This window comes from Pseudodesulfovibrio halophilus DSM 5663 (assembly GCF_059568665.1).
Genome location: NZ_JCANTV010000002.1, coordinates 57,672 through 99,500 on the forward strand (window position 1 = coordinate 57,672; position 41,829 = coordinate 99,500).

Annotated in this window: 41 protein-coding genes and 1 riboswitch (1 of these 42 cut by a window edge); of the genes, 13 read left to right on the forward strand and 28 right to left on the reverse strand. The window is 62.9% G+C overall.

Annotated features, from left to right (window positions below; genetic code table 11):
* Positions 1 to 2,049 carry the 5' portion of an EAL domain-containing protein gene (locus BR24_RS00740; protein WP_496539599.1) on the reverse strand. 1,014 nt of this gene lie to the left of the window's left edge, so the window shows 2,049 of its 3,063 coding nt (coding positions 1-2,049); the start codon lies at positions 2,047 to 2,049; the stop codon falls past the left edge of the window.
* A 202-nt stretch (positions 2,050 to 2,251) separates the two neighbouring features.
* Here BR24_RS00740 and BR24_RS00745 point away from each other — a divergent pair, with 202 nt between their 5' ends.
* Positions 2,252 to 3,157, forward strand: a complete 906-nt coding sequence (locus BR24_RS00745) for a YceI family protein (RefSeq protein ID WP_496539600.1) — start codon at positions 2,252 to 2,254, stop codon at positions 3,155 to 3,157.
* A 6-nt stretch (positions 3,158 to 3,163) separates the two neighbouring features.
* Here BR24_RS00745 and BR24_RS00750 read toward each other — a convergent pair whose 3' ends face one another.
* The gene (locus tag BR24_RS00750; protein WP_496539601.1) at positions 3,164 to 3,454 is read right to left on the reverse strand and encodes a hypothetical protein; all 291 of its coding nucleotides are present in this window, start codon (positions 3,452 to 3,454) and stop codon (positions 3,164 to 3,166) included.
* 211 nt (positions 3,455 to 3,665) lie between these two features.
* On the opposite strand from BR24_RS00750, the gene BR24_RS00755 reads away from it, so the two are divergent.
* On the forward strand, positions 3,666 to 4,397 hold the full coding sequence (locus BR24_RS00755; protein WP_496539602.1) for a tetratricopeptide repeat protein: 732 nt from the start codon (positions 3,666 to 3,668) through the stop codon (positions 4,395 to 4,397).
* Here BR24_RS00755 and BR24_RS00760 read toward each other — a convergent pair.
* The 3 genes from BR24_RS00760 to BR24_RS00770 are packed head-to-tail and all read right to left on the reverse strand — an operon-like array spanning position 4,394 to position 7,959.
* The gene (locus tag BR24_RS00760) at positions 4,394 to 5,095 is read right to left on the reverse strand and encodes a dienelactone hydrolase family protein (RefSeq protein ID WP_496539603.1); all 702 of its coding nucleotides are present in this window, start codon (positions 5,093 to 5,095) and stop codon (positions 4,394 to 4,396) included. The two genes, BR24_RS00755 and BR24_RS00760, sit on opposite strands and share 4 nt — an antisense overlap.
* On the reverse strand, positions 5,092 to 6,624 hold the full coding sequence (locus tag BR24_RS00765) for a sialidase family protein (protein WP_496539604.1): 1,533 nt from the start codon (positions 6,622 to 6,624) through the stop codon (positions 5,092 to 5,094). Before BR24_RS00765 ends, BR24_RS00760 begins: the two co-directional genes overlap by 4 nt.
* A gap of 42 nt (positions 6,625 to 6,666) precedes the next feature.
* On the reverse strand, positions 6,667 to 7,959 hold the full coding sequence (locus tag BR24_RS00770; protein ID WP_496539605.1) for a phenylacetate--CoA ligase family protein: 1,293 nt from the start codon (positions 7,957 to 7,959) through the stop codon (positions 6,667 to 6,669).
* 194 nt (positions 7,960 to 8,153) lie between these two features.
* Between BR24_RS00770 and BR24_RS00775 the strand changes: the two genes are divergently transcribed.
* Complete coding sequence (locus BR24_RS00775) at positions 8,154 to 8,918, forward strand: prepilin peptidase (RefSeq protein ID WP_496539606.1); 765 nt, start codon at positions 8,154 to 8,156, stop codon at positions 8,916 to 8,918.
* Positions 8,919 to 8,921: 3 nt separating this feature from the next.
* On the opposite strand, the gene BR24_RS00780 is transcribed toward BR24_RS00775, so the two are convergent.
* Positions 8,922 to 10,175: a BaiN/RdsA family NAD(P)/FAD-dependent oxidoreductase gene (locus BR24_RS00780; RefSeq protein ID WP_496539607.1), complete on the reverse strand. Its 1,254-nt coding sequence runs from the start codon at positions 10,173 to 10,175 to the stop codon at positions 8,922 to 8,924.
* A 252-nt stretch (positions 10,176 to 10,427) separates the two neighbouring features.
* Here BR24_RS00780 and BR24_RS00785 point away from each other — a divergent pair, with 252 nt between their 5' ends.
* The 3 genes from BR24_RS00785 (at position 10,428) to purN (ending at position 12,517) form a co-directional block, all read left to right on the forward strand.
* Positions 10,428 to 11,195, forward strand: a complete 768-nt coding sequence (locus BR24_RS00785; protein ID WP_496539608.1) for an exodeoxyribonuclease III — start codon at positions 10,428 to 10,430, stop codon at positions 11,193 to 11,195.
* A 70-nt stretch (positions 11,196 to 11,265) separates the two neighbouring features.
* Positions 11,266 to 11,796, forward strand: a complete 531-nt coding sequence (locus BR24_RS00790; protein WP_496539609.1) for a hypothetical protein — start codon at positions 11,266 to 11,268, stop codon at positions 11,794 to 11,796.
* Positions 11,797 to 11,809: 13 nt separating this feature from the next.
* Complete coding sequence (purN, locus tag BR24_RS00795; RefSeq protein WP_496539610.1) at positions 11,810 to 12,517, forward strand: phosphoribosylglycinamide formyltransferase; 708 nt, start codon at positions 11,810 to 11,812, stop codon at positions 12,515 to 12,517.
* 91 nt (positions 12,518 to 12,608) lie between these two features.
* Here purN and larB read toward each other — a convergent pair whose 3' ends face one another.
* The 4 genes from larB to BR24_RS00815 all read right to left on the reverse strand — a co-directional run bounded on the left by larB (position 12,609) and on the right by BR24_RS00815 (position 16,600).
* Complete coding sequence (gene larB, locus BR24_RS00800) at positions 12,609 to 13,358, reverse strand: nickel pincer cofactor biosynthesis protein LarB (protein WP_496539611.1); 750 nt, start codon at positions 13,356 to 13,358, stop codon at positions 12,609 to 12,611.
* On the reverse strand, positions 13,348 to 14,175 hold the full coding sequence (gene larE / locus BR24_RS00805; RefSeq protein ID WP_496539612.1) for an ATP-dependent sacrificial sulfur transferase LarE: 828 nt from the start codon (positions 14,173 to 14,175) through the stop codon (positions 13,348 to 13,350). The genes larB and larE overlap by 11 nt, the downstream gene beginning before the upstream one ends.
* Before the next feature lie 8 nt (positions 14,176 to 14,183).
* Positions 14,184 to 15,374 (reverse strand): nickel pincer cofactor biosynthesis protein LarC, encoded by a 1,191-nt coding sequence (gene larC / locus BR24_RS00810; protein WP_496539613.1) that lies wholly within the window; start codon positions 15,372 to 15,374, stop codon positions 14,184 to 14,186.
* Positions 15,375 to 15,460: 86 nt separating this feature from the next.
* A complete protein-coding gene (locus BR24_RS00815) occupies positions 15,461 to 16,600 on the reverse strand; it encodes an aldo/keto reductase (RefSeq protein ID WP_496539614.1) in 1,140 nt (379 codons plus the stop codon).
* A gap of 412 nt (positions 16,601 to 17,012) precedes the next feature.
* Between BR24_RS00815 and BR24_RS00820 the strand changes: the two genes are divergently transcribed.
* Positions 17,013 to 17,951: an AraC family transcriptional regulator gene (locus BR24_RS00820; RefSeq protein ID WP_496539615.1), complete on the forward strand. Its 939-nt coding sequence runs from the start codon at positions 17,013 to 17,015 to the stop codon at positions 17,949 to 17,951.
* Positions 17,952 to 17,958: 7 nt separating this feature from the next.
* Here the strand turns inward: BR24_RS00820 and lipA are convergent, their stop codons facing one another.
* The 13 genes from lipA to BR24_RS00885 all read right to left on the reverse strand — a co-directional run bounded on the left by lipA (position 17,959) and on the right by BR24_RS00885 (position 30,583).
* Positions 17,959 to 18,837 (reverse strand): lipoyl synthase, encoded by an 879-nt coding sequence (lipA, locus tag BR24_RS00825; protein WP_496539616.1) that lies wholly within the window; start codon positions 18,835 to 18,837, stop codon positions 17,959 to 17,961.
* Positions 18,761 to 19,426: a lipoyl(octanoyl) transferase LipB gene (gene lipB / locus BR24_RS00830; protein WP_496539617.1), complete on the reverse strand. Its 666-nt coding sequence runs from the start codon at positions 19,424 to 19,426 to the stop codon at positions 18,761 to 18,763. The genes lipA and lipB overlap by 77 nt, the downstream gene beginning before the upstream one ends.
* Positions 19,423 to 20,565, reverse strand: a complete 1,143-nt coding sequence (locus tag BR24_RS00835; protein WP_496539618.1) for a small ribosomal subunit Rsm22 family protein — start codon at positions 20,563 to 20,565, stop codon at positions 19,423 to 19,425. Before BR24_RS00835 ends, lipB begins: the two co-directional genes overlap by 4 nt.
* Positions 20,555 to 22,102 (reverse strand): ASKHA domain-containing protein, encoded by a 1,548-nt coding sequence (locus BR24_RS00840; RefSeq protein WP_496539619.1) that lies wholly within the window; start codon positions 22,100 to 22,102, stop codon positions 20,555 to 20,557. The genes BR24_RS00835 and BR24_RS00840 overlap by 11 nt, the downstream gene beginning before the upstream one ends.
* 59 nt (positions 22,103 to 22,161) lie before the next feature.
* Positions 22,162 to 22,959, reverse strand: a complete 798-nt coding sequence (locus BR24_RS00845) for a sirohydrochlorin cobaltochelatase (RefSeq protein ID WP_496539620.1) — start codon at positions 22,957 to 22,959, stop codon at positions 22,162 to 22,164.
* A complete protein-coding gene (gene cobI / locus BR24_RS00850; RefSeq protein ID WP_496539621.1) occupies positions 22,956 to 23,705 on the reverse strand; it encodes a precorrin-2 C(20)-methyltransferase in 750 nt (249 codons plus the stop codon). Before cobI ends, BR24_RS00845 begins: the two co-directional genes overlap by 4 nt.
* Positions 23,706 to 23,760: 55 nt before the next feature.
* Positions 23,761 to 24,654, reverse strand: coding sequence for an ABC transporter substrate-binding protein (locus BR24_RS00855; protein WP_496539622.1), 894 nt, complete (start codon positions 24,652 to 24,654; stop codon positions 23,761 to 23,763).
* Entirely contained in the window at positions 24,651 to 25,439 is a 789-nt protein-coding gene (locus BR24_RS00860; RefSeq protein WP_496539623.1) for an ABC transporter ATP-binding protein, read from the reverse strand. The genes BR24_RS00855 and BR24_RS00860 overlap by 4 nt, the downstream gene beginning before the upstream one ends.
* Positions 25,432 to 26,460 (reverse strand): FecCD family ABC transporter permease, encoded by a 1,029-nt coding sequence (locus tag BR24_RS00865; protein WP_496539624.1) that lies wholly within the window; start codon positions 26,458 to 26,460, stop codon positions 25,432 to 25,434. Before BR24_RS00865 ends, BR24_RS00860 begins: the two co-directional genes overlap by 8 nt.
* 10 nt (positions 26,461 to 26,470) lie before the next feature.
* Positions 26,471 to 27,424 carry a sirohydrochlorin cobaltochelatase gene (locus BR24_RS00870; protein ID WP_496539625.1) on the reverse strand — a complete coding sequence of 318 codons (954 nt, stop codon included), beginning with the start codon at positions 27,422 to 27,424 and terminating at the stop codon, positions 26,471 to 26,473.
* Positions 27,425 to 27,553: 129 nt separating this feature from the next.
* A riboswitch (cobalamin riboswitch) is annotated at positions 27,554 to 27,734 on the reverse strand.
* 19 nt (positions 27,735 to 27,753) lie between these two features.
* The gene (locus BR24_RS00875) at positions 27,754 to 29,421 is read right to left on the reverse strand and encodes a chemotaxis protein CheA (RefSeq protein ID WP_496539626.1); all 1,668 of its coding nucleotides are present in this window, start codon (positions 29,419 to 29,421) and stop codon (positions 27,754 to 27,756) included.
* Positions 29,422 to 29,429: 8 nt separating this feature from the next.
* Positions 29,430 to 30,176, reverse strand: a complete 747-nt coding sequence (locus tag BR24_RS00880; RefSeq protein ID WP_496539627.1) for an Hpt domain-containing protein — start codon at positions 30,174 to 30,176, stop codon at positions 29,430 to 29,432.
* 14 nt (positions 30,177 to 30,190) lie between these two features.
* Positions 30,191 to 30,583: a response regulator gene (locus BR24_RS00885; RefSeq protein ID WP_496539628.1), complete on the reverse strand. Its 393-nt coding sequence runs from the start codon at positions 30,581 to 30,583 to the stop codon at positions 30,191 to 30,193.
* Between the two features lie 135 nt (positions 30,584 to 30,718).
* Between BR24_RS00885 and BR24_RS00890 the strand changes: the two genes are divergently transcribed.
* The 6 genes from BR24_RS00890 (at position 30,719) to gmhB (ending at position 35,915) form a co-directional block, all read left to right on the forward strand.
* Positions 30,719 to 31,309: a TrmH family RNA methyltransferase gene (locus BR24_RS00890; RefSeq protein WP_496539629.1), complete on the forward strand. Its 591-nt coding sequence runs from the start codon at positions 30,719 to 30,721 to the stop codon at positions 31,307 to 31,309.
* A 60-nt stretch (positions 31,310 to 31,369) separates the two neighbouring features.
* Positions 31,370 to 31,996: an L-threonylcarbamoyladenylate synthase gene (locus BR24_RS00895; protein ID WP_496539630.1), complete on the forward strand. Its 627-nt coding sequence runs from the start codon at positions 31,370 to 31,372 to the stop codon at positions 31,994 to 31,996.
* A 23-nt stretch (positions 31,997 to 32,019) separates the two neighbouring features.
* Positions 32,020 to 33,495 carry a hybrid sensor histidine kinase/response regulator gene (locus BR24_RS00900; protein ID WP_496539631.1) on the forward strand — a complete coding sequence of 492 codons (1,476 nt, stop codon included), beginning with the start codon at positions 32,020 to 32,022 and terminating at the stop codon, positions 33,493 to 33,495.
* Positions 33,496 to 33,832: 337 nt separating this feature from the next.
* Complete coding sequence (locus tag BR24_RS00905) at positions 33,833 to 34,303, forward strand: NUDIX domain-containing protein (RefSeq protein WP_496539632.1); 471 nt, start codon at positions 33,833 to 33,835, stop codon at positions 34,301 to 34,303.
* A 24-nt stretch (positions 34,304 to 34,327) separates the two neighbouring features.
* On the forward strand, positions 34,328 to 35,326 hold the full coding sequence (gene pdxA, locus BR24_RS00910; RefSeq protein ID WP_496539633.1) for a 4-hydroxythreonine-4-phosphate dehydrogenase PdxA: 999 nt from the start codon (positions 34,328 to 34,330) through the stop codon (positions 35,324 to 35,326).
* 49 nt (positions 35,327 to 35,375) lie between these two features.
* A complete protein-coding gene (gmhB, locus tag BR24_RS00915) occupies positions 35,376 to 35,915 on the forward strand; it encodes a D-glycero-beta-D-manno-heptose 1,7-bisphosphate 7-phosphatase (protein WP_496539634.1) in 540 nt (179 codons plus the stop codon).
* A 419-nt stretch (positions 35,916 to 36,334) separates the two neighbouring features.
* Here gmhB and fmt read toward each other — a convergent pair whose 3' ends face one another.
* From fmt to BR24_RS00940, 5 genes are all read right to left on the reverse strand, one after another.
* On the reverse strand, positions 36,335 to 37,297 hold the full coding sequence (fmt, locus tag BR24_RS00920) for a methionyl-tRNA formyltransferase (RefSeq protein WP_496539635.1): 963 nt from the start codon (positions 37,295 to 37,297) through the stop codon (positions 36,335 to 36,337).
* Positions 37,285 to 37,782 carry a peptide deformylase gene (gene def / locus BR24_RS00925; protein ID WP_496539636.1) on the reverse strand — a complete coding sequence of 166 codons (498 nt, stop codon included), beginning with the start codon at positions 37,780 to 37,782 and terminating at the stop codon, positions 37,285 to 37,287. The genes fmt and def overlap by 13 nt, the downstream gene beginning before the upstream one ends.
* Before the next feature lie 314 nt (positions 37,783 to 38,096).
* On the reverse strand, positions 38,097 to 39,932 hold the full coding sequence (aspS, locus tag BR24_RS00930; RefSeq protein ID WP_496539637.1) for an aspartate--tRNA ligase: 1,836 nt from the start codon (positions 39,930 to 39,932) through the stop codon (positions 38,097 to 38,099).
* Positions 39,933 to 40,010: 78 nt separating this feature from the next.
* The gene (gene hisS, locus BR24_RS00935) at positions 40,011 to 41,252 is read right to left on the reverse strand and encodes a histidine--tRNA ligase (protein ID WP_496539638.1); all 1,242 of its coding nucleotides are present in this window, start codon (positions 41,250 to 41,252) and stop codon (positions 40,011 to 40,013) included.
* Between the two features lie 98 nt (positions 41,253 to 41,350).
* Positions 41,351 to 41,596, reverse strand: coding sequence for a hypothetical protein (locus BR24_RS00940; RefSeq protein WP_496539639.1), 246 nt, complete (start codon positions 41,594 to 41,596; stop codon positions 41,351 to 41,353).
* Between the last annotated feature and the right edge of the window lie 233 nt (positions 41,597 to 41,829).

Sequence of the window (41,829 nt, forward strand, 5' to 3'; positions counted from 1 at the left end):
CCTGGTGCTCAGACCTTCCCGGCCCATACCGCTTTCCGAAAGAAGGCCGAACTCGTCCCCGCCGAGCCGGACCAGCAGATCGCCCGGCTTCAGACTCTCCTGAAGGCGGGCGCCCACATCGGCGAGCAGTGCGTCTCCCGCTGCGTGGCCAAAGGTGTCGTTGATGTTCTTGAATTCGTCCAGATCGAGCATGAACATGCCCAGAAGCCGTTCGGTTCCCGTGACTTCGGGGATGCGTCTTTCGAGCTCGTCCATGAGGAAATAACGGTTGGGCAGATTGGTGACGGTGTCGTGATAGGCCTTTCGTGCCAGCTCGTTCTCCACGGCCTTGCGGCGGGTGATGTCCAGCAGCGAGGCCACGCTCATGGAGGTCTCGGGAACCACGCCCACGGTGAGCTCCACATTTCGGACCCCGCCCCCGGAGGTGAGAACGCGCGCCTCGTAGGAGCGTGGCGCGCTGTCAGGGTCCGCGCGCCGTCTCTTGTGGTATTCGAGCATCCAGATTGCGTCTTCGGGGTGGAAGAAATCCATCCAGCGTGAGTGGTGTTCCACCACATCCTCGGAAGGCGCTTCCACCAGTTTGCAGAACTCGCCGTTGGCCATGGCGATGGTGCAGTCCTCTTCGATGAGGATGGTGGCCGTGCCGGTGTTCATGAAAATCGCGCGGTACAGGTTTTCGGATTCGGCAAGCTCGCTGCGGACCGTTTCCAGTTCGGTGATGTCCACGAAGGATTCGAGGAGGAACGTCGCGCCATGGCGGATTACGGGAACGGCGGATTTGAGGATGTGCTTGCGTGTGCCGTCGGCAGTGACGATCTCGCACCGGCGCATTTCGCCGCTTTTTCCCTGGTCGAGTATGGGGCAGTCGGTGTTGTTCTGTGGGCAGATGACCTTTTGGCAGGGGACGCCTATCACGTCCTCTTCCGCCAGCCCGATCATTTCCGCGGCTTTGCGGTTGATCTGTACCACCGTCCGGGTATCTGCCGAGACCATGGCCACGCCCACCTGCATCGAGTCGATGAGTTCCTGCTGGAAGGTCTCTTGCGCACGCAGTTCCCGAATGACGGTGTTCATGTCCCCGGCCAGATCGGTGACCTCGTCGTCGCCCGGCAACTGGATGGTGCTGCTGCGGTCACGGTCTCCGGCCACGGTGGAGAGTTGACCGCGAATATCCATGATGCGGTCGGTCACGCGCACCCGGAACTGCCGGTACGCCAGCACCGAGAGCAAAAAGCTCGCGGCTACCAGCATCCCGAGCAGGGTATACATGGTCCTGTAGCCGGTCTTGGTGATGCGTGCGGGCAGGACCATGGAGACTTTGAGCGCGGGCCTGTCCATGACGTCCCCCAGCACGGTCGCGGCCGTGATGGTCTCTCCTTTCTTTCTGGTCGTAATGGATCCCGGCCGGGCGTCCTTGGGAGGAGGGGACATGGAAAGGTTCACCTGCATCTGCTCGCTTATCCTGTCGAGCAGCGATGCGTCGAGAAGGCGGCTCATGAGCATCCAGCCGCGCGGCGGGCCGCTCAGGTCACTGTTCCTGATGCGCTCCACGGAGATCATGTGCACCTGTTCGCCCACGGCGAGCAGGCCCTTGGTTGTCATGTCGTTCGTCTTCACGGCGTTCGGGGCCCACTGATGCACAAAGGCTTCCAGCTGCCAGGGGATCTGCACAAGGGATTTGCGGTCGTCCGCCAGACCCTTCCCCCAGATGATCTGCCCCTGCGGCCTGAAGAAGGCCACTGCCTGCAGGTTGGTCTCCGTGTAGGTGGAGGGCACCAGATTGGAGCGGAGATATTTCCGGTTCCGGTTCTGAACGAAGTCGTAGGTGTCGTCCCACCAGGCCCAGTCCCGCGTGAGGCTTTGCAGGTTGTCCACCGAGTGCTCGATGATCTTCACCGTGCGGACCACGTTGGTACGGGCCTGCTCTGTTTCGATCTTTTCGAATTCGGGCAGCAGGAATGCGTGAAAAATGGCGAAAGCCGCCGCGACGGTGGCCGCGAACGTCCCCGCCAGAATGAGCAGTGTGGTGGACTTGATGGTAGTGCGCATGATTTGTACCTCATGGCACGATAGCAGGGTGTATTGAAAAAACAAGCGGATTAGAGTGGCCTGCGCAGGGAGGTGCCTGCGGCAAATGCGTCGCTTCGGCTTGACGAAACGTTACTCTTTGCAATACTTTCCGGATGAAATGGATAAACCGAAGCATCGGCCCGGAGCTTTCGCTCAGGCCGGTCCACGCCCGGAGGAACACATGGCTATCGGCAAGCTCGGCATCATCGAGACTATGGACATGATCCGTGAGGAAAAGGCGGTGCTGGTGGATGTTCTGGTGCCCGAGCATTTCGAGCGGCGCCACATCCCCGGCGCGGTGAACGCCTGCGTCTACGAGGTCGGATTCGTTGCGCTCATGGAGAAGATCATCCCGGACAAAAACGCCGCGGTGCTCCTCTACGGGGCCGGCCCCGGATCGCTGGACTGCCTCGCCGCCGCCGAAAAGCTGGAGCGCGCGGGGTATGCCCATGTGTATTATTTCCCGGGCGGATTGGAGGAATGGCGTGAGGAGGGGTATCCGCTGGACGGGTCCGCGGTGCGCGCGGTGGATCCGCCGCACCCCGAGCTTGTGCTTGAGCAGCGGGTGTATCCGCTGGCCGCGCCGGCAAGCGTCATCCGCTGGACGGGGCGGAGCGCCAACGGTTCGCACCACGGGCTGCTTCCCGTGAGCGCGGGCGAGTTCGACGCCCGCAGTATGACTGGCGAATTCAAGCTGGACATGGGCGGACTCAAAAACCTCGATCTTGAAGGCGACGAACTGCAGCCGGTGCTGGAGGAACACCTGCGCTCCGATGACTTCTTCTTCACATCACTGTTTCCGGATGCCGTGTTCCGCATCACCGGGATGCAGCCCATCCCCGACGCCCCGGCCACGCTGCCGAACTACCGGGTCATGGGTGACCTGACCATGTGCGGAGCGACCCGCGACGTCTTTTTTGCCGCCCAACTCAGAAATGCGGCCGAGGGAGTCTCCCTTCAGGGAAACCTCGACCTCGACCGCACCGAGTGGGGCATTATCTACGGTTCATCCCGCTTTTTCCAGCATCTCGGCTACCACGTCGTGTATGATCTCATCAGCGTGGATTTCAGGGTGGTGCTGGTCTAGCGGGGGTCAGGTGGCGAACTCCATGCCCTCGAAGATGGCGTCCTCGTCATAGAGCTCGGGGTCCAGTTTGGAGACCGCCTCGAAGAAGGCGTCCCAGCCCTTGACTTCGTCGACTTTTTTGTTGTCCACGAAAATCTTGAAGGTCAACCCTTCCGGGCACTTGGTCATGTTCAGCACCAGTTCGCCCTTGGGCGTGTGCTCCGTCCAGAAGGCGGACCACGAGGTGCGGTCGCCCTCGGTCTTCTTGTACTTCTCGAAATAGGCGTCGAAGATGTCCTTGATTCGTTGCTTTTCCATATAATTACCTCCACTTTTCATACTGCTGCAAATCGTGTCTCGATGCAAGGGACTGTTGCTTCCCGGGCGTATATCGGGTAGTTCCCGGATGGATGCCGCAAACGCGTTCGGGACGGGGAGCATTTGCGGCGAGTTCGGGCCGCACTCCGGCTGGTATGCGGCGTCTTTGCATGGTCTCGGGCGTAAAAACGCATTTTGAGCGAGGGGTTACGTGAGCGAGAGGGAGATTCTGGGGGTCTACTCCCACAGTACGCGCTATCAGTACAAAGTCGGTGAGCGCGGGTCCCGGTACCGCAACGGTACCTATTGGTTCGTCTGCAAACTGCACGACGAGGCCTACGAGGTGCAGCCGCTCAACGCCAACAGCCTTCCCTCCGGCGTCCGGCGCATCGTGGACCGCGAGGAATTTCTCAAATATTATACTCCTGAGCTGGACTACTACCAGCAGCGGACCCTCCCCTGCATGGAGACCCTGTATCGCAAGGTGAAGCTCGGCAGGCGCTACTTCAACCTCGGCAAGCTCACGGACGCGGAGCGCGAATTCTGCGAGGTCGTGGTCATGCAGGAGGAGAACGTGGACGCCAACATCGGGCTTACCGACGTCTACTCTGAACAGCGCGAATTTTCCAAGCTGCGCGAAGTGTTGGACCGGCTGCTGAACAATGACGAGGTGTTCCGCGAGGAGCAGCGCCACAAGTTCAACGAGTTCGGCATCAACCTGAGAAAGCGCGAGTTCTACGACGACGCCATCCGTTTCTACGTCAAGGCCATGGAGATCAACGGCGAGGACGACCACCTGCACTTCAATGTGGCCCGTGCGTGGTACGAGAAAGGCAAGCTGGACGAGTGCCGCGACCACCTCAAGCAGGCCTTGAAGCTGAACCCCCGCTTCCCCGAAGCCGAAGCGTTTCTGGTGCTCGTGACCAAGAAGATGGGCTGCTAGCGGTCCCGGAGGGCTTCGATCAGCGTTCCGGCGATCATGTCCTGCACGCGGGAGGCCGCGGGCGCGTCGAAACAGTCGTTGCCGACATCGGCGAAGCCGTGCTCCACGTCGCGCAGCAGCACCATGTCCCACTCGGCTCCGGCCGCGTTCATCTCTTGCTCGAAGTCAGCAGCCTGCTCGTCGGGCGCAACCGCATCACCGGCCACTCGCACGACAAGCAGTTGCGCGCGGATGTCACCGGGCTGCGCCGGGTGCGATGTGTCCAGATATCCGTAGATGCTCACCGCACAGTTCAGGGGCGCATCGGTACGCGCCAGTTCCAGCGCGGCGCCGCCGCCGAAAGAGAAACCCAGCGCGCCGAGGCGGCTTTCATCCACATCCGGGTGTCCGGCGAGCGCGTCGAGGCAGGCTCTGGCCCGGCGGCGCATGAAGGGCCTGTCGTCCCGGAAGACGCGGTGCGCCGTGGCCGCCTCCTCGCGCGTGGCGGGACGCAGGGCCGGGCCGTAGAAGTCTGCGGCCAGCACGGCGAACCCTTCGGCCGCAAGCGCGCGGGCATGGTCGAGGGTGGACTCGCCGAGGCCCGTGAATTCGTGAATCAGCAGTACGCCGGGAAACGGTCCTTCGCCTTTCGGCAGCACCAGAACGCTCTCCAGTCGCGTAGCGTCGTGTTCATGTTGGAAATCCTGTTCCCGTATCATTTGAAATCATCCCTTGAAAAACGTGTGCCCATGATCCGAGATGACAGGCCGGGAGCGTAATCCGGTTCATCGCCCCCGCCGTGATGATAGACGCAGAAAAAGTCGCCGTCCGGGGTGACGCACCAGCCCGAGTAGCCGAAATCCGCCCATGCCGCATGACGGTCGTTCTTCAGTTCCAGCACCTTCTCCCGCACCCAGCGATCCGGCAGGCCCTGCGTGTGGTCCCACGCAAAATGATGTTCGCGCAGCTCGCGTGGTTCGTTGACGCTCACCTTCAGGTTCCGCCAGACGCAGTCCACCTCGTTGTCCTCGAAGGGCAGGGGTGCGCCCACAAGGATGCCGCGCGTCTCGGCGCTGTCCATGGGGACGGTCATGGCAATGCGGTCGCGGTCGTTGACCGTCAGTTCGCAGACACCGCCCGAATAGCTCAGGCGGAAGTGGTTGAATGTGCCCGGCTCCAGAGGGAGCACATGCTCCCCCTCGGCCTCGACGCGGTCCGGAAAGACGCGCCACCAGCAGCCGAGCCGCAGGCCGCAGCCGTTCCGCCCGGCGCGGTCCACGCGCAGGGTGGCCTCAAGCTCGGCGGTGGCGGAGCGGGGATCGGTCATGGGCCGCAGGGCGAAGCGCGTGACGTCCGGGCCTGCGTCGTTTCGCCAGCGCATCCCCTCGGCGGTGAACTCAGGTGGCGACGCATGGGAGATCCTGCCGTGGACCCGGAACCCTGAAGTGAGTTCGTCCAGATCACCCATCCATGCGGCGGTTCCCCAGTCCGGTCCGACGTTGCGATAGGTCGCCAGCAGCTTCCCGTCCGGGGTGATCCCCAGCGTGGGACGGTGCCCGACGAGCGGCGTGGGAATCGGGTCGGACCATGTGTCGCCGCCGTCGTCGCTCAGGCTCAGGTACATGGGCTCATAGACCATGCTGTTCTCGCGCATGAGGCAGGCCAGCCTGCCGTCAGGGAGCAAACACAGGCTGCCTTCGCACAGCACCAGATTGCGATGGCGCGCGATGGGAGCGTGCTGCTCCCATGTGGCGCCCCGGTCCTCTGAGCGGTAAAGCATCTGCTCCGTGGGCGCCTGCCGGATGGCCGGATGCGCCGCCTGCCCCCGGTGACAGTGCCCGGTCGTGAGCAGGGTCTCCGTGCCGAGGGCCAGCGGCCGGTCCAGCAGGCCGTGTGCGGTGATTTTCACGCGGTCGTCCGCCACCCAGTGCTCGCCGCCGTCCGTGGACCATGTGGCGTTGGGCGGAACGTCGTCCATGAGCAGAATCTGGCCGTCGGAAAGAACGGAAAGGCGCGGGCAGTGGCTGCGGCGGGCGCGGATCATCCTCGGGCCGGACCATGTCAGGCCGCCGTCCGTGCTGCGCTGTTGCATGAGCCTGCGGCGGTTGCCCACGTGCCGATCATATTCGTTGTAGACCACGAGCAGGCTGCCGTCGTTCATGGTGCGCACGTCCGGAAAACAGAGATAGTGCCCCTGCCGGTGGTCGATGACCACATGGCGCGAGGCGTCGTCGGAAAGGCTTGGCACGGCGTACTCCTTCCGGCCCGGCGGGGCGGGCCGGCGGTTGGATCAGGTGTCGGCCCGGTCGTCCTGCACGCGCTTGGTCTTACCGAAACTGCGCGGAAGCTCGCCGGGGTTGACGATCTGCACTTCGCTGCGAACGAGAATGTGCTTTCTGATCTCGTCGCCCACGGCCCGCGCCAGCGCCTGATCGCTGTCGGAGCGTTCGTCCGGCCTGCGCTCCACGCGCACGGCCATGTGGTCCAGTCCGTCGCGGCGGGTGAGCTGGATGAGGTATTCGGCGGACACGCCGGGGACGTGTCCCAGCACCTCGGCGATCTGGCCGGGGTAGATGTTCACGCCGCGGAAGATGAACATGTCATCCGAGCGGCCCAGAATCTTGTCGTGACGGGGCATGGAGACGCCGCAGGCGCAGGTGCCGGGAATCAGGCGCGTCAGGTCGCGGGTGCGGTAGCGGATGAGCGGCGCGGCTTCCTTGGAGAGGGTGGTGACCACCATCTCGCCCACTTCCCCCGGCTCCACGGGTTGCAGCGTCGTCGGGTCGAGGATCTCCAGAATGTAGATGTCCGCCCAGTAGTGGACGCCGTCGTGGGCCGCACAGTCCAGCCCCGCGCCCGGACCGTAGAGCTCGGTCATGCCCGTGATGTCGAAGCTGTCCTCCAGCCCCAACGCCTCGCCGAACTGCCTGCGCATCTTTTCGGAGTGTGCCTCGCCGCCGAAGATGGCTTTTTTAAGGGATATGCGTTCCAACAGGCCGTTCTTCTGAACCTCCTCGCCCATGAGCAGAGCCATGGAGGCCGTGGAGCACAGGCAGGTGGGGCTCAGGTCTTCCAGAATCTGAAGCTGGATTTCCAGCATCCCCGGGCCGATGGGCAGGGCCATGGCCCCGAAGTGTTCGCAGCCGAGCTGAAATCCGGCGCCGGCGGTCCAGAGGCCGTAGCCCACGCATATCTGCACGCGGTCTTCCACGGTCAGTCCGGCCAGCTCGTAGCAGCGGGCGAACATGTGCTTCCATGTGTCGATGTCGCGCTGGGTGTAGCTGAGAATCTTGCGCTTGCCCGTGGTGCCGCTGGAGCCGTGGATGCGCACCACGTCCGCCTCGGGCACGGCCAGCAGCGGCAGCGGGTACCCCGCCTTGAGGTCTTCCGCGGTGGTGAAGGGCAGACTGGTGATATCGTCCAGGGAGGTGACGTCGCCCGGCTCCACTCCGGCCTCGCGCAGCTTCGCCTCGTAGAAGGGGCTGTTCTCGTAAGAGTGCTTCACGGTCCACTGAAGCCCCCTGCTCTGGATGTCGGCGATTTCGTCTTGCGAAAGGTGCGGTATGAATCGATGCTCGGACATGGTCTCCCTCGAATGATTCCGTGTGGCCCGGCTTGTGCGCGGACAGGAAATGAAGTAGCCAAAATGGCGAGAACGTCCGGGAGCCGAGTCGGGGCCCCGGAAGGTCGGAAAGGGCGGTCCGCGTCGTTGCTGTCGACTGCCCGCTACGCGCCATTCATGCATAATTCCGACGCATTCATCAAGTGGGAAGCCTCATGCCGTCACCGGATGCCATACCCGAAACACTGTGGTTCGCCCTGCCCACGGCCATGGGCGCGGGGCTTTTGCTCGGCAGCCTGTGTACCCTTCTGGTGCACCGCTATGTTGAAGAAAAGCCGCTGCTGTCGCCGTTTCGCTTCCCCCTGCCGCTTCGCTGGCTCTTTTCGCCCGCTTCCGCGGGCAGCCCGGAGCGGCCCCTCGGACCGGCCATCGAGACAACCTTTACGCTCTGGGCGGTCGCCCTCTCGGTCAAGTTCGGGCTGTCGTGGTTCTGGCTGGCGAACATGGTCTTCGGCGGGCTGTTCATCTTCGGCAGCTTCGTGGACCTTCGCACGTTCATCCTGCCGGACCGCGTGACAATCGGCGGCTTCGTGTTGGTGATTGCTTATAAGGCAATGCTCGGTCTGCAGCTCGGCAACGTGCTGATGCCGCTCAAGCCCGCGCTTCTGGGGGCGGGCTTCGCTGCCGGGCTGTTCTGGGTCATGCAGCGGGTCTACCGCATCGTGCGCAAGGAGGAGGGACTCGGCACCGGCGATGTAAAGCTCATGCTGCCGGTGGGCGCGCTCGTGGGACCGGCGGGGCTGCCGTTCACCATCCTCGCAGCCGCGCTGGGCGCCATGGTCGGCAGCGTGATCTACATGCGACTGCCCGGGGCATCCGGCTTCAAGACCAGAATCCCCTTCGGTCCCTTTCTTTGTTTCGGGGCCATGCTTTACATCCTCGTCGGGGAAGCGGCCATGCGCTGGTACGTTTCCTTGTAACGATCAATCTCTGCCGAGGGCCTCTGCACAGGCGTGCGCCGAGGCCCACGCCCACTGGAGATTGTATCCGCCGAGCCGCCCCGTCACGTCCAGCACCTCGCCTATGAAGTACAGTCCCGGCACCTTCTTGCACTCGAATGTCTTGGAGGAGATCGCGTCCGTGTCGACGCCGCCCGCCGTGACTTCTGCCTTGGCGTAGCCTTCGGTCCGGCGCGGAAGCAGCTCCCGGCGGTGCAGCAGACCAGCGGCCCGCGCCGCATCCCCTTTGGAAATCTCGGCCAGCGGCTTGTTCGTCAGCGATTTCGGCAGCAGGGCGACGCATCGTTTCGGCAGGTGCTTTTCCAGAAGCCTGCCCAGCTTCATGGGGCCGCGGTTGTTCTCGATGAGCTCCACAATATTCTGTCCGGGAAGGAAGTCCACGATGAGCGGGGCGCCGGGGTTCCAGCGCAGGGAGGCCTGCATGGGCGCTGGTCCTGAAATGCCCTTGTGCGTGAACAGCAGGTCGTCGAGGTGTGCGGTGCCGCATGTCTCGACCCGTGCGGGGAGCGCGGTCCCCGCCAGTGATCGGCACAGCTCGGCATCAGGGCCGGAGAGTTCGAATCCCACCAGCGCGGGGCGGGGCTTGATGAGATTCAGCCCGTACTGCCGGGCGATGTCGAAGCCGAGACGGCTGGCTCCTGCCTGCGGCCATGACGGTGCGCCCAGGGCCACCACCAGCTTCGGGGCGGTGTACTCTGCGCCCTTGAAACGCACGGTGAACGGTCCTTCGCCGGAAACGGCTTCGATACTGCCGTCGAGGACGATCTCGACGCCCGCCTTCTTGGCGCGGTCGACCAGTTCCCCGGCGAGCCGTCCGGCCTTTTCCGCGCAGAAAAGCTGTCCGGCGGCCTTTTCCTCGTGACTCAGGCCGCACTCCGCGAAAAAGGCCACCGCGTCCCACGGGGTGTGGCGGGCCAGCGCGGACTTGCAGAAGTGCGGGTTGTCGCAGAGGTAGTCCTCCGGGCCGGTCTCCAGGTTGGTGAAATTGCAGCGGCCGCCGCCGGAGACGCGGACCTTCATGGCGGGCTTCTGTCCGTGTTCGAGCACGGTGACGCTCCGGCCCGCTCGGGCCGCGTTGATGGCGCAGTAAAGACCGGAAGCCCCGGCCCCGAGGATGATGACGTCGCTTTCTGGCATGGCGGATTTGTACGGCAGGGGGCCGTCGCTGGCAAGCGGGAACGTGTTCGCCTTTCGGCGGGGCGGGCGCTTTTCAACCATGAAAAGTTTTGTTATGGAGTTCGGACTCATGGCGGACAATCGCCACAATCGAGGAGGGTAAGGCTTATGATGGGTTTCTTTTGGTTTTTTCTGGGTCTGGTCGCCGTCATCGCCACGTTGGCAATGATCAAGGTCAGCACGCCCAACGAAGACTAGGACAGGTCGCCCGGCGACGGGCGAAGCATCTTTTCCGCAAGGGAGCCGTCCCCGTATCGGCGGGGTCGGTTCCCTTGCGTGTTCCCGGGAGGCGGGATGATCATCTATTCGTGGAATGTGAACGGCTACCGCGCCGTGCTCAAGAAGGGCTTCGAAGACTGGCTGGACGCCTGCGGGGCCGACGTGGTCATGCTGCAGGAGACCAAGGCGCACCCCGACCAGCTCTCGGATGAGGGCAGGGCTCCTGAATCCTACGAGCACCACTACTGGAACTGGGCCACGGTCAAGAAGGGCTATTCCGGCACTGCCTGCTTCTCCCGTCCCGAACCGCTTTCCGTGCACTACGGCCTTCCCGATGAAGCGTATCAGGGCGAAGGGCGCGTGGTGCGGCTGGAATACCCCGACTTCTGGCTGTTCAACATCTACTACCCCAACGGGCAGATGTCCGACGAACGCCTCCGCTACAAGATGGGCTTTTACGATGCGTTTCTCGCCCATGCCGAGGAGCTGCGCCGGGACAAGCCCGTGGTGGTCGGCGGCGACTTCAATACCGCGCACACCGAAATCGACCTCAAGAATCCCAAGTCCAATTCCGAGCGATCCGGATTTCTGCCCGAGGAGCGGCAGTGGATCGACAAATTCATCGAGCACGGCTACGTGGACACCTTCCGCATGTTCGAGGATGGGCCGCACCACTATACATGGTGGTCGTACCGCTTCAACGCCCGCAAGAACAACGCGGGGTGGCGCATAGACTATTTCTTCGTCTCCGAGGAGCTGCGCGAGAAGGTGCTGCGCTCCTGGATAGAGCCGGACGTCATGGGTTCCGACCACTGCCCGATCGGGATAGAGCTGGACGTTTAAAGGGCCGGGGTTTTTCTTGAGCATCCCGTCCGCTTGCATTACAAGGACCGCACGCAAGCGGGGGAGGATCATGAACAGGACCTTTTTCATCGGGCTGCTCGGGGCTCTCATTCTCTGTATGATGCTGGGCGGCTGTCTGCCCGCATCGGTGGAACCTTTGGTCTATGAAGACGCCATCGGGCTGCCCGAAAGCTGGCTCGGCGAATGGCAATACGTGGCGGCAAGCGATGAATCCCCCGGCGACTGCGGCGTGGCTCCCGTGGTGGTAATAGGCAAGAGCGGACCCGAGTGGCACGCGCAGGCCTTCGGGTGCGGAGAGAGCTACGGCGGCAGCTTTGTGGCCTCCGAGGTCCCCGGCACGGATATCCGGGTCCTGAGTTTCTCCCGGTTCACCGTCAGCGGCGACGACGGGAGCGAGGATTTTCGGAACGTTTTCTTTCTGGCCCGCAAGCGCGGTGACCGGCTCTACTGCTGGGACCTGCTCCACGCCGGGCTCGGCACCCTGCCGTGGGGCAACAGGGAGGTCCGGCGCTGGCTGGAGACCAAGGCTCGTGAGCTGACCGACGACAAGGCCGGACTGGTTTTTCAACGCACGCACTAAGGGAGATTCCGACATGGCGCTGCCTCTAGCAGTTCTCGTCTCGGGCGGAGGGTCCAACCTCCAGTCCATCATAGACCGCATCGAGGAGGGCTCGCTCGACGCGGAGATAAGGCTGGTCATTTCCAACAGGGCGGGGGCCTACGGCATCACCCGCGCCCGCAACCACGGCATCCCCACCAAGGTTATGTCCCACAAGGACTACGCCAGCCGTGAAGCCTTTGATAGGGACATGGTCGCGGCCATGCGTGAGCACGGCGTCACCGCGCCCGAAGGAGCCGTTGTCATGGCGGGGTTCATGCGCATCGTCACCCCGGCACTGCTGGACGCCTTTCCCAACCGCGTGGTGAACATCCATCCCGCCCTGTTGCCGAGTTTCCCCGGCATCCACGGGCAGGGCGACGCAGCCGGATACGGGGTGAAGATATCCGGCTGCACCGTGCACTTCGTGGACGAGAAGATGGACAACGGCCCGATCATCATTCAGGCCGCCGTCCCTGTGCAGGCCGGTGAGGACGGCGATGCCCTCGGGCCGCGCATCCTCAAGCTTGAACACCGCATCCTGCCGCAGGCCCTGCAGTGGCTCGCTGAAGAGCGGCTGACCGTGGACGGGCGTCACGTTCACCTGAATGTCGGCCCCAAGCCGCTTGCGGCCCATCCCCGGGCCGATTCGGAGCCATCCGCGCCAGCCCTTGTCTGGCCGCCGCTTGAGGAAGGATTCTAGCAGACACTTTTCATGCGTAAGGCAAAAGGCCGGGGCGAAATATTTCGTCCCGGCCTTTCTCTTATTGGGATGGTTTGTCGGATCAAGTCTCTCAGGAACCGAGGTTGTTGATCTTGCAGGCCGCGCAGGCCGCGCCGAAGCCGTTGTCTATGTTGACCACGCTCACGCCGCTGGCGCAGGAGGTCAGCATCCCGAGCAGGGCGGAAAGGCCCGAGAAGGATGCCCCGTAGCCGACCGAGGTGGGCACGGCGATGATGGGTTGAGAGACGAGGCCGCCGACCACGCTCGCCAGCGCGCCTTCCATCCCCGCTATGACGATGATCACCCGCGCCTTGCGAAGCTGTTCGATGCGCTCCAGCAGGCGATGGATGCCGGCTACGCCCACGTCGCAGACGATGGAAGCGCGGCTGCCGAGCATTTCGCACGTAACCAGCGCCTCTTCGGCAACGGGCAGGTCGGAAGTGCCGGCCGTGACGATGGCGATTTCCCCGTCCCGGTACTTCACCGGTGTTCGGGTCAGGGTGAGCGTGCGGCCCGCGGCGTTGTGCTCGGCGTCCGGGCAGACTCGCAACACATGCTCGGCCATCTCCGCAGAAACGCGGGTGGCGAGGATGTTGGTGCGGTCTCCCATTCTGGTGAAAATTTCACCGACCTGTTCCGGGGTCTTGCCCTCGCCGTAGATGACCTCGGGAAAGCCGTTGCGCAGGGGGCGGTGCAGATCGAATTTGGTGTGTCCCAGATCCATGTACGGCAGGTCGCGCAGCCGGTCAGCCCCGTGCTCCACGGTCACCTTGCCGTCCCGGATGTCCTCCAGCAGTCTGGTCAGCGCGTCATTCGTCATTTTCGGTGCCCCTTTCTTCGTTCATGCTGCCCATGCGGTAGCCCGCAAGGTCCACGGCCACGTGGCGATATCCCAACTCTCTGAGGGCGTCGTCAATCCGCTGGCGAAGTCCGGAGTCGAGGCAGACTGCGATATCCTCGGGCGGCAATTCCAGCCGGGCCACCGGGCCGTGGCTGCGCAGTCGCACCGCCGGAAAGCCGATAGATTTCAGAAAGGCCTCGCCCCGGTCGATACGCGCAAGTTCGCTTTCCTCCACAAAGGTGTCGTGGGGGATACGCGTCATGAGGCAGGCGGCGGCCGGTTTGTCCCATGTGGGAAGCCCCTGTTCTCGGGAGTGGTCGCGAACGTCCTGCTTGGTCATCCCCGTCTCGAGCAACGGGCTGCGTATGCCGAGTTCCTTGATGGCCCTGCGTCCGGGACGGTGGTCGCCGAGGTCGTCAAGGTTGCTGCCGTCAAGTATGTGGTCGATGCCTTGCTTTTCGGCCAGCCTGACGAGTTCGCCGAACAGCACGTTCTTGCACAGGTAGCACCGTTGCGGCGGGTTCTGTCTGATGCTGTCCGGCATGTCCATTTCGACAACCCGGTGCGCGATGCCCAGCTCTTCGCACATCTCCACCGCGAACGCGACTTCTGCCTCCGGAAAGAAGGGGGTGTCGAAAGTCACCGCCAAGGCGTTATCGCCGAGCGCTTCGCGCGTGGCGTGAAGCAGCAGGGCGCTGTCCACACCGCCGGAAAAGGCCACGACGGCCCGTTCCATGGAGCGAAGCTCCCGGACGAGCCGGGCATACTGATCCTGCTGTCGTGCCGAAAGTGTCATGAGCGTTCCTATTCGAGCCTGCCGATGACGGCGTAGACCTCGGCCAGCGGGAGGTCGTGTTTTCGTGCGAGTTCACGGCAGTCCTCGTATTCCGGCTTGGACCGGATGACTCTGCCGTCGAGCAGGGTACGTTTCATGGTCACCTGCCCCAGAGGCGTCTCAAGTGTGTCGAAGCGTCGTTCAAGGGCGGTCTTGTCCAGAGCGAAACTCTTGATGCCGAGCGTCGTGGTGTGCCGAAACAGCAACTCCCTGAAGCGGGACTCCTCGTCCTCGGCGCAAAGCAGGGAGACCATGGTGGCCGGGCGGTTCTTCTTCATCATGATCGACGAAAAGTGAATGTCCATGGCCCCCTCTGCCAGAAGCAGCTCCATGGCGTGCCCGAGCGCTTCACCGGTCATGTCGTCGATGTTGCACTGTAGCAGACGGGCGGGGCTGCTCTCCGCGCGGTCCTGTTCCCCTGTCGTCGCCAGATGGACGCGCAGCAGGTTGGGGCGTGTGGTTTCGCGGTGGCCGATACCGTAGCCGGTCTGGGTGACGGTCATGGTCGGCGTGGCGATGTATTCGTCTGTCAGGGCCGCGATGATGGCCGCTCCCGTGGGCGTGGTGGCCTCATGGTCCGTGTTGCCGCGAGAGGTCGGCACGCCTTGCAATATCTCCACCGTGGCAGGAGCCGGGACCGGCATTTCGCCGTGCGCGCACCGCACGAAGCCGCCACCCAGCTCCACGGGAGCTGACCAAACAGCGTCCACGTCGAGCCGGTGGTAGCAGATGGCCGCGCCCACGATGTCCACGATGGAATCCGTGGCGCCGACCTCGTGAAAATGCACCTCGTCCACAGTCTTGCCGTGAACCTTGGCCTCGGCTTCGGCCACGCGGCGAAAGATGCGCAGGCTGGTCTTCTTGACCGCGTCATTCAGGCAGCTGGACATGATGATTTCGCGGATATCGGCGAAGGTGCGGTGGTGTCCATGCCCGTGCCCGTGATGATGATCGTCATCAGCCGCAAGGCGCACGTCCACACGTGTTCCACGGATGCCGTTTCGCATTTCCTCGGTGATGACCAGCTCGAATTCCTGACCGAGGCCGAGCTTGTCCAGCTCTTTCGAAAGGTGTGCCGGTTCCACGCCCAAATCGATCATGGCGGCCAGATTCATGTCGCCGCTGAGGCCGGCGAAGCAGTCATAGTAGAGTATGTTCATCACTCTTTCCGATGCCGTGTCGGTTTTCGAGGCGAGCGGGCGGCATGTGCGCGCCCGCTTGCCGCGAAAACGGAAACCGGCGGTTTCTATTCAAACTCGCTGACGACCTGCTTCAGGACTTCGGGGATGTCGATGCTCTGCGGACACTTCTCGATGCACTCGCCGCACTCCACGCACTGCGAGGCAAAACCGGCGTTGCGCTGCAGCACCGTTCCCTCGGCGAAGATGCCGTACATCCGTTTGGCCTCCGTGAAGTCGAACATGCGCGCCTTGTTCAGGAGGTCGAAGCAGGTGGGAATCTGCACCTCGGCGGGGCAGGGCATACAGTAGCCGCAGCCGGTACAGCCGACCCGCATCAGCTTGCGGTAGGTGTCGGCCACGCGTCGACAGAGATCCAGCTCTCCTTCGGTCATGGAGTTCGGCTCGGCGTCGCCCGCAATCTCCATGTTCTGTCGTACGTGCGCTTCCTCGTTCATGCCGGAAAGCACGACCGTGACCTCCGGGTGGTTCCAGACCCAGCGCAGGGCCCATTCCACGGGCGGACGTCTGGTGTCGGCAAGGTCCCAGATGTCGGCCACGGCCTGCGGCGCGGGCAGTCCGAGGTTGCCGCCGCGAAGCGGTTCCATGACGATGACGCCCATGTCCTTGGATGCCGCGTATTCAAGTCCCTTTTTGCCGGCCTGAAACTCGGTGTCGAGCAGGTTGTACTGAATCTGGCAGAAAACCCACGGATAGTCATCGACTATGGGCTGAAAGTCCTCGGCGAGACCGTGGAAGGAGAAGCCTGCATTGACGATGCGGCCGTCCTTTCCGGCCTTGTTCAGGAAGTCGATGACGCCGAGTTTCTTGATGGATTCCCAGGACGGGCCCGAGAGCGCATGGATGAGGTAGTAGTCGATGCGGTCGGTGCCGAGCTTTTCCAGCTGGGCGTTCAGGAAGGAGTCCATGTCCTCGCGGGTCTTTATCATCCACGTAGGCAGCTTGGTGGCGATCTTGACCTTGTCGCGATACCCGTCCCTCAGCGCCTTGCCGAGCAGGGGCTCACTCTCGCCGTCGTGATAGGGCCATGCGGTGTCGAGATAGTTCACTCCCTCGTCGATGGCCGTGCGGATCTGGGATATGGCCCGTTCCTCGTCGATCTTGCCGTCGACCATGGGCATGCGCATGCAGCCGAAGCCGAGCGCGGAGAGCCTGTCGCCGTTTTGGGGCATTGTTCTGTATAGCACTCTTGCCTCCTTGTTGTGTGAACATTGAATCGTCCGGCGCTCGTCCGGTCGGTGTTGTACTAAATAACCGCACCAGCATTTTCCTGCATGCCTCACCGTCGCGAATTCTTGCCTGATTCTCCGAGGTGAAGTGCGTGGCGGCGGTACAAAAAAGACACCGTAAATCATTTGTGAAGGAAAAGACACCGCCGGTTGCGACGAAGCGACGACAGGCGCACGACTGATCTGCTGTGGCTCAGGTGTGAATGAGTGTCGTAAGTGACGAACCGGCCCTTGAGGTTCTTCTGGACAAAGGGTGATCCGGTGCATAGGCCGATCCTCCGTCAGTCTTGCACGATTCTCCGAAATGTGCTCGCCGTCGCTTGCCCGCTCGCCGGGCCGTCTGGTATCGAGCATGTCAAAGGAGATTTCCATGAGCGATACTCGCGATGGTCAGGTGGTAGCGACCCGGAGCAGGCTGGCGGAGCACATTGCGCGCTGGGCGCGACAGGACGGGCCCGTCGAGTCGGGGGTTCCGGGGATGGTCTTCTTCCGGTACGACGACCCCACCGAGCCCAAAAGCGTCATGTATGACCCGAGCATCTGTCTCGTGGCGCAGGGGGCCAAGCAGGTTCGGCTGGGCGATGAGGAGTATGTGTACGACGAGAATCACCTGCTTGTCACCTCGGTCGGGTTGCCGGTGGTGGGCAGGGTCATCGAGGCGAGCAGCGAGGTGCCGCTGCTGGGGCTTGTGCTCAGGCTCGACCTCGGCATGCTGGCACAGCTGTTGGTGGACAGCGACCTGCCGGACACACGGGCCTGCCGTTCGGGCAGGGGGATGGCGGTCTGCGAAGTCTCCGGACCGCTGCTCGACAGTTTTCAGCGCCTTGTGGAGTTGCAGGGCGAGCCGAGGGACATCCCCATTCTGGCTCCTCTGATCCTCAAGGAGATACTCTACCGCCTGCTCATGAGCGAGGTCGGGCCGCGGCTGCGGCAGATCGCCACGGCGGGCAGCCACGGGCAGCAGATCGCCCGGGCCATCGGCTGGTTGAAGGACAATTACGCCAAACCCGTCAGAGTGGAGCGGCTGGCAAGGGAGAGCGGCATGAGCGTGTCCACGTTTCATCATCACTTCCGCGCCATGACGGCCATGAGTCCGCTCCGGTTCCAGAAGTGGCTCAGACTCAACGAGGCAAGGCGTCTCATGCTCACGGAGAATCAGGACGTCACCACCGCCGCCCTGCAGGTGGGGTACGAAAGCCCTTCGCAGTTCAGCCGGGAGTACAAGCGCCAGTTCGGCGCTCCCCCGCTGCGCGACATCAAGAACCTGAACCACGGCGGCCAGACGGAAGCGGTCTCCGGCGCGGCGTGACGAGGAGTTACTTCTTCCCCACGAACCGGCTCGCGTTGTAGCTTGAACGGACAAGCGGTGCCGAGAACATGTGCGGGATGCCCTTGGCTTCTCCGGCGGCGGCGAACTCGTCGAAGTGTGCCGGGGGCACGTAGCGCCTGACCGGCGGGTGATCCTTGGTGGGCTGCATGTACTGGCCGACGGTCACGATGTCGCAGTCCACGGCGGCCAAGTCGTCGAGCACGCGCATGACTTCCGTGTCCTCCTCGCCAAGGCCGAGCATGAGCCCGCTCTTGGTGGGAATCTCCGGGGCGATCGCCTTGGACCGTTTCAGCACCTCGAGGCTCTGGGCGTAGTCGGCCTGCGGGCGGATGCTTTCATACAGCCGCGGCACGGTCTCCACGTTGTGGTTCATGATGTCCGGCCGCTCGGCCAGCACCGTGCGCAGCGCCTGCTCGTCGCCCTGAAGGTCCGGGATGAGCACTTCCACGCTGGCCTCGGGGAGCTTTTCGCGTACCGCGCGGATGGTGGCCGCGAAGTGCGACGCACCGCCGTCCGGGAGGTCGTCACGCGTGACCGAGGTGATGACCACGTGCCGCAGTTCCAGCCGTTCGGCAGCTTCGGCAACGCGCTTCGGTTCGGTCGGGTCCAGTGGCTCGAGGTCGCCGGAGGTGATGTTGCAGAAGCGGCAGTTGCGCGTGCAGATGCCGCCCATGATGAGGAACGTGGCGACTTTCTTGCCGAAGCATTCCCACGTGTTGGGGCATTTGGCGCTCTGGCAGACGGTGTTGAGGCCCAGATCGCGGATCAGGCTGGACGTGCAGGAGTAGTTATTGCCCTGCGGCAGCTTGGTCCTGAGCCACGGCGGAATCCGCAAAGGTCTTTCGGAATTCTTCGGCGAAGACATTCTTGACTTCCTCGACGCTTATTTCCCTTCCGGCCTCGGCGCTCATGGACGTGGGGGACGCGCCCTGTATGCCGCAAAGGGTGATGAGATTGAAAAGGCTCACGTCCGAGCCGACGTTGAGGGCCAGCCCGTGATAGGTGACCCATTTGCGCACGCCGATGCCCATGGAGCATATTTTCCGGGTCTCGTCCACCCAGACGCCGGGGTGCCCCTCGCGTCGGGCGCAGCAAATCCCGAAGGCGGCGCAGGTGTCGATGACGGCCTGCTCCATGTCGTGAAAGAAGGCCCGCATGCCGCCGGGCCGCTTCTCCACGCGCCAGATGGGGTAGGCCACGAGCTGGCCGGGGAAGTGGCAGGTTATGTTGCCTCCCCGCGCCGTCTGCGCGGCTTCGATGCCCTGTTCGGCCAGATAGTTCTCCGGTACGTGCAGGTTTTCCCCGCCGCCCTGTCTGCCGTAGGTGATGACCTTGGGGTGTTCCAGCAGGTACAGGGTGTTCTCGCGCTCACCGTCGATGACGGACCGCAGCGTCTCCAGTTGCAGCTGTTCGGCGTCCTTGTAGGAAATGAGGCCAAGGTCCTTGATGATCATTTCTTCGGCGTTTTCTTCTTGAAGTTCACGGGCAGCTCCACCGCGCCGGATTTCGTGTCGAAGGAGTCTTCCTCGGGCCAGCGGGCGGTGATGGACTGTCCGGGGAAAAGCGTGGGGGTGCCGCCGGGGTAGCGCAGCAGCGTCAGGCCGCGCGCCGCGCATCCGTACTGGGCCTTGCCGCCCTCCACATCGAAGGGCTCGGAGACCGCGCGCACCATCTGCTCCGGCGGCTGGAAGTCGCGGGTCATGTACAGCAGGTTCAGGCTGACGCTTTTTTTGGTCAGCCGCGCCTTGCGGGTGATGTCCTCAAGCCACTGCGGCGCGCCGTTCACGTCGAAGTTGAAATGGCACCAGCGGCCGTGGCTCGTGCCGGGCATGGGGCAATCCTTCACGTGCGGGCACGGGGCCAGCGGCGCGAGTCCGGCGGCGATGAGCTGTTCGCGCATCAGGCTGATGATGCGTCCGGTGAGGCGTACGCCGGTTTCCACCACGAGCAGTTTGCCGTCCGGCTTCAGGCCGCCCGTCAGGGTCTTGGCCACTTTCTGGCCGAGACTGTCCGCGTTCTTTCCTGCCCAGTTCAGCTCGTTGAGGGTGTTGGCGGCAATGACCAGCTCCGACTTTTCGCGGATCGGCTTGAGAATGTCGCCCTTGACCATCTTGATTTCCCAGGGGCTGCCCGCCTCCATGGCCCGGTTCAGGGACTTGTAGACGTCCATGCCTGTGTGCATGGCGGCCGGAGCCTTGTCGATGCAGATGAAGCGCAGTTTGCGAGAACGCAGCTCGGGACGGGCTATCCACATCGCCAGCGGCGCGGTGAGCGGGCCGGAGCCGAGGTCGGTGATTGTAGCGCCTTCAGGCAGGTCCGGGGCGAGGCCGGTGAACAGCCGGGAGAGCCGGTACAGGTTCCACGGCAGGAAATAGTAGATATACGCGCCCAGATGCTTGCCTTCGCTCATGTACATCTTGCGCGCTTCGGCCCGGTCGGTGGTCAGCGCGGCGGACATGTCCCGAATGTTGTTGGGCAGGAATTTGAAGTGCTTGCCCTTGAGGGGGAACGCCTCGCGCAGGGCGGGGCCCACGTTGTCAAGAATCCGGGCGGTCTCATCGGGCAGCGGCGGGAAAAGTGTTTCAGCCCACATGGGTGAATCGCATCCTTTTGACGTAATCGTCAGTGAAATCGTTAGCCTCGGTCAGGTCGAGGAGTCGTGTGTTTGCCGGCAGTTGCAGTGCCCGCCGTCTGGCTTCGTCCGAGCGCAGGAGCAGCAGCGCGCCGCGCAGCGAGGTGTTCCCGCTGCGCTTGACCCGTCCGGCCGCGCCCGAAGGCAGGAAGCCGAGCCGTTCAAGGTCGCCTATGCCCACGTGTTCGCCGAGTGCCCCGGCAAGATGGAATGTCTTCAGGGCCGACGGGCCGAGACCGGCCTCGCGAAGCAGCGCGGATACCGCCAGGTCGAAGGCCGCCTTGACCTTGAGGATTTCCTCCACGTCCGAAGCTGGCAGGAGCAGACCGTCTCCGCAGTCGAAAGCGGGTTCGCCGTGACGTTTTGCCACGCGCGCCGCGAAGCGTGCGGCCAACGGTGTGGTTCCATGACCGAATCGGCCGGATTCGTCAAGCAGACCGAGGGAAAGCAGGTTGGCGCACAGGGAGAGATAGGCCGTGCCGGTCATGCCCGGATGTTCTGTCTTGCCTGGCAGTCGGCGCGGGTGCAGTCCCTTGGGCGTCAGGTCGAATCCGGTGACGCTGCCCGGTCCGGCAGTGCGTCCGAAGGCCAGCCCCACGCCCTCCAGCGCGGGTCCCATGGGGACGCTGGCGATCAGCCTTTCGTCCGGGGAGAGCGCGAGCACGAACTCGCCGTTGGTGCCGAGGTCAGCCAGCAGGTAGGGGTATTCCGGCGGCTGGCCGTTCATTTCCACAGCGAGAAGGCCCGCGCTGACGTCCGCACCCACGAAGGGCGCGAGCAGTGGCGGAATGTACGCAAGGGGGATGTCCTCGGCGATGAAGCGTTCGTCGCCGCCCCGGTATTCCAGCCCGTAGGGGGCCGATGAGAGCGGGGCCGGGTCCATGCCGAGTAGCAGGTAGATCATGGCGGCGTTGCCGGAGATCACGAGTTTGCGGCAGTGTCCGCCGGCGGCTTCCTCCAGCGTGAGCACGAGCTTTCGTATGCGCCGGGAAACAAGGTCGCGCAGGATATGGGCGCCTTCCGGGGCGGCGGCGTGAGCCAGCCGGGACATGATCTCCGCCCCGAGGCCGTTCTGCGGATTGAGTTCGCCGCCTTCCGCGACCACTTCGTCTTCGGACGTGGCGGCCCAGTGCATGGTGGTGGTGCCAAGGTCCACGGCCAGATCAAAAGACTCCAGCTTGGGTACGGCCCGCAGGCCGGTCCGTGCGGCGCGCACGGGTTCGGGAATTTCCACGTCGCAGGGCTTGGCCGGATGCAGGCAGGCGAGCCGCCAGCCATTGGAAAGCTCTTCGCGGCTGAATCTGCGGCGGTCCTCTGCGGCGGGCTTCGGGGGCTTGGAGCGAAAGCGCACCCGGCAGAGCCCGCAACGGCCAAGACCCGAGCAGAGCGGCACACCCTCCCAGACGCCGGTCAGAAAAATGGCCTGTTCGAGGGACGCGTCCGAGTCGGCTTCGGTGCGGACCACATGTCCTTCATGGGTACGGATGGATATGCTCATGCGAAAACTCCCGGTCCTGAAAACATACCCCGCCGGGGAGTATCTGTAAACGCGCGCGGCTAGCGGCGGTCGAGAAAGCCCATGGCATCGGCGAGGTGATCCATCCAGATGCGGGCAAAGGCGTCATATTCCCCGAGGCCGCGTTTAACGCTTTGTACCTCGAATCCTTCGCTTTCCAGACGGGTCTGCCACGAGTCGTCATGGCTGCCGCTCATGTCTTCGGCCACGTGGTAGCCGGAGGCGAACATCAGCGGCTGAAGCGTGATGCGCCTGATGCCGGTTTCGCGGAAACGGTCGATGACGGTGTCGAGGCTCGGCTCCAGTTTCATGGCTCCGAGGTGCGCGTGCGGCACGTTGGCGCGAAGGTACTGGTCCAGATGCTGGTAGTAGCTGTGCCCGTGATGCCGTGAGCCGTGGGCCATGAGCAGCAGGGCGTTCGCCGGGTCGCCGTCGTCGGGGAATTCGCTTCGGACCGCCTCGGCGACGCGCTGCATCTCGTCCTCGGTCTCCGCGCCCAGAAGCGGTTCGCCCAGTTCCACGCGCGAGATCGCGCCGTTCTTCATGAACAGCCGGGCGGTGTGGCGCATCCTGTCGAACCCTCCGCCGGGAATCACGTGCAGGGACTGGAGCGCCACGCGCTCCACGTTGTCGTCGCTCAGACGCGTCAGCACGTCCTCGAGCGACTCAACGTCGTCGCCCTCGTCCTCCATGATCCGGCGGATGTGATGGGAGGCCATCACGGTTTCGAGACGCACGCCGGGCCAGCGCGCGCCGACGCGGCGGATCATGCTGTTCATGGCGGCGGCGGCCTTGAGGTGTCGGGAGCCGTAGGCGGCGAGGACAATGGCGGTGCTCATTCGGTGCTTCCTGATTCACAGTCGCGGCCCGGGATGGTGCCCCGGTTCTTCTTGACGATGGCCAGCGAGAAGTAGTGCGGTTTGACGGGTGCGTCCTTGATGTCCATGAGCACGGATTCGCCTTCCATGCCCAGACGGGAAACCAGTACCGTGTCCTCCGCCAGCCGGAGCTGCTCCAGCGTGTCCCGTATGGCGGAAAAATTGCGGTAAGTCTTCATTATCACGGCATTGTCCGCCGAGTCCAGCGCCTGCTCCAGTTCGCCGGGCGAACATACGCCGGGGATGACCACGAGATTTTCGCCGGATTCGCAGAGCGGCGCGCCCACCTTGGCGGCGGCGGCCTGATAGGAGGTGATGCCCGGCACGGTCTCAATGCGCGTGTCGGGCGCCATGTCCAGCAGGGTGCGCAGTAGGTAGCCGAAGGTGCTGTAGGTCAGCGGATCCCCGAGCGTCAGAAAGGCGGCGTTGCGACCTGAGGCGAGCACCTCGTCCACTGCCTGAGCGTTCTTTTCCCACGCACGGCGAAGCTCCCCGCCCTCGCGGGTCATGGGAAAGCCGAGCTGCACGATCTGTGCGTCCGGCTTCATGTGCGGACGGGCGATGCCCAGCGCGGTGGAGTAGTCGTTCTTGGTGGACGACGCGGCGAAGATCACGTCAGCGTCGCTCAGGACGCGCACGGCCTTGAAGGTCAGCAGTTCCGGGTCGCCGGGACCGACCCCGACGCCGAAAAGGGTTCCTCGTTGCATGATATATCCTCGAATGATGCGGGTGGACGGACAGTGTCCTTTTCCCGCCTGTTGGTCAATGGTGGAACAGCATCTCCCGCAGGGTCCGCGCCCCTTCAAGCAGGTCCGGCGTGGGGCGCGACACGAGCGCCTCGTCCATGAGCATGACGCGGCCTTCGCGCACGGCCTTGATCGCAGAAAAGCCGGGTTCCTCCGTGATCGCCCGAACCGTTACCGGGTTCATGCGTCCGACCTGCGCCACATAGGCGTCGATGCGATGTCCCGAGGCCAGCAGTCGCTCCCTGCCGCAGTCCGCGATGTTGCTCCCGCGCCGGGCCGGTGCATCGGGAAAGGCGTTGATCCCGCCCGCTGCGCGCAGGACAAGCAACGGCATGGAGCCGGGGCTGAAGGTGCGGTAATAGCGGTGGATGGATTCGAAAAAGACCACGGGCCGCTGGGCTTCCGGACGGGCATCCGCCTGCTTCAGCATGGTTTTCAGTTCACTGCGGAACGTATCCGTCATTGCCTGCGCCGCCTCGGTTTGGCCCGAAAGCAGGCCGAGGTCGAGCCAATAGTCGTACATTTCCTGCGGGGTACCGGGCTGTATGGCGAGTACCGTCACGCCCTGCGCCCGGAGCTGTTGCCAGATGCCGGAGTGCGCGCGCTCATGCATGGGGCGGATCAGAACCAGATCGGGCCGGTGTGCAAGGAATCGCTCGGCACCATCGCGCGAGCCAAGCACGGCGCGATTTTGGGCGACGGCTTTGTCCGCCGAGCGGGAAACCCCGATCACGCGTTCCCCGGCTCCCATGAGCAGCAGATTCCGGGTGTGCGCCGCGTACAGCGACACGATTCGCTTGAACGGCTCGTGAAACGTGACCGTCCTACCGAGACTGTCCGTGACGCTGGCTGCATCGGCGGCTTGCGGCATTAGGAGCAGCAGTAATGTCGCCAGAAAGACGCGGATCATCCCTGCGGCCTCCTCAGGGCGATGCGGGGCCGTCCGGTGAACGGGTCGTCGTCCACAAATGCTTCCACACCGAAGACTTCGGAGATGATCTCCGGAACCAGCGCGGTCTCTACGGATCCGGATGTTGCGACGCGGCCCCGGTGCAGGACGGTGACGCCGTCGGCGAACGCGGCGGCCAGGTTCAGGTCGTGCAGCACCGCGAGGACGCTGCCGCCGTTTTGGCAGAGATTGCGTAGCAGGTGCATCGTCTCCAGCGCGTGTCGCGGGTCCATGCTCGCTGTCGGTTCGTCCAGCAGCATGAGCGGTGCGTCCTGCGCCAGCGTGCGCGCAAGGGCGGTGCGCTGCCGTTCCCCTCCGGAGAGGTCGGTGGCGGGGCGGTCGGCCAGAGCGGTCATGTCCACGGCCCTGAGGGCGTCGTCCACCTTGGCGCGGTCTTCGGGCGACGGGGGCGAGAAGCGCGGAATGTGCGGGTGGCGGCCCATCATGACGGTTTCGCGCACGGTGTAGGCAAACCCGGCATGTTCGTTCTGGGGCATGTAGGCCAGATGTCTTGCGCGTTCGGCAGGCGAAAAAACTGAAATGGGTTGCCCGTCAAGCTGGATAGCTCCGGTATCGGGCGTGCGGTATCCTGCCATGAGGTCCAGCAGGGTTGACTTGCCCGATCCGTTGGGGCCGACGATGACGTGGAGGCAGCCCGCTGTGAGATGCATGGAAAGGTTGTCGATAACCTTTCGTTCGCCATGGGCGAAGCAAAGCCCGCCTGCGGTGAGAATTGCGTCAGTCATGGACGCCTCCGGCATGACGCTGACGGAACAGCCAGCAGAAGACGGGCCCGCCGATCAGGGCAGTGAGAACGCCGATGGGCACCTCGTGCGGCAGCACGGCGCGGGTCAGGGTGTCGGCGGCCAGCAGCAGCACGGCTCCGGCAAGGCCTGATGCGGGCAGCAGCACCCGGTTGTCCGGGCCGGAAGCGAGCCGGACAAGATGCGGCACCACGAGGCCGACGAACCCGATTATCCCGGCCGAAGCCACACAGACGGCGCTCACGAGAGACGCACCGCTCAGCAGGGCGAGGCGGACGCGCCCCGGGTTCACGCCAAGTGATGCGGCCGAGCGGCCCCCGAGGGACATGACGTTGAGGTCGCGTGCGAACCACAGGCACCAGATCAGTCCGGCGATGCCCGCGCCCCAGACCATGGCGGCCCGGTCCCATCCGGCGCCGGCAAAGCTGCCCATGAGCCAGAAGATGATGGCGGAGACGCGCTCGTCCGCGAGATATTTCAGGAAGCTCAGTCCCGCTGACAGGATGGAGGCCGTGATGATGCCAGCCAGCACCAGCGTTGCCGGGGACCGGGAGCGGTCGCCGCGTGCGATGAACAGTACGGCCAGAAGCGTGAGACAGGCTCCGGCGAAGGCGAAGGCGGGCAGCGTGGCCGGGCCGAGAAAGCTCAGCCCGAGCACGAGGCACAGCGCCGCCCCGAAGGCCGCCCCGGAGGACACCCCGAGGGTGAAGGGGTCGGCAAGCGGGTTGAGCAGCACGCCCTGAAAGACTGCGCCTGCCACGCCGAGGCCGAAACCGGCCCCGGCCGAGGTCAGGATGCGCGGCAGCCGGACGTCCATGACGATGGCCCGGATCTGTGGCGCGGCTTCGAATCCGGGCAGGCCCAGCGCGATCCCGAGGGCGTCGCCCGCGGGGATGTCGACGAAGCCCATGACAAGGGATGCCGCCGCGATCAGTGCGAGGGCCGCGCCCAGTGCCGCCGGAAGCAGCACCGCCCGGACCGCTGCCGATGCGTTTTGATTCACGGTCTGCCCGTTACTCCATGGCCTGCTTGAGATTTTTTACATACAGGTCGGCCCAGCCGTCCACGGATCCGAGGCCGCGAAGCTGTGTCCTGACCTTGTAGCCCGCCTTTTTGAGCAGGATTTTCCACGAATCGTCCTCGTCGCCCGCCATGTCGTTGGAGGCGTGGTCTCCTGCGACCACCATGAAGGGCTTCATGAGTACGTTGGCCTTGCCGGATTCGCGCAGCTTGGGCAGCACGTGGTCGAAGGAGGGGTACCCTTCCACGCAGCCCACGAAGACGGGATACTCGTATTCCGCCTGCATGGCGGCGGCGAATTCCGCGTAGATGCCGGTGGAGAAGTAGTCGTTGCCGTGACCCATGTAGAGCAGGGCGGCGTTGGCTTCTCTGGCCTCCTTTACGTCCGATGCCAGCGCCTTGACCGCTTCGTCGATGTCCTCGGTATAGGGATGCTGCTCGCCGGGCATACCCAGAGCCGGGCGGCCGAGATTCAGGCGCTGGAAGGGCCGGTGCCGCGGCTTGAGGGAGCGGATGGAGCGCAGGGAGGACACGAGCGTGATCAGGTCGTGAAACTCCTCGCCTGCGAAGACGTGCAGGGACTGGACGGTGATGTCGCGATAGCCGTCGTTCTGCAGGTCGGCGATTGTCGCCAGCGGGTGCTTGACGTGCAGCACGTCACGCGGAATCTCGGGATGGTCCTTGCTCCACTGCGGGTCGCTGGCGCGTTTCTGCCATTTCCTGCGGATGATGTCCGAGGTGAACGCGAGGCGCACGGGGATTTCGGGAAAGGCCTGCACGACCTTGTCGCGAATGGTCAGGATGGACTGCAGCGCCTCGGGGTAGCTGGTGCCGAACGCGGCGAGCACAATGGCCTTCTTTGCCGGACCTTCGGCGTGGGAGTGGCCCGCGAGAGCGGCCGCTGGGAAAAGCAGGCAGAGAGCCAGAACAAGGGATGCGATGCGCATGAAAGCCTCCATGGAATGGAGGGGCTTGGTTGTTGGAAAGAAAAGACCCCCCGGCAAAGAGATGGCCGGAAGGGGCTTGCTTCCCGAGAAGTGTTCCGAACGGACAAAAGCCCCGTTGCCGTCCGGCTGAACCAGAGACAGGCTTCGGCAGGTCTTCCGGCTGCCCCTCCCTGTCCCGGCCTTCCCGGAACGGATTCCAGTGGCTCACTCGGGGACGGGATTCGCGGGGGTCACGGCGGCGGGTCCGCTCCCGATTCTCACGGGATTCCCTATCAAGTCCTTACGGACACCTGAAGCGGTTTTGAAATAAGGAGATTGCGCGGCCGATGTCAAGCCTGACGGCCGACTTCCCCGGCGCTGTTGAGCAATTCCTCGGTGTCCACCACGAGCGCGTCGGATTCGCCCATCATGCCGAAGCCGAGAATGGGCAGGTGGAACACTTCCTCCACGGGGACCGTGAAGCGGGTGATGACAACCTGTTGCTGCTTGAGCACTTCGTCCACGAGGATGGCGGCCTTGTATTCGCCCACGCGGACCACCACGCACTGGGCCTTTTCGATGTCGTCCACCTTGGGTTCGATGTCCAGATAATCGCCGAGGCGCAGCAGGGAGTGGACTTCGCCGCGCACATCCACGGTCTCGCGGCCGTCAGGAAGTTCGACCACTTCCTGTCGCGTTGGCACGTAGATTTCCATCACGTCGCGGCTGGGAATGATGAAGACGTCGTCGCCCAGTCTGGTAATGATGGCGTCCACGATGCCTTCGTTGGCGGAGCGGTCCAGCGGAATGACGATGGTGAAGGTGGCTCCTTTGCCCAGCTCGCTGTCGATGCGGATGTCGCCGTCGAGCCCCACCCGGATGGCGTTGACCACCGCGTCCATGCCAACGCCGCGACCGGAAACGTCGGTGACTTCCGCTGCGGTGCTGAAGCCGGACTCCAGTACGAACTGAAGGATTTCCTTGTCGGAATATTCCTTGTCCGGGTCGGCGATGCCCTTTTCGACGGCCTTGGCATGAATACGTTCGGGGTCGAGGCCCTTGCCGTCGTCGCGGACCTCGATGAAGGCCTCTTCGCCCTTGCGCCACGCGGAAAGCTGAACGGAGCCGGTGTCGGGCTTTCCGGCCGCCTCGCGCTCCTCAGGCGTTTCGAGGCCGTGGTCCACTGCGTTGCGCAAGAGGTGCACCAGCGGCTCGTTGAGGCTCTCCACGATGGTTTTGTCCAGCGCCAGCTCTTCGCCCTTGATGACGAATTCGAGCTTCTTCCCGATCTTCTGGGAGAGGCTCTTCACCAGCCGGTGCATGGGCATGAAAATCTGCTTGAGAGGCACGAGCCGGATGGCGTCCACCTCGTTCTGGAGCTTGTTGATGACCGTGTCCAGTTCGCGCAGGCTGGCGGAGGTCTTCTGGGCGTTCTTGCCGCTGCTCTGGGCGATGACCGCGTACGTGACCATGAGCTTGCCCACGTGCTCGATGACGCGGTCGAGACGATCCGTGGCGACGCGGATGGAGGAAATGGCCTGCGGCTGCGCCTGCTTTTCCTCCTTGGGCTGCGAGGGGGCCTGCCCGGCGCCGGCTTCGGGCTTACCGGAGGTGTCAGCCTTTTCGCCGGTATCGGAGGGGGCAACCTCTTCCCCGCCCATGGCGGCCGCCGCGGCGGCTTCGGCCTCGGCGTCCTCGCGGGTGGCGGCTTCCTGCGCTTCGGCGATATCCTCTTCGCTCTTGGTCTCCACTGCACCGAGGTCGAGAATGCCCGCCAGCGACATCAGAAATTTTTTCTGCGCTTCGGTCACGCCGAGCATCGCCGTGACGATCTCCTGCGAGATCGGTGTGATGCCGTCGGAGAGCATGTCGAGCAGGGCGATGACCTGAGCGGACGAGACTTTCATGTGGCTCAGGCCCATCATATCCATGGCCTCGACCACCTGAGCCTTGCCCTGCTCGGCCTCAAGGATGCGTTTCTCGAATTCCTCAATGCATTCGCGGATGCCGTCGCGCATTCGTTACCTCATTGGCGCTGTTCGCGCCCTTTGAAAAATGCCTGCTCGTCATCGAAGGCCGCGATGGTCTTGTCGAAGGCCCACGAGTAGAAGACGTCCTTGCACGAGGGGGAGAGACAGCAGACGGAAATGTCGAAGATGCCCACCAACTCGGCAATGGCCTCCCACGAGGATGAGTTGAAGGTCAGGACCTCGCCCATGTCCATGAGGATGGGCGTGCCTGCCCCGGCCTGAATGATGGCGCTGGTGATTGGCTTGCGGTGCGGCTCGAAGTGAACCCGACGGTCCTTGACGCGGATGACGGTCACGCCGTCCTTCTCCTCGACATCGACTCCGGCCGCCTCGGGGCCCGCGTCTCCGGCGCCGCCGCCCTCGGTGGCTTCGCGGATGAGCTCCTGAATTCTGCGGGTCTCGTCCTCGTCCGGCTGGCCCGTGTCGCGCAGCTGTTCCAGCACCTGAAAGATCATGTTCACGGATTCGGAGAGGACCGCAATGTTCGAGGGCTCCGCGGCAACCTCGCCGGACTGGACCTTCTTCATGAAGTCCTCGACCTTGTGCGTGAACGACGAGGCGTACTCGAACCCGGCCATGAAGCCGGTGACGCCCTTGATGGTGTGCAGAGGGCGGGCGAGGATCTCGATTCCTTCCTCAGTCAGGCCGAAATCGAGCTGTTCAAGCCCCTCCATCACCTGGGGGTAGTACTTGTCGTTGACCTCCGAGAAGAACTCGTCGACCATTGCATCGTCTTCACTCATGCCGATCTCCGTGGCTATTGCTTGAGCAGACCCACTCGTTCGAGTTCCTTGAAGAGCTTTTCCTTGTCCACGGGTTTTACCAGATACCCCGAGGCCTGACCCTCGTGAAAGGACTTGAGAACGGTTTTGGGGTCATCCAGCGCGGATGTCATGATGACCTTGGAGCGCGGCCCCTCCTGTTGGTTTTCCATGTCGCGTATGGCTGCAAGCGCTTCGATTCCGTCAATTTCCGGCATCATGATGTCCATGAGCACCAGATGGTAGGGGCGTTTCTCTTCAATGGCGAGTCTGACGGCTTCTATGGCTTCGCGGCCATTGACCACTATGTCTACTTCAAAAAGTGACATGAGAAACGATTTCAGAACCTTGCGGCTCAGGAATTCGTCTTCCACTATCAATGCCCGCATGTTTCCTCCGGCTGTTGGGCTATAAAACCATGTCGTTATGGTATGATGTCCCGATGGTTAAAATAATGTCAATGACTTATTCTTTATAAATCTATTCTCTTGCCTGACGCGGCGGGACGGGCTATTGAGCCGTCCATGGTTCGCGAAATCACTGATACGAGAAAAAAACGCGTGGACGAGGTGCTCGCCAGACGCCAGAAGGACCTGACCCTCGTCATGGACAACATCTGGGATCCGCACAACGTCTCGGCCGTGTTGCGCAGCTGCGATGCGTTCGGCGTGAACCGGGTGCATCTGTATTACACCACCGCAAAGTGGCCCGAGCTCGGCAAGAAGAGCTCCGCTTCCGCCAAGAAGTGGGTGGAGCGGGTGCGCCACGAAGACCACGCCGCCATGATCGGCGATCTTCGGGATCAGGGGTACCAGATTCTGCGCACCGGGTTTTCCCCCACCGCCCGCACGGTGATGGACTTCGACTATACCGGCCCCACGGCGGTTATCCTGAGCAACGAGCACCGCGGGACCTCCCCGGAGCTGGCCGAGCTCGTGCCGGACGAAGTGTACATCCCCATGCAGGGCATGGTGCAGAGCTTCAATGTTTCCGTGGCCGCCGCGCTGATTCTTTACGAAGCGTTTACGCAGCGCAACGCCGAGGGCATGTACGACAGCCCCTCCTATTCTCCCGAAGAGCTGGAGCGGCTGCGCGGCGAATGGTACACCCGCTGAGACTATAATAGCATCTCCAGCCGAAGTCCTATTACTTTTGATGCAGGAAGGCGCATCCTCATGAACAGCACGCCCGATCAACTTCAGGCGGTGGCCGACGCCCTGCGTAACGGGGGGCTGGCCGTGTATCCCACGGAAACCCTCTATGCCGTCGGCTGTCGCGGAGACAGTGAAGAGGCGGTCCGGAACGTTTCCCGCCTCAAGGCAAGACCGGAGGGGAAGCCCCTGCCGCTGCTTGTGGGGAGCATGGAAGGCCTCGAGAGGGTCTGCGGTCCCGTAACCGGCGTTGCGGCAAAGCTCATGCGGACGTTCTGGCCCGGCCCGCTGTCGATTCTCGTTCCGGCCTCGCCGAGCCTCGCTTCCGGAGTGAGCGACGAACGCGGCCTGACCTCGGTGCGTTGGACCGCCCACGCCGCGGCGGCTCGCCTGAGCGAGATGGTCGGAGCTCCGTTGGTCGCCACAAGCGCCAACCGCAGCGGACAGCCTCCTGCGGCGTTGCCCGAGGAGCTTGACCGGGAGCTGCTGGCCGGGGCGGATGCGTTCTATTCCGGGCGGCCTTATCCGTCCGGCGGCGCGCCTTCCACTGTTGTGGAAGTTCTGGACGACGGCACCCTGCGGCTCGTGAGGGTCGGTGCCGTTTCCGGGCGAAAACTCCGTGAAAAAGGATTTTCCCTGGAAAGCGAGTAGAGACTCATTCACGGGAGCGTGCCGTGGCCTGCAGCGAGACCCCGCCGATCATACTGGTAGTGGAAGACAGCAAGTCCATTCTACAGGAACTGGAACGCAGGATTCCTTCGGAACTTGGCTTCACGGTGGAGAGCGCCGTCGATTTCGCAGGGGCCGAGCGGCTCGTGCAGCAGAATCCCGAACGCTTCTATTGCGCCGTTCTTGATCTCAACCTCCCGGACGCGCCCGACGGTGAAATCGTCGACCTCGTGCTTGGCCGGGACATTCCCTCCGTGGTCTTCACTTCCGGCATGGACGAGCAGCTCCGTCGGACAGTGCTGGACAAAGGCGTCGCCGACTATATTTTCAAGGACTCCAGAGCGGTCTCCAATCTCGTGCGCGCCCTGGCCCGCCTGTGGGCCAATCGCGACTGCAAGGTGTTGATCTGCGAGGACTCCCGTTCCATGCGGGAACACGTCTCCGCCGTGCTGCGCAGGCGGATGTTCAATGTAGTGACCGCTCTGGACGGGAAAGAGGCGCTGGAAGTGCTCGAGCGAGAGCAGGGCGTGCGCGTCGTGGTCACCGATTTCGCCATGTCCGGCATGGACGGCCTCAGCCTTGTGCGGAAGGTGCGTGAGACCCGCAGCAATGAAGAGGTCGCGCTCATCGGTATCTCCTCGAACGACACCGGCCCGCTTTCCGTCTGGTTTCTCAAGGCCGGTGCCGACGATTTTCTGCGCAAGCCCTTCCTGACCGAAGAGATCGTCTGCCGTGTCGAGCAGAATCTGGAGCGGCTGGAGCGTATCGAGAAACTCAAGGAAGTAAACGAGGCCAGACTCCGCTTTCTCGGATTCGTGGCGCACGATCTGCGCAACCCGATCAACGGCATCAGAGGGTTTGCCAACCTTCTCAAGGCAGAGCTGAAGGATATTGACGGCGAACAGCGGCAGGTGCTGGATATCATCGCGCAGTCCGCTGACAACATGCGGATGCTCGTGGACGATCTGCTTGGCGTTTCCGCCATTCAGTCCGGCAGACTCGAGCTGAACCCTGCTTCCACCGACCTGCATACCGTGGTTCACGACCGGGTCGTGGCCAACAGGCTCATGGCCAAGCGCAAAAGCATCCAAATTAGCGAAGAACTGGAAGAGCTGCCCGCCGTCTCGGTGGACGCCGCCAGGATAGGGCAGGTGCTGGACAACCTGCTTTCCAACGCCGTCAAGTTTTCCATGCCGGGGACCACCATTTCCGTAAAGCTGGAGCACTCCGAAGGCGATATCCTGCTCTCGGTCTGCGATCAGGGGCCGGGGATCGAATCGGAAGAGCAGGGGCAGCTCTTCGAGGACTACCACAAGGGCAAGGCCGCGCCGACCGGTGGCGAATCCAGCACGGGGCTGGGGCTGTTCATCGTTCAGAGCGTCGTGAGGGCGCACGGCGGCAGCATTCAGGTGGAGTCGGAAAAGGGAGCCGGGGCCTGTTTTCATGTCCGCCTGCCGTATCCGTCCGAGAGCGAAGAGTAGAGTTTTTTGAACCCTCGAGCCGCGGGAAAAGGCACTTCCCCTGATCGGTGTTCAATAATTTTTACTGTTTGTATGCTCATGCCTGATTGAAGAATCGTTTAGGTATGTCTTTATGTATTTGTAATGAAATGGTTTTTTGTCAGTCTAAAAGGTTTTTGAAGTTTTGGCACAAGGATTGCTTGAGTCTGACTACCTTCTTTCTTTTGCTAATGGTTTACGAAAACGGCTCTCCGGGACGGTCCCGGGGAGCTTTTTCGTTGTATGGGTGGACAGCCGTAAGCCGGTCGGCAACAATCGGCGGGTGTTCTCATGAATTGGCAGAAAAAAGGAGTCAGCCTTGAAAACCAAACCTTGTCCCGAATGCGGCGCGGATGTGCCTGTCTACCGCAACCCGGTGCCCACGGTGGATGTGGCGGTGCTTGTGCCGTCCGTTGACGGCGGAAGTCCCGGCGTGGTGCTGGTGGAGCGGGCCAATCCGCCTTACGGATGGGCGCTGCCCGGAGGCTTCATCGACTATGGCGAACCCTGCGAGGCCGCAGCCGTACGCGAGTTGGAAGAGGAAACCGGGCTCAAGGCGACCTTGACGGGCGTTCTCGGCGTTTATTCTGATCCGTCTCGCGACCCGCGTATGCACACAATGAGTGTTGTCTATACAGCCGTGGCGGACATGACCACCCTTCAGGCCGGAGACGATGCCGCCAATGTGCACGTCTTTTCTCTGGACAATCTGCCGGAGCTTGCCTTCGACCATCCTGAAATCCTTGCCGATCTGCGTGCAATGCTGGACAAGGCCAGTCCTGCTCGCTAAGGTTTTTCCAAAGGACGGTCCACAATGCATGAAAAGACGCTCTGCATAACTCTCGGAGATCCCTGCGGCCTTGGTCCTGAGCTGGTCGTACGGTATTTTGCCGAGCCCCGGGACGGCAAATATCTGCTCATAGGGCCGGCCTCGGCTCTTGAAAGGGAGCTCGAACGGGAAGGACGCCCCCGTTTTTACGTCAAAATAGATGACCCCGGCGAGCTGGCAACGCTTCCGGCCGGGGTATATATTTTTGAACCACCGGAATTGTCCCGGCTGGGCTTCCCGTCCGGCTGTCAGACCGTGGAAGGCGGCCTCGCCGCTGGCGTGAGTCTGGAAAATGCGGTTGAACTGCTTCTTGATGGTGCCGTGCACGGCCTGACCACCTGCCCGCTCAACAAGGCCATGCTGCAACAGGCCGGTTTCGATTTCCCCGGACATACCGAGTTCCTGGCCGAACGGCTCGGCGTGGGCCGCGAAGGAGTATGCATGCACCTGTGCGGCGAAAACGAGGACGGTTCCAGCGCCCTTCGGGTCAGCCTCGTGACAACGCATCCGCCTCTCTCCGAGGTGCCCCGACTCGTTACACGCAAACGCATCCGGCACTGTCTGGAACTCACCGCCGATTTCCTGAAGCGCCTCGGCAAATCCGGCAGCATCGGCGTGTGCGGCCTCAACCCACACGCAGGGGAGTCCGGGCGCATCGGCCACGAGGATAATGATATCGTGGAACCGGCCATCTCTGAAGCAAGACGAGACGGAATCAACTGCGAAGGGCCCATCCCCGCGGACACGCTCTTTCATTTTGCCGCCGCCGGGCGCCATCCCGCCGTACTCGCCATGTATCACGACCAAGGGCTTGCTCCGCTCAAGCTCCTGCACTTCGGCAAAGCCGTCAACGTCACGCTCGGCCTGCCGTATCCGCGCACCTCGCCCGACCACGGAACAGGCTACGACATCTGCGGAACCGGAACCGCCTGCATACACAGCTTCGCCAAGGCCGTCGAACTCGCCCGAAAGATGATGGCCTAGCCGATTCAACCCACAACGACCCGGACGGATTCACTCCCAAGGAGGGCGCATGAACAGGTACATCCTTCTCGACCGCGACGGCACCGTCATCCAGGACCGGCATTACCTCAAGGACCCGGAGCAGGTGGAACTGCTGCCCGGAGCTGCCGAGGGCCTGCGCAAACTGCGTCAAATCGGCTACCGCCTCGCCATCCTCACCAATCAAAGCGGCGTCGGCAGAGGATACTACACCGAAGACGACGTCCGTGCCTGCAACCGCAGACTCGAGGAGCTCTTGCGAAAGGAAGGCGTGGTCATCGATGCAACCCTGCACTGCCCCCACGCGCCTGAAGATAACTGCGACTGCCGCAAACCGGCACCCGGCCTTCTGTATCAAGCCGCCGAAGAACTGGGCTTCGACCCTGAACAGGCGTGGATGATAGGTGACAAGTACGCCGATGTCCGCCTCGGAGCCGACACCGGCGCAACCCCTGTTCTGGTGCGCACAGGCAAAGGAGCAAAAGAGGAAGCCCGCTGTTCCGACCTCGCACGCTACGTCGTCGACAATCTCAAGGAAGCCGCAGACCGTATCGCCGAAGCCGACTCGTAAGGGGCCTCCGGCGGCTCTCCGAGGGCCCTCCGGGGGCTTAAGAACCCTTTTGCAAAAGGGTTCTTAAGAATCTCCCAAAAACAATTGGCTTGCCAAGCCGCACAAGGCTTTCCGACTGCTGAGGCGCGTAGGCGGCTTGGCGGGTGGCTGACGGTGGTTTCAGGTAGTGGGGGATATAACAGCTTAGGGAGTTCCAGGCTGTTCGGCCAAGAATTGCAACGTCCAATATCTCCGTCAGCGGGGGGGCAGCTGGGACGTGGGTTGTGCGGTCGCATGAACCCGGAAGCTGCAACGCCGCTGACAACCCAGGGATTCCAAAGGGGGCCCGCCCCTTTGGTCCGCCTGAAGGGCCCGCCGGAGGCACAAAAAAGGGCTCTGCAGTACTGCAGAGCCCTTTATAGTTATATCTTGAGCAAAGATTATATTTCGCAGTCTTTGAGATAGCCGCAGACGAAGGCGGTTGCGTCCATGGCTTTTTTGCCTTGGGGTTTTATCTCGGGTGTCAGGTAGACTTTGTCGGCTGTGCTGATGGCGAGTTTGCCGTTGATTTCGCCGAGGACGGTTCCGGGGTCCACGCCGGGGGATTCGTCTTCGCCTACTTCGCCGGGGGTGACGTTGAGGCGCAGGACTTTGTCCTGTCCGTTGTCCCAGTCGAAGTAGGCTCCGGGCCAGGGGTACATGGCGCGAATCTGGTTGTGTACTTGCTGAGCAGGGCGGTTCCAGTCGACCTGGCCTTCCTCTTTGGTGAGTTTGTGGGCGTAGGTGGCGAGGGAGTCGTCCTGCGGTTTGAGGGCGTAGGCGCCGCGCGCGAGGCGGGCGAGGGCTTCCACGATGCAGACTCCGCCGAGTTCGGCGAGTTCGTCGTGGATTTTTCCGGCGTGATCGTTGTGGCCGATGCGCAGGGCGCGGGCTACCATGACTGGGCCGGTATCGAGTCCGGCTTCCATTTTCATGATGCTGATGCCGGTGACGAACTCTCCGTCTGCTATGGCGCGCTGAATGGGGGCGGCGCCGCGGTATTTGGGAAGCAGGGATGCGTGGATATTGAGCGGATGCAGTTTGGGTACGTCGAGGACGGCCTGTGGCAGGATGAGTCCGTAGGCGGCAACCACGAGCACATCGGGCTCAAGGGCGGCAAGCTGGTCTATGTCGGACTGGTCTTTGAAGTTTTCCGGTTGGTAGACTTCTATGCCGTGTTCCAGCGCCAGCTGTTTGACCGGCGAGGGCTTGCATTTGCGGCCGCGACCGCAGGGGCGGTCCGGCTGGGTGTATACTGCCGTCACGTCGCAGCCGTCGAATTCGATGAGCGCCTTGAGGCTCTGGGCCGCGAATTCGGGCGTGCCCATGAAAACGACGCGCAGTTTTTCCGCTACTTCGTCCATCTCTGTGCCTTTTTCTTGTACATGGCCTGCTTGAGTCGGCTGGCCCGGTCCACGATGGTGGTTCCGTCGAGGTGATCGATTTCGTGCTGGAGGATGATGGCGAGATAGCCGTCCGTCTCGATGCAGAGCTCTTCGCCTTCGAGATTTCTGGCGGTCACCTTGACCCGCTCGGAGCGTTTGACATTGCCGGTGAATCCGGGGCAGCTCAGGCAGCCTTCTTCGGAATCCACGGAGCCGTCGCACTCGACGATCTCGGGATTGATGAGCACGCGAAGGTCGCCGCGCTCCTTGGGACCGGTCTGGTCAACGCAGATGAGGCGGATACCTTCGCCCACCTGCGGGGCGGCGAGGCCGACGCCGTCGTCCGCGTACATGGTCTCCACCATGTTTTCGACCAGTTCCTTTATCTCGGGGGTGATTTCCTCGATCGGGGCGGCCTTTTCGGCGAGCACCGGCTCGGGCCATCTGCAAACTTCCAGCTTCATGCTATGCCTCCGGCGACCGCCAGAGCTTCCCTCCGGCTCCGGTCACCATCTCCCGGCCGCGCTCATGTGGTGCGGGCCGGTGATTTGTTTCATTCTTTCGCAATTCGGGCCGCTTCCGTGCCGGGAAGCTGCGCCGGGGAAATCTCTTACACGTTTTGCGCCAAAAGACAACGGACTCGACAGGGTCTGAAATCGGGGCGCACCATGGAAATAAGCACTCCTGCGCAGATGGCAATCGCGTCATTTGCGGGGCTGCGGGAAAGAAAAGGGCGCCCGTTGCCGGACGCCCTTGAGTGGTTCGATCGGGAAAAGGTCTAGGATTCCTTTTTCTCTTCCTTCTTTTCGCGCAGTTTGATGCCGAGTTCGCGAAGCTGTTTGTTCCCCACCTCTGAGGGCGCTTCGGTCATGAGGCAGGTGGCCTTCTGCGTCTTGGGGAATGCGATGACGTCGCGGATGGACTTGGCGCCGCACATGATCATGATGAGGCGGTCAAGACCGAAGGCGATGCCGCCGTGCGGCGGAGCGCCGAACTTGAGGGCATCCATGAGGAAGCCGAACTTCTCGCGGGCCTCCTCTTCGTCGATGCCGAGCGCGGAGAACATGGCGTCCTGCTGTTCCGGGGTGTGGATGCGGATGGAACCGCCGCCCACCTCGTAGCCGTTGATAACGAGGTCGTAAGCGCGGGCGAGCGCGTCGCCCGGATTTTCCCTGACGGTTTCCAGCTGGCCGGGCTGGGCCGAGGTGAAGGGATGGTGGCGGGCCACCCAGCGCTTGTCGTCGGCGTCCCACTCCAGCAGCGGGAAGTCGGTGACCCACAGCGGCGCGAACACGGACTCGTCGATGAGACCAAGGCGTTCACCGACCTTGATGCGCAGGTAGCCCAGCGCGGTGTTGGCGATGTCCGCCTGACCGGCCTGAAAGAAAAGGATGTCGCCGGGCTGGCAACCCGTGCGTTCGGCCAGCGCGGCCTTTTCGTCCTCGGAGAAGAACTTGACGATGGGAGACTGCCACTCGCCGTCCTCCTTGACCTTGATCCACGCAAGGCCCTTGGAGCCGTAAATCTCAACGTATTTGGTGTACTCGTCGATCTCCTTGCGGGTCAGCTCCGCGCCGCCGGGAACGCGCATGACCTTCACCAGCTCGGATGCGGCAAAGACCTTGAATCCGCCGCCCTTGAAAATGTCGGTGACTTCCTGATGCTTGAGGTCGAAACGCACGTCGGGCTTGTCGAGGCCATAATCGCGAACGGCTTCGGCATAGGTCATGCGGGGAAACTCGGCGGGCAGCTCGGCGTCCAGCGTCTTCTTGAAGACACTGCGGACCATGTCCTCGGCGATGCCCTGAACCATTTCCTCGTCGGCAAAGCTCATCTCAACGTCGATCTGGGTGAATTCCGGCTGACGGTCGGCGCGCAGGTCCTCGTCGCGGAAGCATTTGCAGATCTGGAAGTAGCGTTCCATGCCGGAGACCATAAGCATCTGCTTGAACAGCTGCGGGGACTGCGGCAGGGCGTAGAAATCGCCGTTATTCACGCGGGAGGGCACGAGGAAGTCGCGTGCGCCCTCGGGGGTGGACTTGGTCAGGATCGGGGTCTCGATTTCGAGGAACCCGTTGTCGTCGAGGAAGCGGCGCACGGCCTGAGCGGCCTTGTGGCGCATGATGAAGTTGTTAGCCAGCGCGGGGCGGCGCAGGTCGAGGAAGCGGTGCTTCAGGCGCAGGTTCTCGCCCGCCTCGACGCGGTCCTCGATGGGGAACGGCGGCGTCTCGGAAGTGTTCAGCAGCTTCCACTCGTCCACGACCACTTCGATCTCGCCGGTGACGAGGGCGGAGTTGGACATGCCTTCGGGGCGCTCGCGAACCTGTCCGCGGACGGCCACCACGTATTCGGTGCGCAGGGCGTGAGCGCGTTCGTGTGCGTCCTCGTTGTGCTCGGGGCTGAAGACGACCTGAGTCAGGCCTTCGCGGTCGCGCAGGTCGATGAAGATCAGGCCGCCGTGGTCGCGTCTGAACTGGACCCAGCCCATCAGCGTCACGGTATTGCCTATATTATTGGCATTGAGCTCATTGTTGTGGTGGGTGCGGCGCCAGCCGCCCAGATCCTCAATGACTCGATACTCGTCGTAGCTGCGTTCTTCCTGGTGTTCAGACATGGTTGCTCCGTTGTGGTTGACCCCGGACTGCGGGGCGGCCTGTATTAATGAATTACGAAGGAGGACCGTTGACGGCCTCTAGACTTTTTTGAGGTATTCCTCGCGGGATACGGTGTATTGCTCGTCATCGCCGGCCATGTCCTTGACAGTGACCGTTCCCTCGGCAAACTCCGCCTCGCCGAGGATGAAGCACTTGGACGCGCCGGTCTTGTTGGCGGCGCGCATGCGGCTCTTCATGGAGCCGCCCGCGTAGGAGACTTCGCCGCGCTGCCCCTTTTCCCGCAGCTTCTGCGCGAAGAGCATGGCGTCGTTGGCGGCGCGGTCATCAGTGACGGCAATGTAGAAATCGGGCGCATCGGCATCCCGGGCACCCAGCAGCATGGCAAGACGCTCCATGCCGCAGGCGAATCCGGTGGAGGCGCAGTCGGGACCGCCGAGGCTCTTGGGCAGTCCGTCATACCGGCCGCCGCCCGCAACCGCGGTCTGGGAGCCGATGTCGTTGGACGTGACCTCGAAGGCCGTGCGGATGTAGTAGTCCAGCCCGCGCACGAGGCGGGGATTCAGCACGTACTCCACGCCCGCAGTGCCAAGGATGTCCTTGACCTGCGTGAAGTGATCGGAACACTCGCCACAGAGGTGGTCGGTAATCTCGGGCGCACCCTGAACCAGCTCCTTGCAGCTCTTGGACTTGCAGTCCAGAACGCGCAGCGGGTTGGTGTCCATGCGGCGTTGGCAGTCCTCGCAGAAGCCGTCGCGACCCTTGGACTGATAAAAATCAATGAGCGCCTGACGGTATGCCGGCCGACAGTCATGACAGCCGAGGGAGTTGAGCTCGAACGTCAGTTTGGTCAATCCAAGCTCGTTCAGAAAGCTCTTGAGCATCAGGATCAATTCGGCATCGGCCTGCGGTTCTGGCGCACCGAAGATCTCCGCGTTGAGCTGGTGGAACTGGCGCTGACGACCCTTCTGAGGCCGCTCGTAGCGGAACATGGGGCCCGTGGTGAAATACTTGAGCACCTTTCCGGGCTGGTACCGCCCGGATTCCACGAACGCACGGACAACGCCCGCCGTGGCCTCGGGGCGCATGGTCATGGAGCGTCCCTTCCGGTCAGGAAAGGTGAACATCTCCTTGCCCACCACGTCGGTGTCCTCGCCTATGGATTTGATGAAAAGTTCGGTCTTTTCAAGGATCGGTGTCCTGAGTTCGCCGAAACCGTATCTGGAGAAGACTTCACGGGCAGTGTTTTCCATTCTGGTGAACACCGCTGCGTCCTCGGGAAAGAGGTCCGCGAAACCCTTGATCTTTTTTATGCTGGGCATGGTTGCTTTCCAATCCTGTCAATATCTGGCTTTGGGAAACGATTCTCGTTAGTCCAAGTGTGCGCGATTGTCAAAGCCGCAAGAGCGGCACGCAGGGGTCATCCCCGGTTGCGGATGTCGTCACGCCACTTGTTCAGCGGAGCGTAGCAGCCTTCGCCTTCATGGTTCGAACGGCGAGCCTGCTCCCCCTTTTCGTTGTCGAGCATCATCATGCAAAGGTAACGATTCTGCTCGTCGTCCCACTTGAGGTCCGGACAACGACGCTGATAGCCATACTGGCGGTGCGACTCCTCGCAAGGATTGTCAAGGCAGCACCAGCCGCAGCCCACGCAGGGTTTGGACATTTGCTAGGTTCTCCTGTGGTCGGGATGTGGCAGTTTACGGACCGAAGACATTACCCGTACTCGCCACGCTTGTGAAGACCGGAAAACAGGGAATTCTCGCTGTGACCTGCTTCACGAAAGGCAGCCTCCGGCGGGCCCTTCAGGCGGACCAAAGGGGCGGGCCCCCTTTGGAATCCCTGGGTTGTCAGCGGGGTTGCAGCTGTCAGGGCCATGCGGCCGCACAACCCGCGTCC

Bases quoted from the DNA above. Each gene is read 5' to 3' on its own strand.
- BR24_RS00820 (WP_496539615.1), top strand. From the start codon at position 17,013: ATGAGCGATACTCGCGATGGTCAGGTGGTAGCGACCCGGAGCAGGCTG.
- BR24_RS00860 (WP_496539623.1), bottom strand. From the start codon at position 25,439: ATGACTGACGCAATTCTCACCGCAGGCGGGCTTTGCTTCGCCCATGGC.
- BR24_RS00875 (WP_496539626.1), bottom strand. From the start codon at position 29,421: ATGCGCGACGGCATCCGCGAATGCATTGAGGAATTCGAGAAACGCATC.
- fmt (WP_496539635.1), bottom strand. From the start codon at position 37,297: ATGGACGAAGTAGCGGAAAAACTGCGCGTCGTTTTCATGGGCACGCCC.
- larE (WP_496539612.1), bottom strand. From the start codon at position 14,175: ATGACACTTTCGGCACGACAGCAGGATCAGTATGCCCGGCTCGTCCGG.
- aspS (WP_496539637.1), bottom strand. From the start codon at position 39,932: ATGTCTGAACACCAGGAAGAACGCAGCTACGACGAGTATCGAGTCATT.
- hisS (WP_496539638.1), bottom strand. From the start codon at position 41,252: ATGCCCAGCATAAAAAAGATCAAGGGTTTCGCGGACCTCTTTCCCGAG.
- larB (WP_496539611.1), bottom strand. From the start codon at position 13,358: ATGACGAATGACGCGCTGACCAGACTGCTGGAGGACATCCGGGACGGC.
- BR24_RS00780 (WP_496539607.1), bottom strand. From the start codon at position 10,175: ATGGTTGAAAAGCGCCCGCCCCGCCGAAAGGCGAACACGTTCCCGCTT.
- BR24_RS00745 (WP_496539600.1), top strand. From the start codon at position 2,252: ATGGCTATCGGCAAGCTCGGCATCATCGAGACTATGGACATGATCCGT.
- gmhB (WP_496539634.1), top strand. From the start codon at position 35,376: ATGAACAGGTACATCCTTCTCGACCGCGACGGCACCGTCATCCAGGAC.
- BR24_RS00840 (WP_496539619.1), bottom strand. From the start codon at position 22,102: ATGAGCATATCCATCCGTACCCATGAAGGACATGTGGTCCGCACCGAA.
- larC (WP_496539613.1), bottom strand. From the start codon at position 15,374: ATGAACATACTCTACTATGACTGCTTCGCCGGCCTCAGCGGCGACATG.
- def (WP_496539636.1), bottom strand. From the start codon at position 37,782: ATGAAGCTGGAAGTTTGCAGATGGCCCGAGCCGGTGCTCGCCGAAAAG.
- BR24_RS00835 (WP_496539618.1), bottom strand. From the start codon at position 20,565: ATGTGGGCTGAAACACTTTTCCCGCCGCTGCCCGATGAGACCGCCCGG.
- BR24_RS00895 (WP_496539630.1), top strand. From the start codon at position 31,370: ATGAACAGCACGCCCGATCAACTTCAGGCGGTGGCCGACGCCCTGCGT.
- BR24_RS00750 (WP_496539601.1), bottom strand. From the start codon at position 3,454: ATGGAAAAGCAACGAATCAAGGACATCTTCGACGCCTATTTCGAGAAG.
- BR24_RS00880 (WP_496539627.1), bottom strand. From the start codon at position 30,176: ATGAGTGAAGACGATGCAATGGTCGACGAGTTCTTCTCGGAGGTCAAC.
- BR24_RS00890 (WP_496539629.1), top strand. From the start codon at position 30,719: ATGGTTCGCGAAATCACTGATACGAGAAAAAAACGCGTGGACGAGGTG.
- lipA (WP_496539616.1), bottom strand. From the start codon at position 18,837: ATGTCTTCGCCGAAGAATTCCGAAAGACCTTTGCGGATTCCGCCGTGG.
- BR24_RS00790 (WP_496539609.1), top strand. From the start codon at position 11,266: ATGAACAGGACCTTTTTCATCGGGCTGCTCGGGGCTCTCATTCTCTGT.
- BR24_RS00785 (WP_496539608.1), top strand. From the start codon at position 10,428: ATGATCATCTATTCGTGGAATGTGAACGGCTACCGCGCCGTGCTCAAG.
- pdxA (WP_496539633.1), top strand. From the start codon at position 34,328: ATGCATGAAAAGACGCTCTGCATAACTCTCGGAGATCCCTGCGGCCTT.
- cobI (WP_496539621.1), bottom strand. From the start codon at position 23,705: ATGCAACGAGGAACCCTTTTCGGCGTCGGGGTCGGTCCCGGCGACCCG.
- BR24_RS00775 (WP_496539606.1), top strand. From the start codon at position 8,154: ATGCCGTCACCGGATGCCATACCCGAAACACTGTGGTTCGCCCTGCCC.
- BR24_RS00940 (WP_496539639.1), bottom strand. From the start codon at position 41,596: ATGTCCAAACCCTGCGTGGGCTGCGGCTGGTGCTGCCTTGACAATCCT.
- BR24_RS00855 (WP_496539622.1), bottom strand. From the start codon at position 24,654: ATGATCCGCGTCTTTCTGGCGACATTACTGCTGCTCCTAATGCCGCAA.
- BR24_RS00885 (WP_496539628.1), bottom strand. From the start codon at position 30,583: ATGCGGGCATTGATAGTGGAAGACGAATTCCTGAGCCGCAAGGTTCTG.
- BR24_RS00760 (WP_496539603.1), bottom strand. From the start codon at position 5,095: ATGATACGGGAACAGGATTTCCAACATGAACACGACGCTACGCGACTG.
- BR24_RS00870 (WP_496539625.1), bottom strand. From the start codon at position 27,424: ATGCGCATCGCATCCCTTGTTCTGGCTCTCTGCCTGCTTTTCCCAGCG.
- purN (WP_496539610.1), top strand. From the start codon at position 11,810: ATGGCGCTGCCTCTAGCAGTTCTCGTCTCGGGCGGAGGGTCCAACCTC.
- BR24_RS00845 (WP_496539620.1), bottom strand. From the start codon at position 22,959: ATGAGCACCGCCATTGTCCTCGCCGCCTACGGCTCCCGACACCTCAAG.
- lipB (WP_496539617.1), bottom strand. From the start codon at position 19,426: ATGATCATCAAGGACCTTGGCCTCATTTCCTACAAGGACGCCGAACAG.
- BR24_RS00770 (WP_496539605.1), bottom strand. From the start codon at position 7,959: ATGTCCGAGCATCGATTCATACCGCACCTTTCGCAAGACGAAATCGCC.